At 60.7% G+C, this 50723-nt stretch carries 50 protein-coding genes, 1 tRNA gene and 1 pseudogene (1 of these 52 only partly in view); 24 read left to right on the forward strand and 28 right to left on the reverse strand.

The window, feature by feature from the left end; translation table 11 throughout:
• Both C8N42_RS15145 and C8N42_RS15150 read left to right on the forward strand, forming a co-directional pair.
• Window positions 1–241: the 3' end of a hypothetical protein gene (locus C8N42_RS15145; RefSeq protein ID WP_107817416.1), read on the forward strand. It extends 329 nt beyond the left edge of the window; 241 of the gene's 570 nt are visible here — the last part of the coding sequence; its start codon lies off the left edge, out of view; it ends in the stop codon at window positions 239–241.
• 213 nt (window positions 242–454) lie between these two features.
• Window positions 455–1549 carry a TRAP transporter substrate-binding protein gene (locus tag C8N42_RS15150; protein ID WP_107817417.1) on the forward strand — a complete coding sequence of 365 codons (1095 nt, stop codon included), beginning with the start codon at window positions 455–457 and terminating at the stop codon, window positions 1547–1549.
• Between the two features lie 177 nt (window positions 1550–1726).
• Here C8N42_RS15150 and C8N42_RS15155 read toward each other — a convergent pair whose 3' ends face one another.
• Both C8N42_RS15155 and C8N42_RS15160 read right to left on the reverse strand, forming a co-directional pair.
• A complete protein-coding gene (locus tag C8N42_RS15155; RefSeq protein ID WP_107817418.1) occupies window positions 1727–2374 on the reverse strand; it encodes a response regulator transcription factor in 648 nt (215 codons plus the stop codon).
• Window positions 2371–3795 carry a cache domain-containing protein gene (locus C8N42_RS15160; RefSeq protein WP_107817465.1) on the reverse strand — a complete coding sequence of 475 codons (1425 nt, stop codon included), beginning with the start codon at window positions 3793–3795 and terminating at the stop codon, window positions 2371–2373. Before C8N42_RS15160 ends, C8N42_RS15155 begins: the two co-directional genes overlap by 4 nt.
• Before the next feature lie 328 nt (window positions 3796–4123).
• Between C8N42_RS15160 and C8N42_RS15165 the strand changes: the two genes are divergently transcribed.
• From C8N42_RS15165 to C8N42_RS15180, 4 genes are all read left to right on the forward strand, one after another.
• The gene (locus C8N42_RS15165; protein WP_107817419.1) at window positions 4124–5221 is read left to right on the forward strand and encodes a TRAP transporter substrate-binding protein; all 1098 of its coding nucleotides are present in this window, start codon (window positions 4124–4126) and stop codon (window positions 5219–5221) included.
• A gap of 297 nt (window positions 5222–5518) precedes the next feature.
• The gene (locus tag C8N42_RS15170; protein WP_107817420.1) at window positions 5519–6448 is read left to right on the forward strand and encodes a TRAP transporter small permease subunit; all 930 of its coding nucleotides are present in this window, start codon (window positions 5519–5521) and stop codon (window positions 6446–6448) included.
• Between the two features lie 15 nt (window positions 6449–6463).
• Window positions 6464–8818 carry a TRAP transporter large permease gene (locus tag C8N42_RS15175; protein WP_107817421.1) on the forward strand — a complete coding sequence of 785 codons (2355 nt, stop codon included), beginning with the start codon at window positions 6464–6466 and terminating at the stop codon, window positions 8816–8818.
• Between the two features lie 137 nt (window positions 8819–8955).
• Window positions 8956–9402 carry a hypothetical protein gene (locus C8N42_RS15180; protein WP_107817422.1) on the forward strand — a complete coding sequence of 149 codons (447 nt, stop codon included), beginning with the start codon at window positions 8956–8958 and terminating at the stop codon, window positions 9400–9402.
• A 66-nt stretch (window positions 9403–9468) separates the two neighbouring features.
• On the opposite strand, the gene C8N42_RS15185 is transcribed toward C8N42_RS15180, so the two are convergent.
• The 3 genes from C8N42_RS15185 to C8N42_RS15195 form a co-directional block, all read right to left on the reverse strand.
• Window positions 9469–10317, reverse strand: coding sequence for an arginyltransferase (locus C8N42_RS15185; RefSeq protein WP_107817423.1), 849 nt, complete (start codon window positions 10315–10317; stop codon window positions 9469–9471).
• A 161-nt stretch (window positions 10318–10478) separates the two neighbouring features.
• Window positions 10479–10967, reverse strand: coding sequence for an RDD family protein (locus C8N42_RS15190; protein WP_107817466.1), 489 nt, complete (start codon window positions 10965–10967; stop codon window positions 10479–10481).
• 65 nt (window positions 10968–11032) lie between these two features.
• Entirely contained in the window at window positions 11033–11524 is a 492-nt protein-coding gene (locus C8N42_RS15195) for a DUF2852 domain-containing protein (protein WP_107817424.1), read from the reverse strand.
• A 242-nt stretch (window positions 11525–11766) separates the two neighbouring features.
• On the opposite strand from C8N42_RS15195, the gene C8N42_RS15200 reads away from it, so the two are divergent.
• Window positions 11767–12228, forward strand: coding sequence for a GFA family protein (locus tag C8N42_RS15200; RefSeq protein WP_107817425.1), 462 nt, complete (start codon window positions 11767–11769; stop codon window positions 12226–12228).
• A gap of 15 nt (window positions 12229–12243) precedes the next feature.
• Here C8N42_RS15200 and C8N42_RS15205 read toward each other — a convergent pair whose 3' ends face one another.
• Entirely contained in the window at window positions 12244–12714 is a 471-nt protein-coding gene (locus tag C8N42_RS15205) for a YbaK/EbsC family protein (RefSeq protein ID WP_107817426.1), read from the reverse strand.
• A gap of 93 nt (window positions 12715–12807) precedes the next feature.
• On the opposite strand from C8N42_RS15205, the gene C8N42_RS15210 reads away from it, so the two are divergent.
• The 3 genes and pseudogenes from C8N42_RS15210 to C8N42_RS21915 form a co-directional block, all read left to right on the forward strand.
• A complete protein-coding gene (locus tag C8N42_RS15210) occupies window positions 12808–15588 on the forward strand; it encodes a [protein-PII] uridylyltransferase family protein (RefSeq protein WP_107817427.1) in 2781 nt (926 codons plus the stop codon).
• Window positions 15589–15609: 21 nt separating this feature from the next.
• Window positions 15610–15918, forward strand: a complete 309-nt coding sequence (locus C8N42_RS15215; RefSeq protein WP_107817428.1) for a hypothetical protein — start codon at window positions 15610–15612, stop codon at window positions 15916–15918.
• Between the two features lie 151 nt (window positions 15919–16069).
• A pseudogene (locus C8N42_RS21915) lies at window positions 16070–16465 on the forward strand (protein tyrosine phosphatase family protein); the annotation flags it as partial.
• Window positions 16466–16491: 26 nt separating this feature from the next.
• Here C8N42_RS21915 and eda read toward each other — a convergent pair.
• Complete coding sequence (eda, locus tag C8N42_RS15225) at window positions 16492–17133, reverse strand: bifunctional 4-hydroxy-2-oxoglutarate aldolase/2-dehydro-3-deoxy-phosphogluconate aldolase (RefSeq protein WP_107817430.1); 642 nt, start codon at window positions 17131–17133, stop codon at window positions 16492–16494.
• Window positions 17134–17325: 192 nt separating this feature from the next.
• Between eda and C8N42_RS15230 the strand changes: the two genes are divergently transcribed.
• Together C8N42_RS15230 and C8N42_RS15235 are read left to right on the forward strand one after the other, a co-directional pair.
• A complete protein-coding gene (locus tag C8N42_RS15230) occupies window positions 17326–18438 on the forward strand; it encodes an NADH:flavin oxidoreductase (protein ID WP_107817431.1) in 1113 nt (370 codons plus the stop codon).
• A 182-nt stretch (window positions 18439–18620) separates the two neighbouring features.
• The gene (locus tag C8N42_RS15235; protein WP_107817432.1) at window positions 18621–19076 is read left to right on the forward strand and encodes a GNAT family N-acetyltransferase; all 456 of its coding nucleotides are present in this window, start codon (window positions 18621–18623) and stop codon (window positions 19074–19076) included.
• A 16-nt stretch (window positions 19077–19092) separates the two neighbouring features.
• Here C8N42_RS15235 and edd read toward each other — a convergent pair whose 3' ends face one another.
• On the reverse strand, window positions 19093–20922 hold the full coding sequence (gene edd / locus C8N42_RS15240) for a phosphogluconate dehydratase (RefSeq protein WP_107817433.1): 1830 nt from the start codon (window positions 20920–20922) through the stop codon (window positions 19093–19095).
• A gap of 280 nt (window positions 20923–21202) precedes the next feature.
• Between edd and C8N42_RS21650 the strand changes: the two genes are divergently transcribed.
• The 4 genes from C8N42_RS21650 to C8N42_RS15260 all read left to right on the forward strand — a co-directional run bounded on the left by C8N42_RS21650 (window position 21203) and on the right by C8N42_RS15260 (window position 23931).
• Window positions 21203–21355 (forward strand): RSP_7527 family protein, encoded by a 153-nt coding sequence (locus C8N42_RS21650; protein WP_170109321.1) that lies wholly within the window; start codon window positions 21203–21205, stop codon window positions 21353–21355.
• Between the two features lie 165 nt (window positions 21356–21520).
• Window positions 21521–22132, forward strand: a complete 612-nt coding sequence (locus C8N42_RS15250) for a DUF6778 family protein (protein ID WP_107817435.1) — start codon at window positions 21521–21523, stop codon at window positions 22130–22132.
• Window positions 22133–22174: 42 nt separating this feature from the next.
• Window positions 22175–23395, forward strand: coding sequence for an RSP_2647 family RNA methyltransferase (locus C8N42_RS15255; RefSeq protein WP_107817436.1), 1221 nt, complete (start codon window positions 22175–22177; stop codon window positions 23393–23395).
• A complete protein-coding gene (locus tag C8N42_RS15260; protein ID WP_107817437.1) occupies window positions 23392–23931 on the forward strand; it encodes an RSP_2648 family PIN domain-containing protein in 540 nt (179 codons plus the stop codon). Before C8N42_RS15255 ends, C8N42_RS15260 begins: the two co-directional genes overlap by 4 nt.
• Window positions 23932–24209: 278 nt before the next feature.
• On the opposite strand, the gene C8N42_RS15265 is transcribed toward C8N42_RS15260, so the two are convergent.
• The 6 genes from C8N42_RS15265 to C8N42_RS15290 form a co-directional block, all read right to left on the reverse strand.
• Window positions 24210–24890, reverse strand: coding sequence for a M48 family metallopeptidase (locus C8N42_RS15265; RefSeq protein WP_107817438.1), 681 nt, complete (start codon window positions 24888–24890; stop codon window positions 24210–24212).
• A gap of 288 nt (window positions 24891–25178) precedes the next feature.
• Complete coding sequence (locus C8N42_RS15270) at window positions 25179–25748, reverse strand: hypothetical protein (RefSeq protein ID WP_107817439.1); 570 nt, start codon at window positions 25746–25748, stop codon at window positions 25179–25181.
• 158 nt (window positions 25749–25906) lie between these two features.
• Window positions 25907–27091: a vWA domain-containing protein gene (locus C8N42_RS15275; protein ID WP_107817440.1), complete on the reverse strand. Its 1185-nt coding sequence runs from the start codon at window positions 27089–27091 to the stop codon at window positions 25907–25909.
• Window positions 27092–27094: 3 nt separating this feature from the next.
• Window positions 27095–27259 carry an apolipoprotein acyltransferase gene (locus tag C8N42_RS15280; RefSeq protein ID WP_107817441.1) on the reverse strand — a complete coding sequence of 55 codons (165 nt, stop codon included), beginning with the start codon at window positions 27257–27259 and terminating at the stop codon, window positions 27095–27097.
• A gap of 38 nt (window positions 27260–27297) precedes the next feature.
• The gene (locus C8N42_RS15285) at window positions 27298–28707 is read right to left on the reverse strand and encodes a DUF2927 domain-containing protein (protein WP_245890180.1); all 1410 of its coding nucleotides are present in this window, start codon (window positions 28705–28707) and stop codon (window positions 27298–27300) included.
• 115 nt (window positions 28708–28822) lie between these two features.
• A complete protein-coding gene (locus C8N42_RS15290) occupies window positions 28823–29701 on the reverse strand; it encodes a hypothetical protein (RefSeq protein ID WP_107817442.1) in 879 nt (292 codons plus the stop codon).
• Window positions 29702–30460: 759 nt separating this feature from the next.
• Here C8N42_RS15290 and C8N42_RS15295 point away from each other — a divergent pair.
• Entirely contained in the window at window positions 30461–31573 is a 1113-nt protein-coding gene (locus C8N42_RS15295) for a Hint domain-containing protein (protein WP_107817443.1), read from the forward strand.
• A gap of 78 nt (window positions 31574–31651) precedes the next feature.
• On the opposite strand, the gene C8N42_RS15300 is transcribed toward C8N42_RS15295, so the two are convergent.
• Together C8N42_RS15300 and C8N42_RS15305 are read right to left on the reverse strand one after the other, a co-directional pair.
• Complete coding sequence (locus tag C8N42_RS15300) at window positions 31652–32107, reverse strand: GNAT family N-acetyltransferase (protein WP_245890182.1); 456 nt, start codon at window positions 32105–32107, stop codon at window positions 31652–31654.
• Between the two features lie 246 nt (window positions 32108–32353).
• A complete protein-coding gene (locus C8N42_RS15305) occupies window positions 32354–33196 on the reverse strand; it encodes an AAA family ATPase (RefSeq protein WP_107817444.1) in 843 nt (280 codons plus the stop codon).
• A gap of 184 nt (window positions 33197–33380) precedes the next feature.
• On the opposite strand from C8N42_RS15305, the gene dksA reads away from it, so the two are divergent.
• Window positions 33381–33803: an RNA polymerase-binding protein DksA gene (gene dksA, locus C8N42_RS15310; RefSeq protein WP_107817469.1), complete on the forward strand. Its 423-nt coding sequence runs from the start codon at window positions 33381–33383 to the stop codon at window positions 33801–33803.
• Window positions 33804–33947: 144 nt separating this feature from the next.
• Window positions 33948–35108, forward strand: coding sequence for an FAD-dependent oxidoreductase (locus C8N42_RS15315; protein WP_107817445.1), 1161 nt, complete (start codon window positions 33948–33950; stop codon window positions 35106–35108).
• A 97-nt stretch (window positions 35109–35205) separates the two neighbouring features.
• On the opposite strand, the gene tpiA is transcribed toward C8N42_RS15315, so the two are convergent.
• The 6 genes from tpiA to C8N42_RS15350 all read right to left on the reverse strand — a co-directional run bounded on the left by tpiA (window position 35206) and on the right by C8N42_RS15350 (window position 39336).
• Window positions 35206–35952 (reverse strand): triose-phosphate isomerase, encoded by a 747-nt coding sequence (gene tpiA, locus C8N42_RS15320; protein ID WP_107817470.1) that lies wholly within the window; start codon window positions 35950–35952, stop codon window positions 35206–35208.
• A gap of 367 nt (window positions 35953–36319) precedes the next feature.
• On the reverse strand, window positions 36320–36631 hold the full coding sequence (locus C8N42_RS15330) for a TfoX/Sxy family protein (RefSeq protein ID WP_107817447.1): 312 nt from the start codon (window positions 36629–36631) through the stop codon (window positions 36320–36322).
• Complete coding sequence (locus C8N42_RS15335) at window positions 36631–36993, reverse strand: HesB/IscA family protein (protein ID WP_107817448.1); 363 nt, start codon at window positions 36991–36993, stop codon at window positions 36631–36633. The genes C8N42_RS15330 and C8N42_RS15335 overlap by 1 nt, the downstream gene beginning before the upstream one ends.
• A gap of 24 nt (window positions 36994–37017) precedes the next feature.
• The gene (locus tag C8N42_RS15340; protein ID WP_107817449.1) at window positions 37018–37734 is read right to left on the reverse strand and encodes a DUF3307 domain-containing protein; all 717 of its coding nucleotides are present in this window, start codon (window positions 37732–37734) and stop codon (window positions 37018–37020) included.
• A complete protein-coding gene (locus C8N42_RS15345; protein ID WP_107817450.1) occupies window positions 37727–38401 on the reverse strand; it encodes a hypothetical protein in 675 nt (224 codons plus the stop codon). Before C8N42_RS15345 ends, C8N42_RS15340 begins: the two co-directional genes overlap by 8 nt.
• Window positions 38402–38469: 68 nt before the next feature.
• Complete coding sequence (locus C8N42_RS15350) at window positions 38470–39336, reverse strand: LysR family transcriptional regulator (RefSeq protein WP_107817451.1); 867 nt, start codon at window positions 39334–39336, stop codon at window positions 38470–38472.
• Between the two features lie 95 nt (window positions 39337–39431).
• Between C8N42_RS15350 and C8N42_RS21655 the strand changes: the two genes are divergently transcribed.
• Complete coding sequence (locus tag C8N42_RS21655) at window positions 39432–39599, forward strand: hypothetical protein (protein WP_170109322.1); 168 nt, start codon at window positions 39432–39434, stop codon at window positions 39597–39599.
• 45 nt (window positions 39600–39644) lie between these two features.
• Here C8N42_RS21655 and C8N42_RS15355 read toward each other — a convergent pair whose 3' ends face one another.
• The 5 genes from C8N42_RS15355 to C8N42_RS15375 all read right to left on the reverse strand — a co-directional run bounded on the left by C8N42_RS15355 (window position 39645) and on the right by C8N42_RS15375 (window position 45166).
• Window positions 39645–40028 (reverse strand): SUF system Fe-S cluster assembly protein, encoded by a 384-nt coding sequence (locus tag C8N42_RS15355; RefSeq protein WP_107817452.1) that lies wholly within the window; start codon window positions 40026–40028, stop codon window positions 39645–39647.
• A 74-nt stretch (window positions 40029–40102) separates the two neighbouring features.
• Entirely contained in the window at window positions 40103–41602 is a 1500-nt protein-coding gene (locus C8N42_RS15360; RefSeq protein ID WP_107817453.1) for a pyruvate kinase, read from the reverse strand.
• Window positions 41603–41789: 187 nt separating this feature from the next.
• Complete coding sequence (gene rimK / locus C8N42_RS15365) at window positions 41790–43193, reverse strand: 30S ribosomal protein S6--L-glutamate ligase (protein ID WP_107817454.1); 1404 nt, start codon at window positions 43191–43193, stop codon at window positions 41790–41792.
• A gap of 240 nt (window positions 43194–43433) precedes the next feature.
• Entirely contained in the window at window positions 43434–44258 is an 825-nt protein-coding gene (locus C8N42_RS15370) for a metallophosphoesterase family protein (RefSeq protein WP_107817455.1), read from the reverse strand.
• Window positions 44255–45166 carry a diacylglycerol/lipid kinase family protein gene (locus tag C8N42_RS15375; RefSeq protein ID WP_107817456.1) on the reverse strand — a complete coding sequence of 304 codons (912 nt, stop codon included), beginning with the start codon at window positions 45164–45166 and terminating at the stop codon, window positions 44255–44257. Before C8N42_RS15375 ends, C8N42_RS15370 begins: the two co-directional genes overlap by 4 nt.
• A 102-nt stretch (window positions 45167–45268) precedes the next feature.
• Here C8N42_RS15375 and tgt point away from each other — a divergent pair, with 102 nt between their 5' ends.
• Together tgt and lon are read left to right on the forward strand one after the other, a co-directional pair.
• Window positions 45269–46414: a tRNA guanosine(34) transglycosylase Tgt gene (gene tgt, locus C8N42_RS15380; protein WP_107817471.1), complete on the forward strand. Its 1146-nt coding sequence runs from the start codon at window positions 45269–45271 to the stop codon at window positions 46412–46414.
• 678 nt (window positions 46415–47092) lie between these two features.
• On the forward strand, window positions 47093–49498 hold the full coding sequence (gene lon, locus C8N42_RS15390; protein ID WP_107817458.1) for an endopeptidase La: 2406 nt from the start codon (window positions 47093–47095) through the stop codon (window positions 49496–49498).
• A 106-nt stretch (window positions 49499–49604) separates the two neighbouring features.
• Here lon and C8N42_RS21660 read toward each other — a convergent pair whose 3' ends face one another.
• On the reverse strand, window positions 49605–49880 hold the full coding sequence (locus C8N42_RS21660) for a hypothetical protein (protein WP_170109323.1): 276 nt from the start codon (window positions 49878–49880) through the stop codon (window positions 49605–49607).
• Here C8N42_RS21660 and C8N42_RS21665 point away from each other — a divergent pair.
• Both C8N42_RS21665 and C8N42_RS15400 read left to right on the forward strand, forming a co-directional pair.
• A complete protein-coding gene (locus C8N42_RS21665) occupies window positions 49879–50169 on the forward strand; it encodes an HU family DNA-binding protein (protein WP_170109324.1) in 291 nt (96 codons plus the stop codon). The genes C8N42_RS21660 and C8N42_RS21665 overlap by 2 nt on opposite strands.
• Window positions 50170–50229: 60 nt before the next feature.
• A tRNA-Val gene (locus C8N42_RS15400) sits at window positions 50230–50304 on the forward strand.
• Window positions 50305–50723: the final 419 nt, after the last annotated feature.

Below are 50723 nucleotides of genomic sequence, written 5' to 3' on the forward strand. Positions count from 1 at the left end.
TGATCCGAGTACAGGCCATAGAGTATTCGATACAGAAACTGACCTCAATTATCCTCCTGATCAAATTCGATTTTTTGATTATCTTGGAGAAACTGCCGAAAAAGCGATGGTATATGCTGAACTTCTTTCGAAGGTTGCTGCAACATATGTAGAAGTCCCTGACATGAAAGAAGAGTGGTTTAAATTAGCAATGCAAGCCGGAGCGACTGAGTTTTCGTACCTTGCAAAGAAAGGGCGATAATTGGCGTTGGAGCGAACAATCATTTGAACTTGGAGGAGTTTTTATTCAGCTCAATGCCCCCCCTCCGCAATAAACCATCCCCCCTTCTGCATCTCTGCGCAACATTCGCGCGAAATGTCGCGTCTTCCCCTCTTCAATCTTCCGCAGCCCCTCTCTATGGTGCGCGCGATTTGGCGCGGGGCTTTCCCTCGCGCGCCTTTTGGAGGACACAACATGGATCGCCGCTCTTTTCTGAAAACTTCCGCGCTGGGTGGCTCTGCCGCCGCTGCCTCGACGCTGGCCGCACCGGTCTATGCCCAGGGCAATCGCACCCTGACCATGGTCTGTTCCTGGCCGCGCGGTCTGGCGGGGGTGTGGGACGCGGTGGAGCGTTTTGTCGATGCCGTGCAAACCATGTCCGACGGTCAGCTCACCATCGAGGCGCGGGCTGCGGGCGAACTCGTCGGCGGGCTTGAGGTCTTCGACGCCGTGACCTCGGGGCAGGCCGACATCTACCACTCCGCCGATTATTACTTCACCGGTCAGCACCCGGCTCTGGCGTTCTTCACCACCTCGCCGTTTGGCATGACCGCGCCGGAGATGATGGTGTGGTATTATGGCATCGGCGGTCAGCAGTTGCACCGCAACCTCGGTGAGATTTTCGGCCTGCACACCAACATCGGCGGCCAGACCGGCGCGCAGGGCGGTGGCTGGTACCGCAAGGAAATCACCTCGGTTGCCGATTTTCAGGGGCTGAAACTGCGTATGCCGGGTCTCGGCGGCGAAGTGGTCGGCAAGCTCGGCGCTTCCGTGCAGGTGATGCCGGCGGGCGACATTTATCAGGCGCTGTCCTCCGGCGCGCTTGACGGCACCGAATGGGTCGGCCCGTGGTCCGACGAACGTCTCGGTCTGCAAGAGGTCTGTGACTATTTCTACCCCGCTGGTTTCCACGAACCGGGTTCGGCGCTCTCCGTCAATACCAACCTTGAGGTGTTCCAGTCGCTCACGCCCGCGCAGCAGCGGATCATCGACAACGCCGCCGCCGAGTGCAACCAGTTCGACTACGCACTGTTTCTCGCCAACAACGGCCCGGCGCTGCAACGCCTGATCGCGGGTGGCACCCAGATCAAGCAATTCCCGGACGATGTTTGGGAGGCTTTCGGGCGTGCGTCGAAAGAGGTTCTGGATCAGTACATGGATGACGATCTCTTCGTTGAAATCCGCACTTCCGTGGAAGAGGCGATGAAAGCCACCTCCGGCTGGATGGGGCAGTCCGACAGCTTCTACACCGCTCAGCGCAATCGCGTTCTGGCGATGCTCGAAGAGTGATCGGCTCGAAAGCTTGAGAAATTTTGATACGCGCGGGAGACACCTCCCGCGCTTTTTGCATTTGGACAGCGTGTTGGTGGCCTTGAGGCGAGCTCTGGTCATGGTGGATCGCAGTCGGCTTGAGGTCTTTCCGTGGGGCAAATACTCCCGCCGGAGGCAAGCGCCCGTGGGGGCGTTTTAAAACCGTCCCGTTCCCTGTAACACCCCGTGCTCCATGGCATATCGCGTAAGCCCTGCGGTCGAGGAAATCCCCAGTTTGCGCTTGATGTTCTTGCGGTGGGTTTCCACCGTGCGCACGGAAATATCCAGTGCACAGGCCACTTCCTTGTTGGATTTACCCTGCGCCAGTTCCAAAAGGATCGTCGTTTCCCGGTCGGTCAGGGGCTCTCGCCCGTCGCGGATTTTTGTGGGTTTGATCGCGGCTTGCGCACCGTCGCAGAGATATTGTTCGTTCCGCATCACCGCGTCGATGGCGTCCTTGACATCGTCTGTCGGCACGTCCTTGAGCACATAGCCCTTCGCGCCATGGCTCAATGCGGCGCCGATATATTCCGGGCTGTCATGCATCGACAGGATGAGAATGCGGGTTTCGGGGCGGCGCTCCAGCAGAAGTTCCGTCGCCGTCAGCCCGCCCATCTGCGGCATGTTGAGATCGAGAAGCACCACATCCGGAGCCAGCGCCCCGACCTGATCCACCGCTTCCCGCCCGTTCGAGAGCGTGCCGACCACTTCGATATCCTCGAAGGTTTCCAGAAGCGCACGAATGCCCTCCGCCACCATCGGGTGGTCGTCGACGATCAGGACGCGGGTCGGTGTGATACTCATCGGGCACTTCCAATCGGGGCGGGCGGGCGACCGGAGGTCGCGGGCGGAAGGATATGCTTCAAGGGGACGGTTGCGTCAATGGAGGTGCCGGGGTGACGGGGGGTGATCGTCAGGCTGCCGTCGAGCTGTTCCATGCGTTCCGCCATATTGCGAAGGCCAAGCCCCCGCCCGCGTTTGCCCACATCCGCCGGATCGAATCCACGCCCGTTGTCGCAAATGAGCAGCGTCGCGCCTTTGCGATGTCCCGCGAGTTTCATGGTCACTTCCGTCGCGCCCGCATGACGCTCGATATTGGTCAGAGCCTCCTGCGCGATACGAAAGAGCGCGATCCGGGCTTCCTCGTCGAGCCGGTTGCGAAAGACCACGGTCTCCAGCTCGGTCCTGATCCCGGTGCGAGTTTCGAATTCCTCGGTGAGGGATTTCAGCGCGGGTCCAAGCCCCAGATCGTCGAGAATGCCGGGGCGCAGGTCGCGGGAAATCCGGCGCACCTCGCCGATTGCGCCCCCCAGCATCTCGACGCTGCGGTCGAGGCTTGCGGGGGCTTTCGGATCGCCCGATTTCAACTGTCGCCGCGCAAGTTCCAGGGCGTAGCGCACACCTACCAGAATCTGACTGATCCCGTCATGCAACTCGCGCGCCACACGTCCGCGCTCCTCTTCCTGGGTGTCGAAAATGCGCTGGGTGAGCTTCTTAAGCTTGCCGTCCGCCAGACGCCGCTCGCGGATGGTGATCGTCAGTCCGGACAGGAACACCAAAAGCACGGCGGCCATGGTAATTGTGCCGATATAGCCGAAGGTGCGTGTCACGCGGTCTTCCACCTCGGCGCGTGCGGCGGCCACCGAGCGCAGCACATCGTCGATGAACACCCCCGTGCCGATCGCCCATTGCCAGTCCTGAAGCCCGATCACATAGCTCATCATCTGTGCTTCTTCGCCGGTCGAGGGCTTTGGCCAGAGGTAGCTGTGATACCCTCCGCCCTGTCGGGCGAGCCGTATCAGTTCATCCACGATGGGCGTCCCCGCGCTGTCGGTGAGACCCGCCCAGTTTCGGGTGATCAGCCTTGTGTCGCGCGGCGCCACGAGGTTGGTGCCGTCGTAGGTATAGACAAAGAAATACCCGTCCTGCCCATAGGTCATGGCGGCAAGGATTTGCGTCACCCGCAGCTTGGCTTCTTCGTCATCGGGGGGCGCGGGGCTGTATTCCGTGGTGATCGAATTGCGTGCGAGTTGCAGGTAGTTCTGCAACTCCTGCCGTTTGGCGCTCAGAATCTGCTCCTCCAGTTCGGCGATCTCGCGTTCGGCCATGGTGCGCGACTGATGCGCGACCACGAGCGCAATCGCCGCCACGGACAGGATCAGCGGCAGCGTGGCGAGCAGGAAGAGCTTGCGCGCATAGGTCAGTTCGGGGAAGGGGACGGCGATCTTGCGGGTCCTTTGGTGATGTGGTGAATCGCAGGATAACGGCACAGGGCGATGCGTCAATTGTGCGGTTTTTCGGGTCAAGTTGAATGAAAGTTGCGAAATTTCGCAAGAGGCAGTCACAAAAAATCGCGGCCTGCGTAGTGTTGGGTATTTCAAGACCTCATCGGCGTCGATAACGTTAACATCACGATTTGTTCGGTTTGTCCGTGAAGGACCCGCCATGTCCGGTCGCGAGGAGCTGCTGAGTTCTTTGACGGGGGGAAACATGCGCAGGGAAGGGGCCGGGCAGACTGCCATAGCCATAGACAATCTTGGGAGGACAAACTCTATGGATCGCCGTTCTTTTCTGAAAACCTCTGCTCTGGGGGGCGCCTCCGCTGCGGCCGCATCGACGCTGGCCGCGCCGGTTTACGCGCAGGGCAAACGCACGCTGACCATGGTTACAACCTGGCCGCGCGGTCTGGCGGGCGTGTGGGATTCCGTCGAACGTTTCGCCGCCAATGTCGATGCGCTGACCGACGGTCAGCTTACCATCGACGCGAAAGCCGCAGGCGAGCTTGTTGGCGGCCTTGAGGTCTTCGACGCCGTGACCGCGGGTCAGGCCGATATGTACCACGGCTGCGAATATTACTTCACCGGGCAGCACCCGGCGCTGGCCTATTTCACCACCGTGCCTTTCGGGATGACCGCGCCGGAGATGATGGTGTGGTATTATTCAATGGGCGGCATGGAACTGCACCACAAGCTCGGCGAGATTTTCGGCCTCAAGGGCTTCATCGCGGGTCAGACAGGCGGTCAGGGCGGCGGCTGGTTCCGCAAGGAGATCAAATCGCCCTCCGATTTCCAGGGCCTCAAGTTCCGTATGCCGGGGCTCGGCGGCGAAACCGTGTCGAAACTCGGCGCGTCCGTGCAGGTGCTTCCGGGCGGCGAGATTTACCAGGCATTGTCCTCCGGCGCGCTCGACGGCACCGAGTGGATCGGCCCGTGGTCGGATGAGAAGCTCGGCCTGCAAGAGGTCTGCGACTTCTACTACCCGGCGGGTTTCCACGAGCCGGGGGCGGCGCTCTGCGTGACCTCGAACCTCGAAGTGTTCGAGAGCTTGACACCTTCGCAACAGAAAGCCATCGAGATCGCGACGGGGGAGTGTCATCAGCACAACTACGCGCTGTTCGTGGCCAACAACGGCCCGGCGCTTCAGCGTCTCATTCAGGGCGGCACCCAGCTCAAGGAATTCTCCGACGATGTCTGGACCGCCTTCGGGACGGCGGCGAAAGAGGTGCTCGACGGCTATATGGGCGACGAGATCTTTGCCGAGATCCGCACCCATTACGAGGCGTCCATGGCGGCGACTTCGGCCTGGATCGGGCGTTCCGACGGCAATTACACCCCGCAGCGCGACCGCGTGATGGCGACTGTCGCGGAGTAAACCGTGAAAACGTCATAAAAAACGGGAAATGCGCGCGGTTTTCGCGCGCATTTTTAGCTCCGGGCGTTGCTCATCGCGGCGCAGAGGCGTAAAGCGGCCCGACAGAATAACAACAGCCAAAGCGTTTCGCGAAAAAGCCTCGATCACAGATTTTCGGGAAACGTGGTGCGGGCGTATTTATGTGGCGGGCCTTTCGCAATCAGCTTGTATCTCAAGTTTATCGCGAAAGGCTTCATTCACTGGGAATTCACTGGGAACGGGGCGCGGGACAGGCGGTCCGGGAAGGGGACAAGAGAGATGGAAGAACAGAGCGGCGCGTCGTTTCTCGGTGCCGTGGTGGACGGGCTTGTGAGCCTTGTTGTCAACCTCGGGCTCGGGTTCTGGCACATCATCTATGCGATCAGCCATCCGGGCCTGTGGCTTGATTGGTCGAACAAGGAAAGCCTTTTGCGCTTTGTCTATTACGGCGGCTCCAAAGAGCTGTTGTTCGTGTTTTTCGATGTGGTGATCGTGATCACCCTCATAGGCTTTCTCTACCGTCCCTTCCTCTGGGCGCTGGTGCGCGGGTTGGAAAAGATCGCCAACACGGCGGGGCGCGTGGCCGCCTGGGCCGGTCTTCTGATGGTCTTGCAACAGATCATGGTCGTTTTCCTCCAGTCGGTGTTCCGGCAGGGTGAGATCACCCTGTCGCCCTTCGGCGGCGGTTTCACCCAATCGGTCGGCTGGTTTTCCGAAAGCCTCAAGTTCGAGAATGCGCTCGTCGTGGCGCTCTGCGTGTCCTACGCCTTTGTGCAGGGGGCGCATGTGCGGGTGGACCTTGTCTATGCGGGTGTCAAACACCGCACCAAACGGGCCATCGACATGTTCGGATCGCTCTTCTTCATGCTTCCGGTCGCGTTGCTGACCTGGATGTACGCCTGGTTCTTCCTCTGGCGGCATCTGATCACGCCGAAGGTCTCGGCCTCCGATGCGCTCGACCGGATGCTGATGAAAGCTCGGATCGTGAAATGGAACGTCGAAACGATCTCCTTTTCCGCCAACGGGTTCAACGGCTATTTCCTGTTCAAGATCCTGATGCTGTGCTTCATCGCTCTGGTGATCCTGCAGGCGCTGGCTTTCTTCTACCGCTCCTATCTCGAATTCATCGAGGGGGAGGAGAGCGCCGGGAAATATCTCGACAAGGACACGCTCGGCGAGGGCGAAGAAGCCTACGAAGGCACACATTAAAGGCAGGGACAGACTATGTTTTTCGGACTTGATGGCGTAGAGATCGGCCTCATCATCGTATTCCTCTGCCTTTTCGGCGGTATTCTCACAGGGTTCCCGGTGGCCTTCGCCATTGGCGGCGCGGGGCTGATGTCCTTCGGGATCATCGCCGCTTTGGACAGTGCGGGCATCCTTGTGCATGAGGCGCTCGACACCGGGTCGCAGGCGTACCGCGATCTTGTGAACTCGGGGGTGAACCCCAACATGATCTCGCATTTCCGATACCCGGATTTGCCAACGGTCTCGGAGTCCCTGTTCCCCGGCGGTTGGGAGCAGGCGGTCGACCGCAACCTGTCCTTCATCGTCAACCGGATGAACGAGCGCGTTTTCGCGGGGGCCTCCATCGAGACTCTGCTTGCCGTGCTGATGTTCGTCATGATGGGGATCGTGCTGGAGCGCTCCAAAATTGCCAACGATCTGCTGACCACCATGGCGCGCGTCTTCGGTCCGCTGCCGGGCGGTCTGGCGGTCTCCGTGGTGATCGTGGGCGCGTTCCTTGCGGCCTCTACCGGCATCGTCGGGGCGACCGTGGTGACCATGGGTCTCTTGTCGCTCCCGACCATGCTGCGCCATGGTTATTCGCCACAGCTTGCCACCGGGGTCATCGCCGCCTCCGGCACGCTCGGGCAGATCATTCCGCCCTCCATCGTCATCGTGCTTTTGGGCACGCTGGCAGGTGACATCTATTCCGCTGCTCAGGAAGCGCGGGCGCAGACCGCCGGCTGTACCGATGCGCTGACCTATCTTGGCGAGCCTGCCGTGGTGTCCGTCGGAACGCTGTTTCAGGCGGCGATGCTGCCGGGCGTGTTCCTTGCCGGTCTCTATGCGCTCTATGCCTTCGGCTTTGCCATGTTCAACCCGCACAAGGCGCCACCGGTGCATCTTGAACACACCCACCACGAGACCATGACCCGCCGTGACGGGCTACTCTGGATGGTCGCGGTGCCGGTGTTGCTGATCGGGGGGGCGGTGTTCTCCGGGCAGTTCGGGATTTCCGGTTCGCAGGATATCCATGTTTCCGAATTTACCGAAGCCGGGGCGACCGCATCCCTGCGCACCAATGTGTCGCAGCAATGTCAGACCGCGATGATCGAACTGCACGGCCAGTCCGCCTGGGACAAGGCCGTGGCCGAACAGGCTGCGATTGAGGCGTCCGGCGGAGCGCAGCAATCGGTGCAGCGCACAGCGGAAGAGATCGAAACCTTGACCGCCGATGCCATCGCCAATGCGCCGAAGCTCGGTTCGGGCCTTCTGACGGTCATGGTCATGCTGGCGATCACGCTGGCCTTCGGGCGCGGTGTCGCCCCCTTTGCGAACCCTGTGCCGCTTCTGATCGGGGCAGGTGGGATCGTTGCCGTTCTGGCGCTCGATGCGCTTTTTGTCGGACCGCAAACCTCATCTGGCACGGCTTTCGTGATCTACCTCATCCCCTTCATCGCTCTGGCCTACGGTCTCAAAGAAGCGGCGAATCATTTGTCGAAGAACGAGCTGTTCCGCGTGGTCTTCCCGCCGCTGGTGCTGATCGTGGCCGTTCTTGGTTCCATCCTCGGCGGTGTGACCAACCCGACGCCGGCCGCCGGTCTCGGGGCCGGGGGCGCTTTGCTGCTCGCCGCCTATCGCAAGCTCGCCGATCACAAGAAATCCGGCAAGATCATCCTCGCGGCGGCCTTTGCCATCGTCGTGATGCTGCTGATCGGCGGCAATTTCGACCTGCGTCTCGGTCGTGGCAATGTGCCCTTCGAGGATTGGGTTGCCTATCTCGTCGCCCTTGGCGCCTATTATTATGCGATGTTCGGCATCCTCTATGCCTGCTGGGTGCTGTTCTCCGACGGTACTCTGGGCATCGTGGTGCGGGAGACAGCCAAAGTGACCTCGATGGTCTTCACCATCCTGATCGGGTCGCAGCTTCTGAACCTCGTGGTGATTTCCTTCGGTGGCGAACATTACATCCAGAGCTTCCTGCGCTCGTTCGACAACGAGTTCACGGTCTTCCTTCTGGTCATGCTGGTGCTTTTCATCCTCGGCTTCGTGCTCGATTTCCTTGAGATCATCTATATCGTGGTGCCGATCGTCGGTCCGGTGATCTACGGCGGGACGATGGACCCGAAATGGGTGACGATCATGATCGCGGTCAACCTCCAGACCTCCTTCCTGACCCCGCCCTTCGGCTTTGCGCTCTTCTACCTGCGCGGCGTGGCACCGGCCTCGGTCACCACGGGGCACATCTACAAGGGCATCATTCCCTTCGTGCTCATTCAGGTGCTGGGACTTGGAATCCTGTGGGCGTTCCCGGATATCGTGACTATCGTGCCGAACCTTCTGGCGAAGTAGACACGCCGCACAGAAAACACGCAAAGCCCCGCTCAACCGGCGGGGCTTTTCTTATGGAAAAAAGAATCCCTTGCGTTGTGAGAAATGTCTTATAAAAAGACTAGGGTATTCAGCGCAGCCCCATAAGGAGCCCGAACATGTCTTTCCAATCCGCTCGTGCCATCGACCAATTGTCCGAAGAGGCCCTCGACGGCGCGCAGCCGGTGGGGAAGCTCTCGCAGCTCAATGAGCAGGGGCGCGTGGTCGTCACGCTGTTTCGCGGCTCGGATGCGCTGCGCCGGGGCAGCGATATGGGCAAGATTTTCGATCAGATGATGATGGTGTTCGAGCGCCACGGGCGCCGGGCTCTGGTCAGCCATGGCATGAGCTGCGACTGCCTCGGGGCCGATGAGGCGGTGCTGGCCCAATTCGTCCGTCATGCCGCGCGCGGTCAACGCGAGGACGCCTGCCTCATGGCGATGCTTCTGGTGCGCGCCGATGTCGCTCCGCTGGCGGTGTCTTTGGCGGAACAGTTGGGCCTGCTGATCAACGCTACGTTGCGCACCGATCCCCGCGCGATGATGGGTACGGTGAAGGTGCATTGAGGGGTAACTTGAGATGAAGACGCGGCTCAGGCGATCCGTGTCTTTTATCACTGCACCAGACTCGCGCTAAAACTCCGGTCGCGTCGTTTTCGGCCCCTGCATGTCCGGCAGGTCGATCTTCGCCACCTGCTGTGCGATCGGCTCCGATACCAGCGGATGCGTGTCCGGGGAAAAGTCGTCCGGGTCCTTCAGGTCGATCCATTGTCCGCCCTGATAGACCTCAAGCGCCGAGAACCGCGCCTTGTAGCCCATTTTCGGGGAGCCCGGCACCCAATATCCGAGATAGACATAAGGTAGCCCCGCCTCGCGCGCGATCTCGATATGGTCGAGGATCACATAGGTGCCAAGGCTGTCCTTGATCAGATCGGGCTTGTAAAACGAGTAAACCATCGACAGCCCGTCATCGAGCAAGTCTGTCAGACAGGTCGCCGCCAGTTCGCGCGGTGTGCCATTTTCTCCGGGAATGTAATATTCGATGACGCGGGTGCGGATCGGGGTTTCCTCGATCATCGCGGCGAATTCGAACACATCCATATCGGCCATGCCGCCATCGGCGTGGCGGGTTTCCAGATATTCCCGGAACAGCTCATATTGCGCTTCCGTCGCCCAGGGCGAGGTGGCAGCGCGTTTGAGATAGTTGTTCTTGTTGATCGTCCGTCGCTGCGATTTCGAGGGTTTGAAATCGGCGACCCGGATACGGGCGGACATGCAGGCGTTGCAATCGGCGCAGGTTGGGCGGTAGAGCACGTTTTGCGAGCGGCGAAACCCCTGTTTCGAGAGGCTGTCGTTGAGCTGCTCGGCATGTTCCCCTTGCAACGACGTGAAAAGTTTGCGCTCCATCCGGCCCTCAAGGTAAGGGCAAGGCTGGGGCGCGGTCACGTAGAACTGTGGCGCAAGGGGAAGGGTGTGACGCATGGGGTCGGCTTACGAGGAATTTCCAAATGTCGCGTAAACGGCTTTGGGGAAAGGTATCAACTCCGTTTCATTTCGCAAGCCTTAGACACGGTTTTCTTTGAAAACACGACAAAGGGCGCAAGGCTGCGCCCTTTTTGATCTTTGCCGGTGGGTTTCGGGGATCAGTATTCCGACGGCCGGTTGATTGCGGCGGAGCCGAGGATCAGATCGGACAGTCCCTGTTTGCGCGCCGTGGTGAGCATCAGAATGACGGAAACCACCTGCGGCAGGCCCATGGAGCACCAGACGGTGAAAAGTGTCGTGTGCAGGAAGGACATGCCGAGATCGAACCGTTCGCCTTTCGAGGTGCGGAACTCGATGCCCATGAGGCGCATCCCCCAGGTTGCAGACTGGTTCGCGATGGTGATCACCCGGTAGGCATAGGACACCACGGCCACGAGGAATGGGAAAAAGAAAATGCCCGTGAAGGCGGTGAAAGGCACGATCAGCGCGGCGATCACCACACCGACAATCAGGTCCACGACGAAGGCCAGCATACGCTTGGTCGGAACGCTGTCGTAAAAGCCGGGCTGCCGGTCGGGGTCGGGCAGGCCCCAGTGTTGGGTTTGCCAGTTCTGATTTTGCCAGTCTTGATTTCGATGATCACTCATGCTCTGCATTCTCGTTGTTCCCTGCGACGGAGGCAAGCCCGCTTTGGGCTTGCCCGATTCGGTCCTCAGGCCTGGTCTTTGTCGTCCTGATCGGTCTCGGACGTGGTGCGTTCTTCGGAAGCGCGGCGGGCGCGGTCGTCCATGAACTGATCGAATTCGGCCTTGTCCTTGGCGGCGCGGAGCCGTTCGAGGAAGGCTTCGAACTGGTCCTGTTCCTCTTCGAGCCGTTTCAGGGTTTCCTCCTTATAGGCGTCGAAAGCGGTGTTGCCGGAGGGGCGCATCGCGGCGTGCATGGAGCGGAAACGCTCGTGACGGGAATGGCGCGGGCCACAGCCGCGGCCGAAAGGAGAGGTGGGACGGGATTTGCAGGCAAACATGCGTTTACTCCAGATCATGTAGAAGAGAAGGGCGAGGCCGACAGGCCAGACGAAGATGAAACCGAGGACCATGGTCGCGATCCAGGCGCCTTTGCCTTTGTCGTCGAGCCAGGCCTCTGCCCGGCGAAACCAGCTCGTGGCGGTTTCTGCGGGGGTGTATGTGGAGGCGACTTGGGTCATGTCATCTTTCTTTCGATATGTGTGTCGTGGGTTTCAGTGGATGTGAATGTCTTTCACATTGCAAAAATGGGGAGCGCGGCATAGTCGCGCAAGGGGGTATGTGAATGTTTTTTACATTATTTTTGAGTTTCGTTTGAAATCAATAGATTGTCTGGTGTTTTCGAGGCTAGATGTGGGCGTTGACAGGCAGGGCTGGTCAGCGCGGCCTCAGCCGTGCATGCTGGTGATCAGGAGGGTTCTCAATGCCAGAATTTCCCAAAACCGGCGCCTGCCGTTGCGGAGCGGTCAGGCTCATGGTGTCAGCCGCGCCGGTGATGACTGCCGCTTGCCATTGCAATGGCTGCAAGAAAATGAGTTCGTCGGCCTTTTCTCTCACTGCCATGATCCCGTCGGAGACGCTGACAGTGGCGGGCGAGGTGGTCAAGGGGGGTACACAGGGACCGGAGCTTGACCACTATTTCTGCCCTTCCTGCAAGACATGGATGTTCACCCGGATCACAGGGTTCGATGCGCTGACCAACATCCGTCCGACGCTCTTCGACACGCAGGACGCGGAGATACAGGATTGGTGCCAGCCCTTTATCGAGACCATGGCAGGGATGCGCTTGCCTTGGGTCATGACGCCCGCCGAGCATGTGTTTGAAGGGATGCCGGACATGGTGGAGTTCCCGGCGCTGCTTAAGGGCTTCGCTGAGCGAGGTTGAATTCAGGTGGGATGATCAAGCGGTGAAATCCGCAACCCGTGCGCCAGACACCCGCAACAGATCGGCAGGTGCGATCTCGAAAATATGGCGTGGTGTGCCGGCGGCGGCCCAGACCGTCACAAAATCCGAAAGTTTCGGGTCGAAAAACGCGCGCGGCGGGGTCAGATGTCCCACTGGTGAAACACCGCCGATGGCAAAGCCCGTCACCTTGCGCACCTCCTTGCCATCAGCCCGTTCCAATGGTTCCCCGGCGACCTGCGCGGCTTTCTCGATATCCACCTGGTCGCCGCCCGACGTGATGAACAGGCAAATCACGCCGCTCTCACCTCCCCTGAACACGATCGACTTGGCGATCTGATCGACATGGCATCCGGCCTGATCGGCGGCTTCCTGTGCGGTGCGTGTGGAGCCATCCATCTCAAAGATATGGATCGCGAGACCGGCTTCGGCCAACGCCTCTTGGACACGTTTGAGACTTTTCGACATGAGGTACTCCTTCGGGGTGGGAAAAAACCATGTTGTTTGCTCTTGCACAAGGTGCTGAAAAGGCGATGCTTTGGCGCAGTTGGAGGAGACGTCATGACATTCGAGACCCGGATCACCCGCAGCCCGCGCGCCTATGAACCGGAGCGTGGCGCAGAGGCGCGTGCCGCGCTGCCCGATCTGAGCGGGGCGAGCGCGGAGGTGATCGCGGGGGCGGCGGGGTCTGCGCCCTATCTGCATGGGCTGATCCTCAAGGAGGCGGACTGGCTGCCCGAGGGGCTGGCAGACCCGGAGGCGGCCCTCGCGGCGGAAATCGCCCGGATCGACGCGCTCCCCCCCGATCGGATCGACAGCGGCCTGCGGCAGGCCAAACGCCGCATCGCACTTTTGTCGGCGCTCTGCGATCTCGGCGGGGTCTGGGCGCTTTCCGAGGTTACCGGCGCGCTCTCGCTTCTGGCCGACCGGGCGACCCATGTGGCGCTACGGGCGCATGTGGCGCGGGAGATCAGCAGGGGCAAGATCCCCGGCCAGACCGAGGCGGATATCGAAAGCTGCGGCGGTATGTTCGCGCTGGCCATGGGCAAGCACGGGGCCGGGGAGCTGAATTACTCTTCCGACATCGACCTCATCTGCCTGTTCGATGAGGAACGGTTCGACGGGATCGACCAGATGGAGGCGCGGGCAGGCTTCATCCGCGCGACGCGCCGCGCCATGGCCGCGCTGTCCGATCTGACCTCCGAGGGCTATGTCTTTCGCACCGATCTGCGTTTGCGCCCCGATCCGTCGGTAACGCCGGTCTGTTTCGCGATGGAAGCCGCCGAGCGCTATTATGAGAGCGTCGGGCGGACATGGGAGCGTGCGGCCTATATCAAGGCGCGGGTCTGCGCGGGCGATCAGGACGCGGGCGCGCGGTTTCTTCAGGCGATGACACCCTTCGTCTGGCGTCGACACCTCGATTTCAATGCGATCCGTGAGACCCATGACATGCGGCTGAAAATTCGCGCGCACAAGGGGTTGGGAGGCGCGTTGAAGCTCGAAGGCCACAACATGAAGCTCGGTTTCGGTGGCATTCGCGAGATCGAGTTCTTCGCCCAGACCCGGCAGCTCATCGCGGGGGGGCGCGATCCCGATCTGCGGCTGCGGGGTACGGTTCCGGCGCTGGCGAAGCTGGCGGAAAAGGGCTGGGTCGAGCGCGAGGTGGCCGATCAACTCAGCCGGGATTACGTGGCGCATCGTGAGGTCGAACACCGGCTCCAAATGTTGCGTGACCAGCAGACTCACAGCCTGCCCACCGCACCCGAGGAATTCGACCGGCTCGCCGCCCTCATGGGGACGACGGTCGAAACGATGCGCGCAGAGATTGCGGAACGCTGCGAACGGGTCAATGCGCTGACCGAAGATTTCTTTGCCCCCGGCGAGGCCGCGCCGACACCCGATCTGTCGCCCGAACAGGCGGAGGTCACGGCGCGCTGGTCAACCTATCCCTGTCTGCGCACCGCTCGGGCGCAGGAGATTTTCGACCGGCTGAAACCGGAGCTTCTGACCCGCATCCAGCGGCTCGACAAGCCCGAAGAGGCGTTGACCCATCTCGATGGCTTCCTGCGCGGACTGCCCGCGGGCGTTCAGCTTTTCGCGCTGTTCGAGGCCAACCCGCAGCTCATCGACCTGATCCTCGACATCGTGTCCACCGCCCCGCATCTGGCGCGCTATCTTTCACGCAACGCGCAGGTGCTCGATGCGGTCATCGGCGGGCGGTTCTTTGCCCCATGGCCGGGGCGCGACGGGCTGATCGCCCTACTGACGACACATCTCGAAGAGGCCGGGGATTACGAACGTCAACTCGACGCCTGCCGCCGCTGGGCCAAGGAATGGCATTTCCGCGTGGGCGTGCATCAGTTGCGCGATCTGATCACGGCGGATGAGGCCGGATCGCAATATTGCGACATTGCCGCCGCCTGCGTGGCGGCGCTTTATCCGCAGGTTGTCGCTGAGTTTGCCCGCAAACACGGCGATCCACCGGGGCGGGGCGCGATGGTGCTGGGTATGGGCTCTTTGGGCGCGGGGCGGCTGACGGCAGCCTCCGATCTCGACATGATCGTGATCTACGACGCGGCGGGCATCGAAATGTCGGAGGGGCGCAAGCCCCTGCAATCGCGGACTTATTATGCGCGCCTGACGCAAGCACTGATCACGGCCATGACCGCCCAGACCGCCGAAGGGCGGCTCTATGAGGTGGATATGCGGCTCAGGCCCTCGGGCAAACAGGGGCCGGTGGCGACTTCGCTCGAAAGCTTCATGAGCTATCAGCGCGAGGAAGCCTGGGTCTGGGAACATCTGGCGCTCAGCCGGGGGCGGGCGCTGGCGGGAGCCCCCGATCTGATGCGGGCCGTGGATGATTTTCGGGCCGATCTGATCGCGGCCACCAAGGACGAGGCACGCATACGTCAGGAGACCACTGAAATGCGCGCGCGTCTGGCGGAGGCCAAACCGGGCAGCGATTGGGACCCGAAAAACGGCCCCGGCCGTATGATGGACATCGAGCTTCTGGCTGAGACTGCCGCGCTTCTGGCGGGCAGTGCGGAACAGGACATCTACACCCAGCTTGGGGCAGGGCGGGCGGCGGACTGGCTCACCGGCGACGAATATGCGCTTCTGGTCGAGACCTACCGGCTGATGTGGCGGCTGCAATCGGCGGCGCGGCTCCTGACCGGAGAAGCGCTCGATCCGGAGGCCGTGGGCGCGGGCGGGCGCGGGTTCCTCATGCGTTCGAACGGGGCGGTGAGCATGGAAGCTCTGTCCGAGGAACTGAAATCGCGCTCCGCCGCGTCTGCCGCCGCGATCACCTCCGTGCTTGCGCGCCCCTTGCCCGGGGCGTAAGCCCGTCTCAGGAGGTGCCCCATGGCGCAAAAAGATCCTTATACCAGCGACCTGCCCGAGGTGGACGCCGCGCTCGATCCCGGCGGGCTGATCCGCGAATCCTATCGGATCGAGGGGCTGGGTCTGCCGGAGGCGCGCTCGATCTTTCTCGACTGGGCGATCAAGATCGACCCGGACCTGTCGCCGCAGATCGCGATCCGGCGGCTTCTGGCGCTCTATGCACCGTTGGCCGGTCCGTCTCATCCGATGACCGTGGTGCTGACCGAAGGTTTGGGCAAACTGAGCGGACCGGGTGGGAGGCGTGGCGGGTCGCGGGCGCGCCGCGGCTGAGCCGCCCCGATGTCACAGGGCTTTTCACAGGACCCTCTTCGAATTTGCGGGATTTGCCTCTTCTTGGGGCGTTTTCATTTAGGGCCTGTTTACCCTTTGGGCGGATGGTGGGGAAAAACATTTTTTCACGCACAAATCAAAGGGTACTCACATGAGGATCAAACGATTAAACGGCATGTTTACGGTCGCCACGCAGGTGAATCTGAACAAGATCCGCAAAATCGCGGAGGCTGGTTACAAGACCATCGTTTGCAATCGTCCCGATGGCGAGGGGGCGGATCAGCCGGGCTTCAGAGAGGTGGCGCAGATCGCGCGCGATCTCGGGCTGCGCACCGCCTATATTCCGATCGCTCTGAGCGGTGCGACGGCGGAGGATCACGCCGCTTTCGCCCGTGTGATCGAGGATATGCCCAAACCGATCCTTGCCTATTGCCGCTCCGGCACCCGCTCTATGACACTCTGGTCGCATTGGGAGCAGGCGGCCTCTGGTGATCACCGCACGGAGCGTCGCGTTGGGACGATTGCGCGACACCACCGGGCGGCGGGCAATCGCCTGAGCGTGGATTTATGCGGTCAACGCGGCAGGGCGGCGGCTTCGCGGGCAAGCGCCTCGATGGCTTTCCAGTCGCCCTTTTCGACGAGATCGGCAGGTGCAACCCAGCTTCCGCCGACGCAAAGCGTGTTGGAGAGAGAGAGGTAATCGCGGGCGTTCTTGAGTGAAACACCCCCCGTCGGACAGAATTTCATCTGCGGCAGCGGTGCGCCGATGGACTTGAGCGCAGGGGCGCCGCCATTGGCCTCTGCGGGGAAGAATTTCGCGACCGTATAGCCGCGCTCTAGAAGCTTCATCACGTCCGAAGCGGTCGATGTGCCCGCCAGAAGTGGCATGTCATGCGCCTCGCAGGCGTCGAGCAGTTTGTCGGTCGCACCGGGAGACACACCGAAGGTCGCGCCTGCCGCTTTCGCGGCGATCACGTCTTCGGGTGTCAAAAGCGTGCCTGCGCCGACCACGCCGCCTTCGACCTTGGCCATCTCGCGGATCACCTCAAGCGCCACGGGCGTGCGCAGCGTCACTTCGAGCGCGGGCAGGCCGCCTGCGACCAGCGCCTCGGCGAGAGGCCGGGCATGGGCCACGTCCTTCACCACGAGCACGGGCACGACGGGGGCGAGGGCGCAAATCTCTGCGCATTTCTGGCTGGCGTCCTGAGGGGTCATATCTGTCTCCTGATGGGGGATGGGAGTCGCCGTAAGTGTTAGCGCTAAATTTCCGAATATGAAAGCCTGCGCTGCGGCTGGTGCACGGAAAGCCCCTGCCCATGTGCATTTTTGTCAAGCCGCCCCTGCATGTCTTGCCGCATGTTTGCGCCACCATAGATGAGCCGAACACACATACAGAGGAGCGCTGCGATGACCGCACCGATCGAGACGCTGTTTCGTCCGTTTACCTACAAGGGGCTGAGCCTGAAAAATCGCATCGTCATGGCGCCCATGACGCGGGGTATGGCGCCCGACGGCATTCCGGGGCCGGACAATGCCGCCTATTACGCCCGCCGCGCTGCCCATGAGGTTGGGCTGATCCTTTCCGAAGGTACGGTCATTGAGCGTCCGGCTTCGCGCAATCTTCCGGGCATTCCGTTCTTTTATGGCGATGAGGCGCTGTCGGGTTGGAAGCGGGTGATCGGGGCCGTTCATGGCGAAGGCGGTAAGATGGGCCCGCAGCTTTGGCACACCGGTTCGACCCGTGCGGGCGCGTGGGAACCCGAAGCGCCGGTCGAAAGCCCTTCCGGTCTGGTCGGTCCCGGTGATCCGCGCGGTGTCGCGATGAGCGAGGCCGATATCGAGGCGACGATTGCCGCCTTTGCCGCCTCCGCGAAGGCGGCCAGGGATCTTGGCTTTGATGTGGCCGAACTCCACGGCGCGCATGGCTATCTGATTGATCAGTTCTTCTGGGCGGGCACCAACCTGCGCGAGGATCACTGGGGTGGTCAGACCATAGAAGAGCGGTCGCGCTTTGCTGTCGCCGTGATCAAGGCCGTGCGTGACGCTGTTGGGCCGGATTTCCCGATCCTCCTGCGTCTTTCGCAATGGAAACAACAGGATTACACGGTGAAACTTGCCGCCGATCCAAATGAGATGGAACGCTGGCTTACGCCGCTCGTGGAAGCTGGTGTCGATATTTTGCATTGTTCGCAACGCCGCTTCTGGGAACCGGAATTTCCGGAGATCGACGGCGAAGAGGGGCTGAATTTCGCGGGTTGGGCCAAGAAGATCTCCGGCGTGCCAACGATTTCGGTGGGCTCCGTCGGGCTTTCGGGCGAATTCCTTGCCGCCTTTGGCGGTGAAAGCTCGGCTGTGACGCCACTTGATAAACTGGTAAAGCGGATGGAGGCGGAAGAATTCGACCTGATCGCCGTGGGTCGTGCGCTCCTTTCGGATTACGCCTGGGCTGAGAAGGTCAAACGCGGTGCAGTCGATGAGTTGAAGGGCTTTGATCCGGCCTCGCTGGGCCAGTTGCTTTGAGTGGATAGCCTTCCCGGACACGGGGAGGCTTTTCTTCGACGAAGTTTCCTGCGAAACTGAATGCCTCAGGATAAGGAGATCTATGCGCAGAAAATCAGCATGGCCTGTCATGGCATGACGCGCGGCCCGACAAGGGTTGCATGATTTTTTATGCGCATCTGCGCTTTTCCTGAGAGTTTCTCATGACCGAAACTGACATCACACTCCGCCCGTTCGAGGTCGGAGACACCGAGGCCTTGTCCCATATCTGGCGCGCGGCGTCGGAGCGGGCACATCCGTTTTTCACATCGCGCCAGCTCGATCACCAACAAGAGTTGGTGGAAAGCGTCTACCTGCCCAAGGCCGAAACATGGGTTGCGCTGCGTGGGGCAGTGCCGCTTGGATTCATCGGGCTGTTGCCGCAACCGGGCGGGGCCGTGATCGGCGGGCTGTTCGTCGCACCTGAGGCACAGGGACAGGGGATCGACCGCATGCTTGTGGCCCATGCCCGCAAGCTCAAATACCGGCTGAGCCTTGAAGTTTACGAAACCAACCACGCCGCGCGCGGATTCTACGCCCGGCTTGGCTTTCGCGAAACCGGGCGGCGGGAGGTGGACGACAACGGACTACCGTTTCCGCTTTTGAAACTCGACCTCTAAGGGAGACGGTGTGCGCTCAGAACAGGGAACAGGCCCCGGTCGTGGCCGGGCCTGCATTCTGACGGAAGGTTTCGAACAGTTCGCGGCCCATGCCGACCGTATTGGCAGAAAGATCGACTGTGATCGCCGTGCGCGCCTCAAACCCCTCTTCCAGCACTTCAAGTGTGCCTGCCGTGGCATCGACGCGTACCAGATCACCGTCTTTGAGCTTGGCAATCGGTCCGCCGGTCGCGGCTTCGGGGGAGACGTGAATACAGGCAGGCACCTTGCCCGACGCGCCGGACATGCGCCCATCGGTGACAAGCGCCACCTTGAGACCGCGATCCTGCAACACGGCCAGCGTCGGCGTCAGGGAATGCAGCTCCGGCATACCGTTGGCGCGCGGGCCTTGGAAACGGACGACGACCACGGTGTCCTCGGTGAACTCGCCCGCTTGAAATGCTTTCTTGACGTCATGCTGGTCATGGAAAATCCGGGCTTTCGCCTCGACCACATGGTGTTCGGGCTTTACGGCGGAGACCTTCATCACGCCACGCCCGAGATTGCCCTTGAGTTCCTTGAGACCGCCGGTTTTCTGGAACGGATCGGAGGCGGGGCGGAGGATCTTGTCGTTCACACTCTCGCGCTCGGGCTGCTCAAACGTGAGCACGCCATCGCGCAGTTTCGGTTCCTTGGTGTAAAGTGACAGGCCCGATCCGGCGACGGTTTTCACGTCCTCATGCAACAACCCGGCGTCGAGCAATTCGCCGATCAGATAGGACAAGCCGCCGGCGGCATGAAAATGGTTCACATCGGCGAGGCCATTGGGATAGACCTTTGCCAGAAGCGGCACCACGTCGGAAATCTCGGAGAAATCCTCCAGATCGAGAATGATGCCTGCGGCACGCGCCATGGCGGGCAGGTGCAGCACGAGGTTCGTGGACCCGCCTGTCGCCATCAGCCCGACGACGCCATTCACGAAAGCCTTTTCGTCGAGGATCGCGCCCACGGGGGTGTATTCATTGCCGAAAGCGGTGATCTGTAGCGCGCGCTTGGCGGCTTCGCGGGTCAGGGCATCGCGCAAATCGGTGCCCGGATTGACGAAGGACGCGCCCGGAAGGTGCAGTCCCATCACCTCCATCAGCATCTGGTTCGAGTTCGCCGTGCCGTAGAAGGTGCAGGTGCCCTGGCCGTGATAGGCCTTCATCTCGCTGTCCATTAACTCGCGGCGGGTGATCTCTCCGGTGGCGAATTTCTGACGCGCCTTGGATTTCTCGTCGTTCGAGATGCCTGTGGTCATCGGGCCAGCGGGCACGAAAACGGTGGGCACATGGCCGAAGGCGGCGGCGGCCATGATCAAGCCCGGCACGATCTTGTCGCAGATGCCCATGTAGAGCGCGGCGTCATAGCAATTGTGCGACATGGCGATGGAGGCCGAGAGTGCGATGGTGTCGCGTGAAAACAGCGACAGCTCCATGCCGGTCTGGCCTTGTGTCACGCCATCGCACATGGCGGGCACGCCACCCGCGACCTGCGCCGTGGCGCCGTTCTGATGGGCGACCTCGCGGATGATGTCGGGGTAATGCTCATAGGGTTTGTGTGCCGAGAGCATGTCGTTATAGGCGGTCACGATGCCGATATTGGGTGCACGCCCGTCGGCGAGCGTCGTCTGATCCTCGCCCATGGCGGCATAGGCATGGGCCTGATTGCCACAGGAGAGATGCGCGCGCGCCGGTCCCTGTTCCGCCGCCGCGTCGATCCGGGCGAGGTAAGCTTCGCGAGTCGGGCGGGAGCGGTCGATGATGCGTTGGGTGACTTTTGCAATCTCAGGGATGATTTTGGGGGCGATCTGGGCGTTCAGGGGCATGACGGGCCTTTTGCTGGTCTGGCCAAATGGGCACATGAGACGGTCTGAAATTCGTTAGCGCTAACTTAACCCCTTCGGCCGGGAATGTCCATGATGGCGTGGGGAGGTGTGGCCTATGCTGCACACGCAAGGGGGTTGCTGCAAGTGCATAACGGCTCTTCGCAATTGTCACTCGTCTGTGTCAGCGATTTTGACCTATATCTGAGGCATCGGGAGGATCAACACAATCGCGCCAATGTCGGCACAGACCGGCGGGCCAACCCTTGAAAAGGTGATCCTGATGACCACACGTACCGTCGTTCAATTTTCCCATCTCGCTATCGAAGAAGAAGCGCGCATGCAACGCGCTCTGGCCATGCGCTCGATGATGCGCGCCGCTGGCAAGTGGCTGCGTGGCCGGTTCCATACTACTCGCGCCGCCGAACTGGCCTGATAAAAACGGGCCTGAAAACCTGCCTGAGCGGCAAATCTGGCGAAAGCCTCTGCCCACGCACGATAACGCTTTGAAAATCCCGGAAATGCTCCGGGATTTTCGTATTTCGGCCTCATTTCCCCGTCATCGTTACTCACGAAACAGGGGAGAACCCCGGAGGTCGTCATGAAAAAGACATTCAACATCGCAGCAGCCCTGATCCTTGCCGCCGCCACAAGCGCCTGCACCACGGAGACCACGTCGCGTGCGACGCCATTCAACCTGCCGCTCGGCGGTCAGAGTGCGGAGGTCGTACGGATCGCCCCGAATTTTCGGGTCACCAAGGTCAACGTGACCGTGCCGGAGACGCTTACCGTGTCCGAGGACAACGGCATCAAACCGCGCGCCGATATCGTCTGGCGCGAGGATCCGTTCGGCAACCGTCGCGAACAGGTGAAATCGGTGATGGAAGCCGGGTTCAACGCCGGAGCCAAGGCGCTCGACGGCGCGCGCGCGGTGGTACTCGACGTGCAGCTCGTGCGCTTCCATGCGCAGACCCAGCGCGTGCGCTATTCCTCGCTGCCGTCCAAGCATGAGATCGAATTCCTGCTGACCGTGCGCGATGCCAACACCGGTGCGGTGATCGTCCCCTCGCATATGGTCAATGCCACCTTCGATGCGCTCGGCGGTAACGCCGCTGTGGCCGCCGACCGTGCGGGCATCACCCAGCGGATGCGGATCGGCGAACATCTGGCCGGTGTGATTTATGGCGAGTTGAGCAAGCCGATCACACTCTGATCCCCCTTCCTTGCGGGGCGAAACACGGCTAAGAGGGCTCTCATGACAGAGCCCTCTTTTCCCATGTCCGACTTCTCCGGTCCGACCATCCGCCTCAAACCCAAAGCCAACGCCCGGGCGATCCGCCATGGCGCGCCTTGGGTCTATGACAACGAACTGGTCACCGACCGGCGCACCAAGGCGATTGCGCCCGGCAGTATCGCCCGTCTCGAAGATGCGGAGCACAATTTTCTCGCCCTCGTGGCGGTCAATTCGAACTCGCGTATCTTTGCCCGTGTGCTGGACCGTGACGAGGCGATTAAGATCGACGCAGAGTGGTTCCGAGCGAAATTCGAGAGCGCTCTGGCGCATCGCGAGACGCTGTTCGATGCGCCGTTCTACCGGTTGGTTCATGCGGAGGCCGATGGGCTTCCCGGCGTGGTGATCGACCGTTTCGGCGACACCTGCGTGGTGCAACCCAACGCCGCCTGGGCCGATGTGCTGATCACGCCTCTGGCCGAAGCGCTTCGCGATGTGACCGGCGTGACCACCGTAGTGATGAACGGCACGGGACGGGCGCGCGGGCTCGAAGGGCTTGAAGAGAAAACGGAAATTCTTTCGGGTCAGGTCGAGGGGCCGATCCCGGTGCCGATGAATGGCGCGACCTATATGGCCGATCTCATGGGGGGGCAGAAGACCGGGCTGTTCTATGACCAGCGCCCGAACCACGCCTTTGCTCAACGTCTGGTGGCGGGCAAGAAGGTGCTTGACGTGTTCTCCCATGTCGGGGGCTTCGCTCTGGCCTCTCTGGCGGGCGGGGCTGCTTCGGCGCTTTCCGTGGACAGTTCCGCCGCAGCTCTGGAACTGGCCGAAAAGGGCGCGGAAGTCATGGGCAAATCCGCCGCCTTCGCGACCCGCAAGGGCGATGCGTTCGACGTCATGGCGGCGCTTGCGGATGAGGGCGAGACCTTCGACGTGGTGATCTGCGATCCGCCAGCTTTCGCGCCTTCGAAACCGGCTCTGGAAAAAGGCCTTCGCGCCTACGAACGGGTTGCCCGCATGGCCGCACCTCTGGTGCGCGACGGCGGCTATCTGGGCCTCTGTTCCTGTTCGCACGCCGCCGATCTGGAGAAATTCCGCACCGCCTGTAACCGTGGGATCGGGCGGGCGGGGCGTGCGGCCCAGCTGATCCACACCGGGTTTGCAGGCGCGGATCATCCGCTCATGCCGCAGCTCGCGGAGAGCGGTTATCTCAAGGCGCTGTTTTACCGGTTGATGCCGTGAAGGTGCTTCTGGACGCCTGTGTGCTCTACCCGACGGTGATGCGGGAGGTGCTTTTGGGCGTCGCGAAACGCGGGCTTTACACGCCTTTGTGGTCGGCGCGTATCCTTGAGGAATGGGCGCGAGCCGCGCGCAAGATCGGCCCCGGTAGCGAGGCGCAGGCGCGTGGCGAAGTGGCTCTTGTGCGGGTGGCTTTTCCAAAGGCGGAAGTCAGGGAACACAAGGGGTTGGAGGCGCGTCTTTACCTGACGGACGAGAATGACATTCACGTTCTTGCGGCGGCGATTGCGGGCGGGGCTGAGGCCATCGTGACAATGAACGCGCAGGATTTTCCCCGTCATGTTCTGGCTGAGGAAGGGCTCGCGCGCTGGGACCCGGACGGGTTTCTCTGGCGGCTCTGGTCGGATCATCCGGAGATTGTGGCCGAGGCGGTGGAAGAGGTGCGGCTTGAGGCCGAGCGGTTGTCCGGCGAGGTCTGGGACGTGCGGCGGCTCATGAAAAAGGCACGCTTGCCGCGGCTCGGCAAGGCACTTGGCTGAGCGGTTTTCGAGTATTTGGGCCAAGAAGAAGTTGGGAGCTGGTTTCTTTGAGAAAACGGGTCTGCCCTGTCGGATTTGTACCGGGCGTTTGTCGGGCAGGTTCGTCGCGCTTTTGGTGCTGATTGGTAGTGTTAAGGTTAACCGAAATTAAGGTTAATGCGTGAGGGAGGGGCGTGAACTCAGGGGGCCAGAACCTCGGGAGCCGTGCATCTTGAGGTGTCGGGTTTGAGTATTCAGGCCATCAGAAAGCCGAAATGCGTTAGGGAAGGCCATCCACATCACGACCATTTCGCCTCATTGGCCTCGATCGCTTTGATCCGTTCCCCGGTCTTCGGGTGGCTCATCAGCCAGGCGGGCATCGAGGCGCCGTGTGCGCCGGTGAGATGGGGCAATTTCTCGAAGAGGGATTTCTGTGGTCCGGTGCCGATCCCGGCCTTGATCAAAAGGGCGGTGGCATAGGCGTCGGCCTCGTATTCATCGGAGCGCGACAGTTTGGCGGCGAGCATCTGCGTCAGCCAGCCCGCGAGATAGGCCCCGATGCCGGGCAGAAACCGGGAGAGCACCATGGCGAGTGCGGTGCGGAGCGCATTCTGGCCGGAAAAGTCGATCATCCGGCGTTTCGAATGGCCCAAGGCCACGTGGCCCAGCTCATGAGCGATGACGGAGGCCATTTCCGCGTCACTGATCTGACCCGCGCGGAACTTTTCGTAAAAGCCGCGGGTGATGTAGACCTTGCCGTCCGGCGCGGCGAGACCGTTGACCGGCTCGATCTCGTAGAGAAATACTCGCACGCGGGGCAGGTCGAGCGCCTTGGCGAGTTGGTTGAAAACGCGAGCGAGCGCGGGATCGGCGAGTTCCGAGGAACGCGCCTCAAGTTCCCGTACGGTACGCCATGCGGAAAAGCGGTACATCGCGAAGCCCCAGAGCAGGGCGAGGAGGAGGGGCGTGAATTTCAACATGGTCTGAATATGGGGGCGGCCAGAGGGCAGGGAAACCCCACCTGGTCGCATTTTCCCATCTCAGACCGGTTGGTGGTCCGGTCAGTCACTCGCGCGTGCTAACAGTCCGGTGAGCGGGCGCACCGGTGCAAAGCTTTCGCCATAGAGCGGGCGGATCGCTTGTCTGTCGCCGCCGGGGCGCCAGATCAGCAGGGCGGCGAGCCCGAAGTCCTCATCGTTGCCGGCTGTGTTGTCAACGAAACTGTAGGACGCTGCGAGGGTGAAATCGACGGGGGCGGCCGCGAAGGATCAGGTCGCGCCCAGGCTGGCCGTGATGTCGCGGGAAAACAGGTCGGCTTCCTCCAGATCGTAAGCGGACAGGTTCGCAGACAGGGCCAGTTGTTCGGAGAGGGCGGTTTTTAGTTCCAGATCGCCGAAAAGGAAATCGCGGTTCTGCGGTTCGTACAGGCCGATCCCGGCGCGCAACGACAAGAGCGTGCGCTTGCCAAAGGTCCAAAGGCCCTCCACGCCGAGACTGCCGATATAGGCGGCATCGTCGTTGAGGTCGGTATAGGCGGCAAAGAAGCCGTATTTCGCATCCGCGTTCGGTTGCATGTAGAGGTGTCCGGCCAGCGTGCCCTGGTAGTGATCCGGGAAAGAGATGGTGCCCAGATCGAGTTGCAGGCCGTGATGGCGGGAAATGCTGTAATCGAGGTTGCCGTCCGCTGTTGCGAGGGCCACGCCGTCGCGGGAGAGATATCCGATACTGCTTTGTGCCCCGGTAAAACCAAGGCCACTGTTTGCACTTGCGCTCAGAGGAACAAGCGAGAGGGCGATTGTGGTTGCCAAATTCAGAGGGAAAAAGTGTGGACGTGTCATCTTAACCTCGGTGCGGACAGGGCCTTGGGGCCGTTGTTTCGCTGTTCTCAAGCTGCCCCCAGCCCGATTTCGAGCATAGTTCTGACACTCTTTAAAATCTTAATATAGTCTTAACTTAAGATGTGGTTAACGAATGAAGTTAAGGTTAATTTATAACTTTATTTGCCCAGAAGTTTCATGCCGCGCTCCAGCCCTTCGAGGGTCATCGGCACCATGCGATCTTCGAAAATTTCGCGGATCATGGCAATGGACTGGGTATAGGGCCAATGCGTCTCCGGCACCGGATTGAGCCAGAGGTGGTCGGGCCATGTCGCGCGCGCGCGGGCCAGCCATGTGGCTCCAGCCTCTTCGTTCCAGTGCTCATTGGCGCCCCCGGGGATCGCGATCTCATAGGGGCTCATGGAGGCGTCACCGACAAAGATCACCTTGTAATCCTTGCCATAGGTGTTCATCACGTCGCGGGTCGGAATTTTCTCCCCCCAGCGGCGGCGGTTGTCGCGCCACACGCCTTCATAGAGGCAGTTGTGGAAATAGTAATATTCGAGGTGCTTGAACTCGCTGCGCGCAGCGGAGAACAGTTCCTCGACAACTTTGATATGGTCGTCCATCGAGCCGCCGATATCGAAGAACATCAGCACCTTGACGGCGTTGTGCCGCTCGGGGCGGGTCTGGACGTCGAGATAACCATGCTCGGCGGTGGCGCGGATGGTGCCGTCCAGATCGAGCTCTTCATGCGCCCCCGAGCGCGCCCATTTGCGCAGGCGCTTCATGGCGAGTTTGATGTTGCGGGTGCCGATCTCGACAGTGTCGTCGAGATTGCGAAACTCTCTTTTGTCCCACACCTTTACGGCGCGGCGATGACGTGATTCTTTCTGACCGATCCGAACGCCCTCGGGATTGTAGCCATAAGCGCCGAACGGCGAGGTGCCGCCGGTGCCGATCCATTTGTTACCGCCCTGATGGCGGCCTTTTTGCTCTTCGAGGCGTTGTTTGAGCGTCTCCATGAGCGCCTCAAACCCGCCCAGAGCCTCGATCTCGGCCATTTCCTCGGGGGTGAGATGTTTCTCCATCTCCTTGCGCAGCCAGTCTTCGGGCAGATCGAGCGCGTTCAGGATGTCGTCTGAGGAAATCTGTTCAAGACCTTGAAAGGTTTTGGAAAAGGCGCGGTCAAATCGGTCGAGGTGGCGTTCGTCCTTGACCATGGTGGTGCGGGCGAGAAAGTAGAACTCTTCGATGTCGTAAAGCGCAAGGCCACGGTCCATCGCTTCGAGAAAGGCGAGGAATTCGCGCAAGCTCACCGGGACGCCTTCGGATCGCAGGATGTCGAAGAAGCGCAGGAACATGGCTCAGATCCAGCGGTCGAGAAGGACGCCCGCGAACAGACCGACGACGCCGAAAATCAGCGCGTAGACCACCATATATTGCAGCTTGTCGGCGCGGTTGCCGCCGCGTTTGTGGGCCAGTCTCCAGCCCCAAAGCCCACCCATCACGGTCAGAATGATCCCGATCATCTTTTGCTCCCCTTGGAGGCGTGGGGACGGCGTGCTTTCTATCGCGCGAGGGCGGCGATTTCGGCGGCGCGGGCCCGGACCTCTTCGTCTGAGCCAAATCCATAGCGTGCCCAGCCGAGGCTGTCGAGCCGCACAGAGCGGGCGTCCTGTGTGCGCCCGAGTTTGGCCAGCGCTTCGGATTCAGTCAGCATGAGGGAGGCCAGAAGGGCGGCGTTCTCCGCATCGCGGGCGGCGTCGATGGCGCTGGCAGAGATTTCGTAGGCCGCCTCGTAGCGGTGTTCCGACAGGGCAAGGGCCGCGCGCTGCATGGCGACATGGGCGGCGTGGAAGCGGGTCTCGGGCCGGGCTGCATAGATGCGATAGGCCTCATCGAGCGCAAGATGCGCCTGTGCGCGGTCGCTGGATACGGCGAGGCGGCCCAGAAGGAACCACGAAAATCCGGCACGGGTGTCGGACCAGCCCTCATGCCGGGCGATGGTGACGGCGATTTCGGCGGCGCGGCGGCGTTGCGCCAAAGACCCGTCCCCCATGGCGATGAGTGCGGCGGTGGTCCAGTCGGGCGGGGTCGGTTGTACCGGATCGGTGGCGCGTCCCACACCCGCCGGGTGGATGCGATCGAGGATACCGGGCAGGGCGGCGGCGACCTGCGCGCGGGTCATGCCGGAGCGCAGTTCGGGCGCGTAGGTGGCACGCAGGATCAGCATGTCGAAGGACGTCAGGACGGAATGGATGTTGTCGTCGTTGAACACTGAATCCGGCAGGCGGTAGAGATCGTTGAGCGGCCCGAGCGCCTGAGCGAGTTCTTCGTGCAGACAGTCGCGGATTTCCTGCGGCGGGATGTTTTCGGGGATGAAGACGGCAAGGCGTTCGCGGCGCTCGACCTGGGTCCAGCTCAGACTGGCGCGACGGGCGTGACGAAATTCCTGCCAGCTCGACACGTTCGGTACGACGATGCAGGCGGTGTTGGGCGCGCGTCGCGACAGTTCCGCCTGTGTCAGGGTCTCGATGGTGATCGAGGCGGGCGCGGTGGCGGCAACGCGGCTGATTTCGATCCCGGCTTCGGTCCTGAAACGATCCATGAGGCGGGAGAGGTCGTAGCCCAGCGAGGCGGGGATACGTTCGCCGGTGATGCGCAGGGTGATCGGACCTTCGAAGCGGGTGAAACGATCAAGGGTCGCCCCGGTTTCGAGCGCGAAGCTCAGATCGAGGAAATCGCGGGCGATGGAGGCGTTGGAACGCGAAGTGCTCTGACGAGGTGCCGGGGAGAAGATTTTCATTGGCGGCAGGTCGAGGCTCGCGGGCGCCGCGCGGGCGGTGTCGGGCGTCCGGGACGGTGCGCTCATGCAACCGGCCAGCAGCACGGTGCTGACCAGAAGGCGGAGGATCGGATGGGTAACGGCGCCTCTGCGGGACCCTGCGGGCGCGGTGCGCATCGGGGATGGCGTCATAGTGCCTCTTTCAGTCTTCGCGACGATTTCGCCCTGACGGGCGCGCGGCAGAACCGCAGAGTATCTGGTTTCGGGAAAAGACCATGTTCATGGGATGACCGCGATGTTCGAACCGTCACAGAAACCCTTCGAACCGTTTGGGAATTTCGACCAGATAGACGTTGCGATCTTCTCCATTGATCCAGATTTTACCGTTGGCGGTCCGGTCCGAAAAGTTCTGAGGACGATTGCCGATCCGGCCATTCCTGTCTTGGAATTCCTCGCGAGCATAGCGAAAAGCTTCATCCATATCCATGAGGTTTTCGCATTGCTCAATGGCGTCGAATTTCGCGAAATGATGAACCTGATGCTTTTGAAAATCGTCATTAATGCCGTGGCGCCAGGCGTAGCGTTTTTCGGTGAGCGCCTTGTCGACTGCGGTCAGGTGGAACATGAAGATATTCTCGCTGACGATGGGAGGGACGCCGCGTGCGATGTGGCTGCCCTGATTGAGAGGCAGAAGGCGGCTGAAAATCATTGGTTTCATGTACCATTTTGAAATCACGCCATAGCGTCTCTGGGAAAGGATGGGCTGGGTGTTGGTCAGCGGGCCTTCGCAAGTCATATTCTGAACCAGATCCAGACCGGAGACGTACCGTGTGCCGAATTCGTCGGATTCGCGTGCGACATCGGCGATGGTCAGGTTTGTGCCGGGGTCCGGCATGACCAGTTCGTCGGCATCCGTGCGGATCACATAGTCATATGTTTCCAGAAGCTTTTCCACCATGCGGTCTTCGAATTTCATGACCCGGCGGTCGTCCTTGTTCTGGTCTCCCTTGAAGCCGGTCATGATGCTGGTCGAAATGCCGGACAGATCGACCGTCGGGGTCCAGTCCGTTCCGTCGAGCATGATATGCAGGTTTTCGCGTCCGACCAGTCCCGAATAATGTCGAATCCAGATATCCGTGAAAAAGGCATCTTCACGCACATGGGTGAGGGCAGCAATTCGGGTCATTTTCTATAATACCTGATTTAGGTTGTTTCTTGGGTGGCATTCTGGAGGGAGCGCTGGTTAGGTCAATGATATTCAGGCGGTTATTGCCTTGGTGATGGCATCTGACGTTGTCCTGACACGGTCCTGGTTCCGGGGCGTTTCAGTCGGGTTGAAACCGATTGTCCGAGGCCGTTTTGAACTGTTCTGACGGGGCTTCGAGCCTGATTTTCATGATGCCGGTTCCCTTTCAGGCGAGCGGCTCCTCCGATCACCGTGTGTACTTGAGGAATGAGCGGGCTCTGTTTGACGATGCGGTCATGCAGTCGGCCGACGGCACGGTGCTGGCCTGAAGGCCGATCTGACGGAGGCTTCGGGTGCGGTTTATACGCTTGCGGTGGCTTTACTGCGCCAGTCTCATTCTCGGATTTCACGCTTAACTCATTTTGCCTTAAGTCACTCATACCATGGTTTTCGTATTAAGAGGTAAACTATGGCCTTTCTAAGGCAAATACATGAGGACTCCGGTGAGGGAGGTATCCTGCGTGGGAAATGGTGTGTCCGGGCGGTGAGGAGCCGTTCCCAGATGAAGATATCGCCTAAGTCCTGACGGTGTTTGGTGTCCGAATAATGGTTTCCGCCATGACGGGGATTGTCTTCGAAACGAACACAATTTTGCCATTTTTATACATTAAGTTTCCGTTAAGGACGTTTTATGCGGGCCAAATGGTTCTGGAGCAGAAGAGTAAAGAGTTATGTCTCAAAAGACTTGAGGTGTGGTAAATGGCTTGGATATCTGAAATTCACTATTTAAACACGTATGCCAGTTCTTCCGGCGTTGCGGAATATGTGGAAATTACGCTTACGCCCGCTGAATTCGCCCGCGCGAATGATTTTCAGTTTGCGACTTATCAAACGACTGGCGAAACCTCTACAGTTGTGAGTCTTAGTACGCTGACTCCTGTTATCGACCCGAATAACGGATACTACGTTTATTCCGTCACGGTGAGAACAACAGATCCCGATTCTATTGGAGGCAATCTTGGAAGCGGGGGCGAAGCGGAAGCAATGGCCCTTGTCGACAATAGCCTTGCTTCGCCCGTTTTGCAGTTCTTCGATATCGGGGGCGGGACAACGGCGATCACCGCAACCGATGGGCCAGCCGCAGGTCAGACATCGACAAATATTCCGGCTGCCCCCGCCCGCGATGGCAATTCCATCCAGTTTACCAAGACCGGCAACCGGATTGATGGGACACTTACACAAGGTGGCGCGACGATCTGTTTTTGTGACGGAACACTCATCGAAACAGGTGAAGGTATGCGGCCTGTCGAAGACCTTTCGGCCGGGGATCGGGTGCGCAATTTTGCTGGGGAATTCATTGCCCTCAAATGGATAGGAGGGCGCGTCATAAATGGTGCGGATCTGGCGCGAAATCCCAAATTGTATCCGGTTCGGATTATGGCCGGGGCGCTTGGCAAAGGCTTGCCGCAACGGGATCTCCTCGTTTCGCGCCAGCACCGTATCCTGATCGACTCCAAAATTGCCGAGCGGGTGACGGGCCGGAGGGAGGTTCTGGTCGCAGCGATCAAGCTGACTGAATTGCCCGGTGTTTTTGTCGACACGACTGTCACGCAGGTCAGATACTTTCATCTGCTCTTTGATCGGCATGAGATTATTTTTGCGGAAGGCGCGGCATCGGAAAGCCTGTTTACGGGGCCCGAGGCCCTGAACGCAGTTTCGCCAGAAGCGAGAGAGGAAATTCTCGGGCTGTTTCCCGGGCTGAACACCTCTGCTGCCAGAACATCGGCGCGCTTCATTCCCGTTGGAAAGTTACAGAAGAGAATTATCGCTCGTCATGCCAAAAATGATCAGCCGTTGCAGGTTATGATCTGACGTCTTCCTGACGCTGAAGGCGTTTTCAAAACGCTCTGGGCTTTAGGTTTATGACGCGCAATGTCGTCGGCACATATCTCATACGCGCGTATATTTGATGAACGGCGTCAGTTTGCCGATGCGGTCATAGAGCTGGCGTGCGGTGGCGTTGTCTTCCTGCGTGGTCCAGTAGACCGTCGGCGTGCCGTGGGCGTCAGCCAGTTTGTAGAGAGCTTCCATCAGGGCGCGGCCGACACCATGGCCACGGGCGTCTTCGCTGACATAAAGGTCCTGCAGGTAGCATACATCCTCGAAGCGCCAGTTATGGGCGTGGAAGATGTAATGCGCGAGACCGACGAGCTTTCCGTCCAGTTCGGCCACCAACGCACCGCGTTCCGTGTGTTGCGGGTCGATCTGGCGGCGGAAAGTGGTCTCGTAGATGTCCGCGCTCAGCTCGGTTTCGTAAAACGCCAGATAGGCGCGCCATAGGTTTTCCCATTGGGAGCGATCGTCGAGGGTGAGGGGGCGGATGGTGAGGGGCATGGTGTTTGGCATGGGGGAGGCCTTCCGTGCGAGATGTGCTGACCCCCTTTGCTTCCCGCAAACGCTTTGCGATTTCAAGCCCTTCCCTAAAGCGTCCTGCCTTTAACCTGAGACATCAGATAAAGGCAGGACGTGTACAACGTTCAGATGTTGCGCGGCGTTCGACCAAAAACTGTGATTGAGGCTTTTTGGTCGAACGCTTTAGCGCGAATGACACACCGGGGAGAGCGCATTCACGCACATCGTTGTGGTTCTGCGTCAGCGCCGCTGCCCGCGAGCGAGGAAGGCGAGGCGCTCGAAGAGGGCGACGTCCTGTTCGTTTTTGAGAAGCGCGCCGTGGAGTTTCGGCAGGGCACTTGCACCATCGCGAGCGAGGTCTTCGGGGGAGAGGTCTTCGGCCAGAAGCAGTTTGAGCCAGTCGAGCACCTCCGAGGTGGAGGGCTTCTTCTTGAGGCCCTGCGTGTCACGAATCTCGTAGAATTGCGTGAGCGCGGTGCTCAGAAGCCGTTCCTTGATGCCCGGAAAGTGGACGTTCACGATGGCTTTCATCGTCTCCATGTCCGGGAAACGGATGTAATGGAAGAAACAGCGGCGCAGGAAGGCGTCGGGCAGTTCTTTCTCGTTGTTCGAGGTGATGATGACGACCGGGCGCTGGCGCGCGGTGACGGTCTCGCCGGTCTCGTAGACGTGGAAGGCCATCTTGTCGAGTTCCTGCAACAGATCGTTCGGGAACTCGATGTCGGCCTTGTCGATCTCGTCGATCAACAGGACGACTTTCCGGTCGGCCTCGAAGGCCTGCCAGAGCTTGCCCTTCTTGATGTAGTGGCGCACGTCCTCGACACGTGGATCGCCAAGCTGGCTGTCGCGGAGCCGCGAGACGGCATCGTATTCGTAGAGGCCTTGTTGGGCGCGGGTGGTGGATTTGATGTTCCACTCGATCATGTCGAGGCCGAGAGAGGCCGCGACCTGCCGGGCCAGTTCGGTCTTGCCGGTACCCGGCTCGCCTTTGACCAGCAGCGGACGCTCCAAAGCGATGGCGGCGTTGACGGCGACGGTTAGATCGGCGGGGGCGACGTAACTTTCGGTTGAGGAAAATTTCATAGTGTTTCGGGCCTTGAAGGACAGGGTTTGTGCGAGATCATAACGGTAGGGGGGAAAGGTGCAATAAGAGGGCGATTGTGACGTGACATCCCCGATCAAACGCGTTAAACGGGCCGCAATTGGAGGGCGCCTTATGGCTGATAACATCGAAAACGCGGCCGAAGGCACGACAGAGGTGAGCACTATGAAGGCTGAGGCTTTTTTGCCTGATGACTACCGTCCCGCCGAGGACGAACCTTTCATGAATGAGCGTCAGCTCGAATATTTTCGCCGCAAACTTTTGAACTGGAAGGCCGAGCTTCTCGACGAAAGCCGCCACACGATCGAAGGTTTGCAGGACAGCACCCGCAACATCCCCGACATCACCGACCGCGCCTCCGAGGAAACGGATCGTGCGCTGGAACTGCGCACGCGGGACCGTCAGCGCAAGCTGGTGGCGAAGATCGACGCGGCGCTGCGCCGGATCGACGAGGGCGAGTACGGCTATTGCGAAGTGACCGGCGAGCCGATCTCTTTGAAACGCCTCGACGCGCGCCCGATCGCGACCATGACTTTGGAAGCGCAGGAACGCCACGAGCGCCGTGAAAAAGTGCACAGGGATGATTGAGCGCTCGGGGCACGGTTAAGCCGCCTCGCGGCAATTTGGCCCCGTGAGCTTTGTGCGGAATTATGAGAAACACCGGGGGAAACTCTGGTGTTTTTTGTTTTGTGCAGAGGTAAACCCGGAGAGACAACATAAAGGAGCGCTGCCATGGTGATCGGTCAGGATATTGCGGTTTTGGGAGCGGGCGTTGCTGGGCTTGCCGTGGCTCAGGCCCTGGCGCTGCGTGGTGCCAAGGTGACGGTTTATGAGCAATCTCCCGAGATTGCCGAGGTAGGGGCGGGGCTTCAGATCTCGCCCAACGGGGTGCGGGTGCTCAAGGCGCTGGGGCTCGATCCCGAAACACGGGCGATGCGCTCGCAAGGCGTGCGGCTGGTCGACGGTTATATGGGACGCGAGGTGCTCTACCTCGATCTGGCCGCTTACCGTCCCGACGATGCGTTTCTGTTGATGCACCGGGCCGATCTTATCGCGCTTCTGGAAGAGGGCGCGCGCGGGAGCGGGGTGGAGATTCGTCTGTCGCATAAGGTCGATGAGATCCATGGCGATGCGGAGGGGGTGAGCCTTGTGTTCGAATCCGGCGAGACGGTGCGTCATGCGGTGGTGCTCGGCGCGGACGGGCTGCATTCGAAACTGCGCCCGATGCTCAACGGCCCGGCGAAACCGTTTTTCACCGGCCAGACGGCATGGCGTGCCACCGTGCCCGCCATGGGCAATGAGCCGCCGGTTGCCATGGTGCATATGGCCGCCGGGCGTCATGTGGTGAGCTATCCGTTGCGCGGCGGGACGCTGATGAACATCGTTGCCGTGGAAGAGCGGCCGGATTGGGTCGAAGAGGGTTGGAACCACACGGGCGACCCGGCCGAAATGATGCGCAATTTCGCGAATTTCTGTCCCGGGATCAAAGGCTTGCTGTCGCGGGCCACAGAGGTGTCGCGCTGGGGCCTGTTCCGGCATCCGGTGGCGCTGTGCTGGCATTCGGATCGCACGGCTTTGCTGGGCGATGCGGCGCATCCGACGTTGCCGTTTCTGGCGCAGGGGGCGGTGATGGCTCTGGAAGATGCCTGGGTTCTGGCCGATTGCCTTGCGACCTTGCCGTTGGATCAGGCGCTGCCCGCTTATCAGGCCAAGCGCCGTGAACGGGTGGTGCGGGTGATCGAGGCGGCCAATGCCAATGCGAGGAATTACCACCTGAGCGGACCGAAACGCTTTCTTGGCCATGCAGCTTTGCGCTTTGCCGGGCATCTGGCCCCGAAACAGGCGGTGGAGCGGTTTTCCTGGCTTTACGATTATGACGTGACCAAAGACTGAGGGGGAGGCCTCCGGCGGGAGTATTTTCGCCATCAGAAAACCAGAAGTGCCGCACTCCGATGAGGAAGCGCGGCACTTTGTGATTTTACGGGAAGCGTCAGGCGGCTTCGAGCGCCGTAACGATGCCGGAGAAATCGGCGGCCTTGAGGGACGCGCCTCCGACGAGCGCACCGTCCACATTGGAGGTGGCGAAAATTTCGGCGGCGTTGGAGGGTTTCACCGAGCCGCCGTAGAGCAGCGGAATGTCGGAGGCGCCCGCGCCGTAGCGGGCGGTCAGCGTGGCGCGCATGTCGTCATGCACTTCGGCGATCTGGTCGAGCGTCGGAATCTTGCCAGTGCCGATGGCCCAGACCGGTTCGTAGGCGATGACGAGTTTCGAGAGGTCCACCGCATCGGGCAGCGAGCCGGAAAGCTGTTTGCGGATCACGTCGAGCGTGTCACCCGCCTCGCGCTGATCCAGCGTTTCACCGACGCAGACCACGGGGATCAGCCCGGCCATGGTGGCAGCCATGGTTTTCTCGCAGACAATGCTGTCGGTCTCGCCATGATCGGCACGGCGCTCAGAGTGGCCGAGGATGACATAATCGGCCCCTGCATCGGCGAGCATTTCGGCGGAAATGTCACCGGTGTGTGCGCCGGAGGTTTTCATGTGACAATCCTGCCCACCCACGTCCACTTTGGTGCCCGAAAGCACCTCCGCCATGGCGGCGACAAGGGTTGCGGGCGGGCACAAGAGGATGTCGACCCTGGGGGCGGGGAACATTTCCGCCAGTACTTTTGCTTCGCTGAGGCTGGCTTTCAGCCCGTTCATCTTCCAATTGCCTGCGGCCAGTTTGCGCGCCATGAGAAAACCCTCCTGAATGGTTGCGGGCATCATTGCAGCCTGTGGCGGGCAGTCAAGCCGATGTGGACGCTAACGGGTAGATCATGAAAAGAATTTGGCAGAGGCGTTATCGTAGAAAAGCAAGGAAGGCCGAGACGAGATATATAATTCCTGCGCATATGAAAATGCCGATGGCAACGGTGAACCAGAGTTTGAGGAATGCAATGACAACTCTGAATATTTTCGGGTCGTAACCGGTGATTTTTATTATGAAACGTTTGATATGATCGCTTGTTTTCGGTCTCTTGGGGGGCATTGTTCTCTCAAATAGCTCTGTAATCAAAAAAACGGGGGGCGAATTGTCCTGAATGCTTCAGTCACGCTTGTGTCAAAGAGCTTGCAGCGCCCGCCGGGCCCAGTCTGAGGCAAGGTCGGGATCGTCGAGCGCGTCCTCGGGCAGGGTCCAGTAATTCATGCCGCGCCCGTCGCCCATATCGAATTTCTCGCAGCCCTCGGCGGCAAGCGCTTCGGCGAATGCCCCGGAGGCCTTGAGATAGACACGGCCCTCTGAGGACAGGATCGCGAATATCTGACCAGCGTGATAGATCGACAACCCGCCCATCATCTTGCGATGGGTGAGCGCGCCCAGAGGGGCGAAGAGGTCGTGGACGAACGCGATGTCTTCGTCCGAGACGGCCATTATTTCGCGGAGAGGTTTTCGTCGAACTTGATCGACTCGCCGCAGCCGCAGGCTTCGACCACGTTCGGATTGTTGAATTTGAACCCGGATTCCAGAAGCGAGACCTGATAGTCGATTTCCGTGCCAAACAGGAACATCTGCGCCATGGGCGCGATCATCACCCGCGCGCCGTCCTGTTCGACCATCTCGTCCATCGGGTCAATCTCGGAGACATAGTCCATAGTGTATTCCATACCCGCGCAGCCGCCTTTCTTGACGCCGATGCGCAGGCCCTTGGAGCCGTCTTTCTCCATGAGTTTCGCGATCTGTTTCGCGGCGGCGGGGGTGATGGTCACAGCCTGTTTTCCGGGAATGCCGAACATATGCGTGTCTCCTTTGAGAGTAATCTAATGCGCGGCGGACGAAATTCCAAGCTGCGGCAGGTGTGCGGATACGAACATCACCGCAAGCGTCACCGCGATGGCCCAGCCGAAGGACGCGAGCGTGCCGATGATCACCCATTCAGCCTTCTTGCCCTCCTGCGCGGCCTCGAAGCGCAAAACGGATTTCGCGGCGACGAGAAATCCGATGCCGCCGGGCATCTGGCCGATGAGCAGCAGGAAAATCAGCCCGCGCTCCAGAAGGCCGATCCAGAAGCCCCCTTTGTCGAGGCTTTCGCCAATCGGGTTTGGACCGAACCGCTCCATCAGCTTGCCCACGGCAAAGCCGCCCGCACGGGTGACGTAGATCGCGCCCGCAGTGAAGAGCATGGTTTGGGGCAGCCATGTGAGGGCGGCGTAGGGGCCTTTGGCGAAGAGATCGGGGGCGATCAGGGCGATGAGGGCGAGGGTCGCGAGGTGCAGCGCCTGATCGGCGATATGGGGCAGGAAGGTATCGGAGAAAAAACGGGTCTTGATCGTGTCGATGGTGATGTGGATCAGGGCGAGGGCGTAGATCGCGGGAGAGGCGACCTGCCCGGTGGTGACCATGGCGGTCAGAAGGACGATGAGGGCATGGAGGAACAGCGTCTCGGTCCGCGATTTTTCCTCGACCATCCATTTGGGTTGAAAGACATAATCGGCGAGGACGTGCGCGAGGAAGAGGGCGGCGAGGGTTTCAGGCATAATGGTCACTCGCTTCTATCATTCTTAGCGCGTATAAAACTTCTGTGAAACGCGTTGATGAGAGCGTTTTCCCTATAGCTTGACGGGACTTTTTCAGTTGTGCACCAACTTCTTCCTGCGTCGGTTTCTTTAAGGGGAGAAATTGAAAGATGGTTTGAGCTTGGATCTGTGTCCAGTCGCGAGAAAGAATATCGGCAAAGACGAACAGCGCGCTCATTTCTCCATCTTTCACAGTGCCTTCTGTTCCTGCTTTAATGCTTACATTCGTGTGCCAGAAGCGTAATTCGGATTTTTTAGCATATTCTAAAAGCGTGCCTGATGTTGCAAATGCGATAGACGTCTCATCATTCAAATCCGGCCCAATCTCCCCTTTAACTTCCCCCTCAGCAATCCCAATATAGCTGTCGAACTCTCCCCCCAGCGCTCGCAACGCCGCCCGAAAACACAGCGCCGATCTCAGCGCATATTTCGGCTCCGCCAAGGCCACCTGCCAGCCATCTCCGCGATGCCGCGTAAAGTGGAGGCTTTGGCCGTCCATCCAGTCTGCCTGCATCTCGGCGCAGTCTTCGAGCGCACGAAAGGCGCGTTCCACTTTTTCGGGCCCAAGCCCGGTGGAATTGACCAGATCGCCGGTGAGGACGGCTATTTTGCGGGTTTTGTCACTCATGATGCAACCAATATAGGGTGCGAAATTTAAAATGCAACCGATTTGGGTTGCGTTTATGCGTTTGCACCCTAAAAAGGTTGCGTCTCGCCAAAGCGGGCGGGAGACGTCAGCACCTCCGCCAAGGCCTCCAGTGCCGCGCGCACGGGCGGATCAAAGCGGGCGTCGTGGTGGCTCACGAGCCATTCGTCATGGGTGAGCGCGTCGATCTCCGGGGAGACCTGCACCAGACCGCTGATCGCGCGCCCGGCGAAACAGGGCAGGATCGCGCGGCCCACACCCGCAAAGGCCATGTCGGCGGCGGAGCGGGCGTCGGAGGCGGTGGCGATGATCTCATCTGGATGATTGGCGCGCAGCCAGCGCTCCGACGGCGTGGTCGGCAAATCGTGGTGCAGGGTGACATAGCCGGTGATGCGCGGGTGGGCGGCGTATTCGGCATAGGTGATCGGCGCGAGCTTGCGGCCTGCGAGCCAGCTTTGTTCGGGGCGGCGGTTGCGGATGCCGATGTCGGCTTCGCGCCGGGCAATGTCGACATTGGTGTTCGAGGCCAGAAGGGCCGGGCGCCAGGAGCTTTCGGGTGACCAGATTTCGGAGAGATGGCGGGCGATATAGCGCGTGGTCCAGCGACCTGCCGTGATGCGGACCTCGGGGGCGTTTTCGCGCAGTTGAAAGCGGCAGAGACGGGTGGCGGCCGCGCGCAGGGGCTCGGCCTCCTGCAACAGCGCGCGGCCTTCCGAGGTCAGCGTGTAGCCCCGTGATCCGCGTTCGAACAGGCGTTTGCCGAGGCTGCGCTCCAGCTCCGCCATGCGGCGCGACAGGGTGGGGAGCGACGTGCCGGTGGTCTTTTCCGCCCCCGACAGTCCGCCTGCGTCGGCCACGGCGAGAAACAGGTAATAATCGTCGAGCTTTGGTACGCTTTTCCCAAGGGTATCTTTCATTTTTGAAAATCATCTTTCGGTAAGGCGCAATATTACGAAGGGTTTCTCGCGTGTAGTTTGGGGATGTTTTCCAATATTGCAAGATAGGAGAGGGGATGGTGCCGTTCTTTCCCATCAATCTGCCAAAGATCGACCCGCAGGCCCAAAGCCTGTTTCGTGACGAAATCGGGTTTTACGAAGAGGAGTTGCAAAGGGTCGAGGCGGCTGAGCCACCGTGGTGGCGGCGTCTCGGATTTTGGCTCAGACACACAGGAGAAAAATGAAAAACGGCCCGGAGGCCGTTTTCTGCAAGTGACGATCCGTAGGGATCACATGAAGCCTAGTTCGAGCCGGGCTTCGTCGGACATCATTTCCATGCCCCAAGGCGGATTCCAAGTCAGGTCAACATCGACCTGTTTGACGCCCGGCAGCGGTTCGATCGCATCGGCGACCCAGCCCGGCATGTCGCCCGCCACGGGGCAGCCCGGCGCGGTCAGGGTCATGATCACACGCACTTCGTTCTCGTCGTTGATCTCGACCGTGTAGACGAGGCCGAGGTCGTAGATATTGACCGGGATTTCCGGGTCATAGACCGTGCGGCAGGCTTCGACCACCGCTTCGTGCAGCGGGTGATCGGTGCTCGACGGTTTGATCAACGGGGCGCCCTCGACCGGGCTGTCGTCCGTCGCGGTGTTTTGTGCCTCTTCGCTCATGCGCGCGTTCTCCTATTTCCGAGTAATCATATAGGGAATAGGGGCGGCGACGTCCAGAGATTAACAGCCAGAGATCAGAGCGACAGATCGCCCTTCCATGAGCGCAGCGGGCCGAGGCGGGCGGATTTCTTGGTCATGTGCCGGTCCATGCGGCCTAGAATGCGAGACAGGAAGCGGATGGTGTCCACCACGTAAGGCCCCTTGTTGAGCATTACGCAGTCCGCACGCTGCGCCATGGCAGCATCGGTGGTCTCGGCGCGGGTGGCGAGCCCCTGTTTCATCATGCCCTCAAGCACTTGAGTTGCCCAGACCACGGGTGTGTGTGCGGCCTCGCAGAGCCAGAGCACCTCCTCCTGAATTTCCGACATCCGTTCCAGCCCAATCTCGACGGCGAGATCGCCGCGCGCGATCATCACGGCGGTTTCAGTCAATGCGCCAGATTGCACGATGAGCTTCGGCAGGTTGCGCACGGCAAGCCCGGTCTCGATCTTGAGCACAAGCGCGGGACGGTGGCCGCCCTCGGACAGGCGTTTGTCCACTTCCTCGATCAAAAGACGAATGTCGGCAGGGGTCTGCACAAATGAATAGCCGATCATATCCGCGTGCCCCACGACGAAATCGAGCGCCACGCGGTCTTCCTCGGTGAGCGCCGGAATGTCGATCTCGACGGCGGGCAGGTTGAAGCCTTTCTCCGGCTTGACCTTGACGCCTTCCGGTCCCGCGCGGGTGACGCGAAGTTTCGCACCTTTCCGCGTGATCTCGACCACTTCCGCACCGATTTTTCCGTCGTCGATGAAAACGCTCATGCCGGGAGCGAGGCGATCGATCAGATCGGGGTGGCTCAGCGTGGTGGCCACGTGTTTCGACTTGGCGGAGGGCGCATCACGTCGGATGTCGAGCCGGTCGCCGACGAAAACCCGCTGCTTGTTCGGCCCCGCGACGGGTCCCGTGCGCAGTTTCGGCCCGGCGAGATCCATCAGAACCGGCACATAGCGGCCGATTTCGTCCTGCGTGGCGCGGATGCGGGCGATCATCGCGGCCCAGATCTCCGGCCCGTCATGGGCGCAGTTGATGCGCATGGCGTCGGCACCCGCGCGCAGCATGTCGGGGATCATGTCGGGGTCCGAGGCGGCTTCGGTCGGCAGTGTCAGCAGGATGCGTGAGCGTGGTGCACCCGACGCGCCGGTGCCAAAGAGCGTATCGCGCCGGGCGGCGAGACGGGCGGGGCCTTCGGTGAAGGCGGCGGGATCGGGGTAGGTGGCATCCTGCCCGGAGAGGCGGGCGAGCGTGGCGGCCACTGCGTCGAGCGACGCGCGGGCATGAGGTTCGGAGCGCCCGAGTGTTGAGAGACCGAGCGCGGCGAGATCGGGTTGAAGCGGGCTCAGATCGGCGTGGCGCAGGGCGAGATAGGCGGCAAGATTCTGTGCCGAGGGGCGAAACGCGGGGCGCATGTCGTCCCGCGCCCAAGTGGACTGGATCGCATCGGCTTCGTCCATGATTTTCTCGCGCAGGGCGTGCAGTTCGATTGCGAGACGGGCGGGGTCCGGGGGGAGAGGACAGTAGAGTTCCGACATGGGGCACCTGAGAGCTTGGTTCCCTTTGTCTTTCCACGGGCTTTGTAACAAGGCTATGGCAGAGATCAAATTTGGTGCCAAATGCCGCAGTCTTGCCGGGGGTCATCTTCCGTTTGTAGGAAAACGGCCCTTTCGGGAGATTTCCGAGGCACCGACAGGCGTGTCTGTTATCGCGCCCCGTCGGACATCAGGCGGGGGCTCTGCTGCGGGCCTTGCGCGCGGGGGCGGGGCGCATGCGTTTCTCGATCATATCAAAGAGCGCTCCGGCGATGTTTTTCGCCGTGGTCGTCTCCGCGCCCTCGAAGCCCGGCGAGGAGTTGACCTCAAGCACTTTCGGTCCGTCCTCGGCGCGCAACAGGTCCACGCCGGCCATGCGCAGGCCAAAGGCCTTGGCGGAGCGTACCGCCGTCTCGCGTTCCTCTTTCGAGATGCGCACCTTGGTGGCCTGACCACCCAGATGCAGGTTCGACCGGAAATCGCCACCCGAAGAAGAGCGTTTGATCGCAGCCACCACCTTGCCGTCGATGACGACACAGCGGATGTCGACGCCCGCGGCCTCTTTAACGAAATGCTGGACGAGGAAGTTGGCCTTGAGGCCACGGAAGGCGGAGATCACCGATTGCGCGGCCTTCTTGGTCTCTGCGAGGACGACGCCGCGCCCTTGGGTGCTTTCCAGAAGTTTGACGATCAGCGGCGCGGACCCCGCCAGAGCGATCAGGTTGTCGGTGTCCTTCGGAGAGGCGGCAAAGGCGGTGGTGGGCATGCCGATGCGGTGACGGGCGAGGACCTGATGCGCCTGCAACTTGTCGCGCGATTTGGTGATGCCCTCGGAACCGTTGACACAGAACGTGCCGATGGTCTCGAACTGACGGATCACGGCGGTGCCGTAGGAGGTGACGGAGGCGCCGATGCGCGGGATCACGGCGTCGTACCGGGGCAGGCGGGTGCCATCGTAATAGATTTCCGGCGCCATGGCATTGATCACCATGTAGCATCGCGTGGTATCGATCACCTCGACCACATGGCCGCGCGCCTCGCCCTCTTCGACAAGGCGCTGCGTGGAATAGTTGTCGGGTTCGCGCGACAGAACGGCGATGCGCAGGGCGCGCGGGGCCACGGTGTCGCGGATCGCGGTGGTGAAATAGACCGCATCGTCGAGCCGGGGCTGGCAAAAGCTCTCGGTCGGTTGCACGATCATGTCGTCCTGAATGGCCTGACGCCCCAAAAGCATCCGGTAAGCCATATTGGTGCGGTTGGTCAGCGTGATCTCGATCGGCCAGCTCCGCGCACCCATCGCGATCTCCGAGGCGATGACATAGCGCAGTTCGGTTTCGCCATTGGACGAGGTCACCTCGCGCCGGTCCACCACATCGGCGGAACAGGAAATGGTGATGTCCTCACGCCCCGGTACCGGATGGATGTTGAAGCGCACCTTGGGGGCGTCCTCCTTGCCGAAAGGTTCGATGTCGAAGGCATGCAGCGCCGAGGTTTTCGCCCCGGTGTCCACCTTGATCTTCAGCGCGGGCAGGCCGAGTGCGGGCAGGGAGGCCCACTCTTCCCAGCCTAAAGCGAAAGGAGCTTTGTCCGTCATGTGAGAGTCTCGCAATTTTGGGAGAGGCCGGGCGATGCTCCGTTCCGGCCAGATGCGCCCAATGTCACCTTATGAGGGTTCTGACAAGAGGGTTTGTCGCTTTTGTGACAGAGGATAATTTTGAGCCGGGTGGAATGCGGTGAACAGCGGGCTGCGTCCGGGCGATGTGGCTGGGCGCGTTAGGGAGAATGTGCCCGGAAAGATCAGGTGACGGGGTGTGGTTATAAAGACATGCTGCAATCACATGGCAAGCAGGGGCATGGCACGGTCATGCCCCGTTTTTCGCACCCAGCCGACGGGCCCCCGCAGGTAGTGACGGGGAGCTTGTGGCAGAAAGGTGGGTTGATCCGCAGCGCTCCAGACGGTGATGGTCAGCCCGCCATCCTCGGAGAGTTCGATCTGGTTGAAGGTGTTGGGCGTGCCGCGTGTCCGGGTCGAAAGCGCCGTACCCGCCTGAACGAACAACAGACCTGGCACCTGGGTGAAAGGCACGGCTTGGGCGGTGTGCAAATGACCGGAAAGCACGAGATCGGCCCCGGCGGCGGAGAGCGCAGTAAGCGCGGCTTTCGCCCCATGGGTGCGGGGCTTGTCGAGCGTCGGGGACTGTTCGAGCGGGTGATGCAGCACGGCGACGCGCAAACGCCCGTCGTCGGGGCCGAAATGCTCCATCATCCGTGTGAGATGCCGCTCGGAAAGCTTGCCGCTCTGCCAGGCGAAGGGGTTGACCGTGTTGATGCCCACGACCTGCATTTCCGGGGTTTCGAACGTAGGTTCCAGATTGGCGGAAATGGCTCGCTTGTAGCGGGCGAAGGGGGCAAGCCAGCGCATGACAAGATTGTCGAGCGGGGTGTCGTGATTGCCGGGCACGGCGAGCACGGGGGCTTCGATGGCTTCGATGAACCGGCGGGCCTTCTCGAACTGGCTGCGACGCGCGCGCTGGGTGACGTCGCCGGAAATCACCACGAGGGTCGGTTCCAGCCGTTCGAGCGTGCGCAGAAGCGGGGCGGCGAGCGCCGGGTCGGTGCGGCCGAAATGCAGGTCCGAGAGATGGATCAGGCGGGTCATGTGGCTTGTTCCTCCGTGCTGTGCGGGGTCAGGATGCGCAGGGGCATCTCGCTCATGGTGAGGGACAGGGGGGCAGACAGGCGGGCCTTCTCGCCATCGAACGCGGTAAGGAAGGGATGGTGCGAACCGCCGTGATGCGCGATCACCAGATGCTGAGCGCGAATGAGCGTGAAATCCTGTCGTGGCGGCATCTTGCGTGCGGCCAGTGTCAGCGCGAGGCGTAACAGGTCCATGCGCGAGCGGGCGTGGATCACGAAGGTGGCAAACCCGTCTTCCGAGATGGTCTGCGCCCCGTCGAGACCGAAGACATCGAGTTGATAGGCGGAGCGGGCGATGAAGACGAGGGGCGTCTTGATCTCATGGGGAGTGCCATCAGCGGTGATCGTCAGGCGCATCCGGTGCTGGGTTTGCAGGATGGTCTTGATCACCGACCAATAGGCCACGACACGGTGCCGCCCCCAACGGTCATAGATCGCCTCGCGTTTCTTGAGGATTGCCGGGTAGACGCCCAGAGAGGCGTTGTTGAGAAAGGCCTGTCCGTTGACCTGACCGACACGGATGTCATGCACCGTGCCGTCGCGCAACTGGGCGGCGGCTTCTTCAGGGGTTTCAGATAGGCCAAGGCCACGGGCGAAAAAGTTGAACGTGCCCATCGGCAGCACGCCCATCGGCACCTCGCGCCCGAGCATAGCATTGGCGATGGCCATTGCGGTGCCATCGCCACCGGCGGAGATCACCGCCTCGGCGCCTTCGGCAATCTTGTGGTCGATGAGGTCGCTGAGATCGGTGTCCGGATCGAGCATGATCACCTCACAGCCCGCTCCAAAGGCGTCACAGGCACGTGTCAGGGCCTCGCTGTCCTGAGCGTTGGTGCCGGAGCGGCGATTGGCAAGGATCACGGCACGCATCTTGGCGGTCTCCGGAATTAGGATGGGTTTGACGGTTCAACGCCTGAGAGCGAAAATCGTTGCATCTGGCTTGACGGGGCATTTGGCGCTATGGCCTGCGCCATGACCCAGAACACCACACCCCAGCGATTCTCATTTTCCGTCAGTGCCACCGACGGCAAGGCCCGGACGGGCGTCATCTCCACGCCGCGCGGCGAAATTCGCACGCCGGCTTTCATGCCAGTAGGGACGGCGGCGACCGTCAAGGCGATGATGCCCGAGAGCGTGCGCGCGACCGGGGCGGATATCTTGCTGGGCAACACCTATCACCTGATGCTGCGCCCGACGGCGGAGCGGATCGCAGCGCTGGGCGGGCTCCATAAGTTCATGAACTGGGAACGCCCGATCCTGACCGACAGCGGCGGGTTTCAGGTGATGAGCCTCTCCGATCTGCGCAAGCTGACGGAGGAGGGCGTGACCTTCCGCTCTCATGTGGACGGCTCGAAACATTTCCTGTCGCCCGAGCGTTCGATGGAGATTCAGAAGCTTCTGGGCTCCGACATCGTCATGTGTTTCGACGAATGCCCGGCGCTTCCGGCGGATCGGGATCGGATTGCAACCTCCATGCGGCTGTCGATGCGCTGGGCGGCGCGTTCGAAAGAGGCTTTTGGCGACCGGCCGGGCCATGCGCTTTTCGGCATTCAGCAGGGCGGGCTCGAACGCGATTTCCGCGAGGAGAGTGCCAGCGCCCTCAAAGAGATCGGTTTCGACGGCTACGCGATCGGCGGGCTGGCGGTGGGCGAGGGGCAGGAGCTGATGTTCCAGACCCTCGATTTTGCGCCGGATTTCCTGCCGGAGGACAAGCCGCGTTATCTGATGGGCGTGGGCAAGCCGGATGACATCGTGGGCGCGGTCAAACGGGGTGTCGACATGATGGACTGCGTGCTGCCCTCACGTTCGGGCCGCACTGGACAGGCATGGACGCGCCGTGGGCAGGTCAACATCAAGAACGCGCGCCACGCCGACGATCCGCGCCCCTTGGATGAGCATTGCACATGCCCCGCCTGCCGCAACTACTCGCGCGCCTATCTGCATCACGTTTTCCGCAGCCACGAGATCATTTCCTCGATGCTGCTGACCTGGCACAACCTGCATTATTTCCAGGAGATCATGCAGGGCATGCGCGACGCCATCGCGGGCGGCAGGTTCGAGGCCTGGGAAAAAGACTTCCACGACACGCGAGCGTTGGGCGATATCGAGCCTCTGTGATGTTCGAGCGTCCGAATGCAGACCGGATCAAAGCACTTTGCGCCTCGCGACGGATGTCTTTTGACGGAGCCGGACTTTAGGCGCTGGGGTTGAACGGTTTTCTGGACAGCGCAGGGCTTGTGTTTGGAGCGCTTTACAGGCCTGCGCGTGATATTCGGGGGAATTATGGCAATCAGATGCTCCCAAAGGAGCAGATTGTACGATTTCTCGGTGCTTATGTCTTCCCATATGAAAACGGCTTGCGCCTGCATTTCGAGACGCATGGTGGTAGGGCGATCTGTCTTGAGTTCAGTGGGGTATATGACGGAGACGCGCAAAATTGGGATACTCTGCATGTCTACAAGGAGATCGCGAAGGTCATGATGCGCATACCGGACAGGCATCTGATCCGACGGATCAGACTCGCACGTTTTCGTCAACTCCTATCGCGAATCCGTGCGAAGGGTGACAATTGAGGCGTGCCCGCAGAGGAATTTCTTGTGAAGCTCAATAGGTTGCAAACTGAGAGAATTCCGCCCTTGCGAGGCGCGGCCATGAAAGGCAAACTGACCGACAAGCCGTAACTTGACTTGGTTGAAATCACGGGGACAGGCCCCCAGATATAGACCCAAGACAGGAAAGACCGCATGGTTGCCGCAGGGGCGGGACCTTGGTCTTTTGCCAGAACAAGGAATGAACATGCACGAGCAAATCCAATCCTATCCCGTCCTGCCGCTGCGCGACATCGTGGTGTTTCCCCACATGGTCGTGCCGCTGTTCGTCGGTCGGGAAAAATCGGTCAAAGCGCTCGAAGAGGTGATGGCGCAGGACAAGCAGATCCTGCTCTCCGCCCAGATGGACCCGTCGGTTGACGATCCGTCCGAGGACGGCATCTTCCGCGTCGGCGTGCTGGCCAATGTGTTGCAGCTTCTGAAACTCCCGGACGGCACCGTCAAGGTGCTGGTCGAGGGCGAACGGCGCGTGCGGCTCGACCGTTTCCTCGAAAACGACAGCCATTTCGAGGCTGTGATCACGCCGCTTGAGGAAAGCGAAGGCGATCCGAATGCGGTCGCGGCGCTCCTGCGCTCCGTGCGCGAGGAGTTCGAACATTACGCCAAGGTGAAAAAGAACATCCCCGAAGAGGCGCTGGTCGCCGTTTCCGAGACGCGCGAGCCCGCCAAGCTTGCCGATCTCGTGGCTGGCCATCTGGGCGTCGAGGTGGACGAGAAGCAGAAGCTTCTGGAAACGCTTGCGGTCGATGAGCGCCTTGAGGCCGTCTTCGGTCTGATGCAGGGCGAGATGTCGGTGCTTCAGGTTGAGAAGAAGATCAAGACGCGCGTCAAATCGCAGATGGAGAAGACCCAGCGCGAATACTATCTGAATGAGCAGATGAAGGCCATTCAGAAGGAGCTTGGCGATGGCGAGGACGGGGCCGGTGAGATTGCCGAACTCGAAGAGAAGATCGCCGCCACCAAACTGTCGAAAGAGGCGCGTGAAAAGGCCGAGGGCGAGCTCAAGAAGCTCAGGAACATGAGCCCGATGTCCGCCGAGGCGACGGTTGTGCGCAATTATCTCGACTGGATGCTGTCGATCCCTTGGGGCACGAAATCCCGCGTCAAAAAGGATTTGAACCGGGCGCAGGACATTCTCGATCACGATCACTACGGGCTTGAGAAGGTCAAGGAGCGGATCGTCGAATATCTCGCCGTGCAGCAACGCAGCCAGAAGCTCAAAGGCCCTATCCTCTGCCTCGTCGGTCCGCCGGGTGTCGGCAAGACGTCTCTGGGCAAATCGGTTGCCAAGGCCACGGGGCGCGAGTTCATTCGCATCTCGTTGGGTGGCGTGCGTGACGAGTCCGAGATCCGGGGTCACCGCCGGACGTACATTGGCTCCATGCCGGGCAAAATCATTCAGGCGCTGAAAAAGGCGAAGACCACGAACCCGCTTATCCTGCTCGATGAGATCGACAAGATGGGCCAGGACTTCCGGGGCGACCCGGCCTCGGCGATGCTCGAAGTGCTTGATCCGGAACAGAACTCCACCTTCGTGGATCACTATATGGAGGTCGAATACGATCTTTCCAACGTGATGTTCCTGACGACCTCGAACAGCTACAACATGCCGGGGCCGCTTCTCGACCGGATGGAGATCATCCCGCTTTCGGGCTACACCGAAGACGAGAAAGCCGAGATCGCGAAACAGTATCTGATCCCGAAACAGATCAAGAACCATGGCCTCAAGGCCAAGGAATTCTCTGTGACGGATGAGGCGATCACCGATGTGATCCGCTATTACACCCGCGAGGCGGGGGTGCGGAATCTCGAACGCGAATTCGCCAAGATGGCGCGCAAGGCGGTGACGCAGATCGTGCGCAAACAGGTGGAGAGCGTGGAGGTGAACTCCGGCAATATCGAGGATTTCCTCGGGGTGAAGAAGTTCCGCTATGGTCTGGCCGAGAAGGAGGATCAGATCGGTGTTGTCACCGGGCTGGCCTATACTTCCGTGGGCGGCGATCTGTTGCAGATCGAGGCGTTGAAACTGCCCGGCAAGGGGCGGATGAAAACCACCGGAAAACTGGGCGATGTGATGAAGGAGTCCATCGATGCGGCCAGTTCTTATGTGCGCTCCATCGCGCCGCAGCTTGGGGTGAAGCCGCCGGTGTTCGACACGATTGACATCCACGTTCACGTCCCGGATGGCGCGACGCCGAAGGACGGGCCGTCGGCGGGGCTCGCCATGGTCACGACCATCGTGTCGGTGTTGACGCAAATCCCGGTGCGCAAGGACATCGCCATGACCGGCGAGGTTTCGCTTCGTGGCAATGCCACGGCCATCGGCGGGCTCAAGGAGAAACTTCTTGCGGCGCTGCGGGGCGGCATCAAGACGGTGCTGATCCCGGAAGAAAACGTCAAGGATTTGGCGGAGATCCCGGATAATGTGAAAGAGGGGCTGGAGATCATTCCCGTCACCCATGTGTCCGAGGTGCTCAAACACGCGTTGGTGCGGCAGCCCGAGCCGATTGAGTGGGATGAGGCCGCCGAAGAGGCCGCGCGTCTGGCGAAGCTGTCCTCGAATGGGGAGGGCCAGGGCGCAACAGCGCACTGATCCGATAATGGAAACAATTGTGAGAAAGCCGGCCTTCGGGTCGGCTTTTTGCTGTTACGCCAGCGACCGTATTGCACAGCGTTTGGGCAGATAAACTTTTGGGTCATCAAGGCACAACATTGCCGGGTTTGGTGCAATTTCCCATTTGCAGCGGGAAGGGGGAGAGAGTTAAGGTTTCCGCAACGGAAACAAACCACCAGAGGGGCTCTCTCATGGCATCGCGGACGACCGCATCCCGAAAAACCAAGACCACGCCGAAATCCGGAGCCAAAACGGCCCCGGTTTCGAAAAAAACCGAAGGAAAAACTGTGAAAAAGACCGTGCCGGTCAGCACCGAACCTGCGCCCGTGAAACCGCCCGAAACCACGGTGGTGGCGACCATGAAGAAGAAGGAGTTCATCGACCGGGTGGCCGAAGCCTCCGGCGTCAAGCGCGGCGAGGCCAGAAAGGCGGTCGAGGCGGCACTCAAGGAGCTTGGCGATGCGCTCCAGCGTGGCGAGGAACTGAACCTGCCGCCACTCGGCAAGATGACGGTGAAACGTCAGCAGGACGGTGGTGGCGCATATGTCATCGTCGCCAGGCTGCGTCGCTCCAAGACCATGCTGGGCGAGGAGGTCGAAGGCGGCAAGACCGCGCAAGAGGCTCCGGAAACGGTGACCGAGGAAATCTGAATTTTCTGGCAGAAGCCTCTTGCATCCGATTTTGCCAGAGGCTAAACACCGCGCCACGGCGGGTGATTAGCTCAGTGGTAGAGCGCTTCGTTCACATCGAAGATGTCAGGAGTTCAAATCTCTTATCACCCACCATCCTCTCCTTTTTTTGGATAAAGAAACGCCCTGAACATCGGGGATGGAACCCATTTGTTGAGCACGAATGGGTTTTCAAATGGCTGGCAGGGGTGCTTCGCTGAAAATGTTTCGGGGCGCGCTATCGTGTTCGGCTCATCGGGCTTCAGGATATTTGCGAAATCACCGGCCGTGCAACAAGCCGGAAAACTGCGGAAAGCTTTGGATGTGCCGACTGTTGTCTTGAGGTGATTTAATATTTGGCACCGGAGACGCGCCGGTTTCGAAGCAGGTTTTCAGAGAATTGTTGCGATTGGTCCGGAGAAAATGCCCGGACTTAAATGAATCTTATGGAATGGACGCCCTTTGCACCCAAGCCGATAGTTTCGGTACAAATGGCAAGCAAAAGGAGTTCATAAAATGCAGTTGCTCGCGATCGA

Source organism: Celeribacter persicus (assembly GCF_003050785.1).
GTDB classification, from domain to species: Bacteria; Pseudomonadota; Alphaproteobacteria; order Rhodobacterales; family Rhodobacteraceae; genus Celeribacter; species Celeribacter persicus.

What these genes read in the sequence shown, in the direction of transcription:
- C8N42_RS15195 (WP_107817424.1), bottom strand. Translation starts at nt 11,524, where the DNA reads ATGACCCAAGTCGCCTCCACATACACCCCCGCAGAAACCGCCACGAGC.
- C8N42_RS15180 (WP_107817422.1), top strand. Translation starts at nt 8,956, where the DNA reads ATGTCTTTCCAATCCGCTCGTGCCATCGACCAATTGTCCGAAGAGGCC.
- C8N42_RS15345 (WP_107817450.1), bottom strand. Translation starts at nt 38,401, where the DNA reads ATGAGTGACAAAACCCGCAAAATAGCCGTCCTCACCGGCGATCTGGTC.
- C8N42_RS15215 (WP_107817428.1), top strand. Translation starts at nt 15,610, where the DNA reads ATGGCGCAAAAAGATCCTTATACCAGCGACCTGCCCGAGGTGGACGCC.
- C8N42_RS15370 (WP_107817455.1), bottom strand. Translation starts at nt 44,258, where the DNA reads ATGACCCGCCTGATCCATCTCTCGGACCTGCATTTCGGCCGCACCGAC.
- C8N42_RS15285 (WP_245890180.1), bottom strand. Translation starts at nt 28,707, where the DNA reads ATGACGCCATCCCCGATGCGCACCGCGCCCGCAGGGTCCCGCAGAGGC.
- C8N42_RS15235 (WP_107817432.1), top strand. Translation starts at nt 18,621, where the DNA reads ATGACCGAAACTGACATCACACTCCGCCCGTTCGAGGTCGGAGACACC.
- C8N42_RS15315 (WP_107817445.1), top strand. Translation starts at nt 33,948, where the DNA reads ATGGTGATCGGTCAGGATATTGCGGTTTTGGGAGCGGGCGTTGCTGGG.
- C8N42_RS15330 (WP_107817447.1), bottom strand. Translation starts at nt 36,631, where the DNA reads ATGGCCGTCTCGGACGAAGACATCGCGTTCGTCCACGACCTCTTCGCC.
- C8N42_RS15280 (WP_107817441.1), bottom strand. Translation starts at nt 27,259, where the DNA reads ATGATCGGGATCATTCTGACCGTGATGGGTGGGCTTTGGGGCTGGAGA.
- C8N42_RS15165 (WP_107817419.1), top strand. Translation starts at nt 4,124, where the DNA reads ATGGATCGCCGTTCTTTTCTGAAAACCTCTGCTCTGGGGGGCGCCTCC.
- C8N42_RS15175 (WP_107817421.1), top strand. Translation starts at nt 6,464, where the DNA reads ATGTTTTTCGGACTTGATGGCGTAGAGATCGGCCTCATCATCGTATTC.
- tpiA (WP_107817470.1), bottom strand. Translation starts at nt 35,952, where the DNA reads ATGGCGCGCAAACTGGCCGCAGGCAATTGGAAGATGAACGGGCTGAAA.
- C8N42_RS15300 (WP_245890182.1), bottom strand. Translation starts at nt 32,107, where the DNA reads ATGCCAAACACCATGCCCCTCACCATCCGCCCCCTCACCCTCGACGAT.
- C8N42_RS15295 (WP_107817443.1), top strand. Translation starts at nt 30,461, where the DNA reads ATGGCTTGGATATCTGAAATTCACTATTTAAACACGTATGCCAGTTCT.
- rimK (WP_107817454.1), bottom strand. Translation starts at nt 43,193, where the DNA reads ATGACGGACAAAGCTCCTTTCGCTTTAGGCTGGGAAGAGTGGGCCTCC.
- C8N42_RS15200 (WP_107817425.1), top strand. Translation starts at nt 11,767, where the DNA reads ATGCCAGAATTTCCCAAAACCGGCGCCTGCCGTTGCGGAGCGGTCAGG.
- C8N42_RS15190 (WP_107817466.1), bottom strand. Translation starts at nt 10,967, where the DNA reads ATGAGTGATCATCGAAATCAAGACTGGCAAAATCAGAACTGGCAAACC.
- C8N42_RS15155 (WP_107817418.1), bottom strand. Translation starts at nt 2,374, where the DNA reads ATGAGTATCACACCGACCCGCGTCCTGATCGTCGACGACCACCCGATG.
- C8N42_RS15250 (WP_107817435.1), top strand. Translation starts at nt 21,521, where the DNA reads ATGAAAAAGACATTCAACATCGCAGCAGCCCTGATCCTTGCCGCCGCC.
- C8N42_RS21665 (WP_170109324.1), top strand. Translation starts at nt 49,879, where the DNA reads ATGAAGAAGAAGGAGTTCATCGACCGGGTGGCCGAAGCCTCCGGCGTC.
- C8N42_RS15265 (WP_107817438.1), bottom strand. Translation starts at nt 24,890, where the DNA reads ATGTTGAAATTCACGCCCCTCCTCCTCGCCCTGCTCTGGGGCTTCGCG.
- C8N42_RS21660 (WP_170109323.1), bottom strand. Translation starts at nt 49,880, where the DNA reads ATGGTCGCCACCACCGTGGTTTCGGGCGGTTTCACGGGCGCAGGTTCG.
- C8N42_RS15185 (WP_107817423.1), bottom strand. Translation starts at nt 10,317, where the DNA reads ATGCGTCACACCCTTCCCCTTGCGCCACAGTTCTACGTGACCGCGCCC.
- C8N42_RS21655 (WP_170109322.1), top strand. Translation starts at nt 39,432, where the DNA reads ATGGTGCCGTTCTTTCCCATCAATCTGCCAAAGATCGACCCGCAGGCC.
- C8N42_RS15205 (WP_107817426.1), bottom strand. Translation starts at nt 12,714, where the DNA reads ATGTCGAAAAGTCTCAAACGTGTCCAAGAGGCGTTGGCCGAAGCCGGT.
- C8N42_RS15340 (WP_107817449.1), bottom strand. Translation starts at nt 37,734, where the DNA reads ATGCCTGAAACCCTCGCCGCCCTCTTCCTCGCGCACGTCCTCGCCGAT.
- lon (WP_107817458.1), top strand. Translation starts at nt 47,093, where the DNA reads ATGCACGAGCAAATCCAATCCTATCCCGTCCTGCCGCTGCGCGACATC.
- C8N42_RS15355 (WP_107817452.1), bottom strand. Translation starts at nt 40,028, where the DNA reads ATGAGCGAAGAGGCACAAAACACCGCGACGGACGACAGCCCGGTCGAG.
- C8N42_RS15275 (WP_107817440.1), bottom strand. Translation starts at nt 27,091, where the DNA reads ATGTTCCTGCGCTTCTTCGACATCCTGCGATCCGAAGGCGTCCCGGTG.
- C8N42_RS15255 (WP_107817436.1), top strand. Translation starts at nt 22,175, where the DNA reads ATGACAGAGCCCTCTTTTCCCATGTCCGACTTCTCCGGTCCGACCATC.
- C8N42_RS15150 (WP_107817417.1), top strand. Translation starts at nt 455, where the DNA reads ATGGATCGCCGCTCTTTTCTGAAAACTTCCGCGCTGGGTGGCTCTGCC.
- dksA (WP_107817469.1), top strand. Translation starts at nt 33,381, where the DNA reads ATGAAGGCTGAGGCTTTTTTGCCTGATGACTACCGTCCCGCCGAGGAC.
- C8N42_RS15210 (WP_107817427.1), top strand. Translation starts at nt 12,808, where the DNA reads ATGACATTCGAGACCCGGATCACCCGCAGCCCGCGCGCCTATGAACCG.
- C8N42_RS15335 (WP_107817448.1), bottom strand. Translation starts at nt 36,993, where the DNA reads ATGTTCGGCATTCCCGGAAAACAGGCTGTGACCATCACCCCCGCCGCC.
- C8N42_RS15170 (WP_107817420.1), top strand. Translation starts at nt 5,519, where the DNA reads ATGGAAGAACAGAGCGGCGCGTCGTTTCTCGGTGCCGTGGTGGACGGG.
- tgt (WP_107817471.1), top strand. Translation starts at nt 45,269, where the DNA reads ATGACCCAGAACACCACACCCCAGCGATTCTCATTTTCCGTCAGTGCC.
- C8N42_RS21650 (WP_170109321.1), top strand. Translation starts at nt 21,203, where the DNA reads ATGACCACACGTACCGTCGTTCAATTTTCCCATCTCGCTATCGAAGAA.
- C8N42_RS15350 (WP_107817451.1), bottom strand. Translation starts at nt 39,336, where the DNA reads ATGAAAGATACCCTTGGGAAAAGCGTACCAAAGCTCGACGATTATTAC.
- eda (WP_107817430.1), bottom strand. Translation starts at nt 17,133, where the DNA reads ATGACCCCTCAGGACGCCAGCCAGAAATGCGCAGAGATTTGCGCCCTC.
- C8N42_RS15305 (WP_107817444.1), bottom strand. Translation starts at nt 33,196, where the DNA reads ATGAAATTTTCCTCAACCGAAAGTTACGTCGCCCCCGCCGATCTAACC.
- C8N42_RS15230 (WP_107817431.1), top strand. Translation starts at nt 17,326, where the DNA reads ATGACCGCACCGATCGAGACGCTGTTTCGTCCGTTTACCTACAAGGGG.
- C8N42_RS15290 (WP_107817442.1), bottom strand. Translation starts at nt 29,701, where the DNA reads ATGACCCGAATTGCTGCCCTCACCCATGTGCGTGAAGATGCCTTTTTC.
- C8N42_RS15375 (WP_107817456.1), bottom strand. Translation starts at nt 45,166, where the DNA reads ATGCGTGCCGTGATCCTTGCCAATCGCCGCTCCGGCACCAACGCTCAG.
- C8N42_RS15270 (WP_107817439.1), bottom strand. Translation starts at nt 25,748, where the DNA reads ATGACACGTCCACACTTTTTCCCTCTGAATTTGGCAACCACAATCGCC.
- edd (WP_107817433.1), bottom strand. Translation starts at nt 20,922, where the DNA reads ATGCCCCTGAACGCCCAGATCGCCCCCAAAATCATCCCTGAGATTGCA.
- C8N42_RS15360 (WP_107817453.1), bottom strand. Translation starts at nt 41,602, where the DNA reads ATGTCGGAACTCTACTGTCCTCTCCCCCCGGACCCCGCCCGTCTCGCA.